The organism is Sinobacterium norvegicum, assembly GCF_923077115.1.
Taxonomy (GTDB): domain Bacteria; phylum Pseudomonadota; class Gammaproteobacteria; order Pseudomonadales; family Sinobacteriaceae; genus Sinobacterium; species Sinobacterium norvegicum.
In genome coordinates, this window is sequence record NZ_CAKLPX010000003.1 from 1 (window position 1) to 57,545 (window position 57,545).

The window sequence follows — 57,545 nt, forward strand, 5'->3', positions numbered from 1 at the left end:
CAGTAGTGAAACGATTCCTCGCCGATGGTAGTGTGGGGTTTCCCCATGTGAGAGTAGGTCATCGTCAGGCTTTTATTCTAAGACCCCGTAAGCTAACGCTTACGGGGTTTTTTTATGGCTGGGGTTTTTATATGTCGCATCACAATAGGTGATAGATACAATGAGCCAACCATTAAACGTTAGTACGAAAGCGAGGCTTTTGTTAGACTGAATGACAAAATAAATCTGTTGTTGTATCGGGTGATTCTTGGATAAAAATCGTGATATCGAGGTTTTGCGAGCAGTGGCAATAGGGGCAACAATCTTGGCTCATGTGATTATGCTCCTGCCTAATCCCTCGTCATTACTAATGCGTATAAACTCTACGTTTAACTTCACTGTAGGGGTTGACCTATTTTTTGTTGTTTCGGGCTTTGTTATTACAAGGAGTTTGCTTACAAGGGTTTATGCCAGGGGAAATAGATCAAGTAAAAAAGTACTGGCAGATTTCTGGCTAAAACGAGCATATAGATTGTTGCCCGCGGCATGGTTTTGGTTGGTACTGATCTCTATCTACGTCTACTTTATGGGGTACCCATTTGGGCCAGAGCGGAACTTTGTTAACACGCTGCAGCCAATAGTTGCTTCTATGATGAATGTTATGAACTTATACTCGTCGTATTGTATTGAAGATACAAGCAGCTCTGGATGTTTTAGCTTTTTCTATTTGAACAGCCACTATTGGAGCTTGTCGCTTGAGGAGCAGTTTTACTTCATTTATCCTTTGCTGTTTTTATTTCTACCCAGAAGAGTATTGTTAGCAAGTGCTATTATTATCATAATCGGTCTTTTCTTTGTTAAAAGGCCCTTTTTGTCGTATGGCTGGCACTTTAGAGTTGACGGCTTATGTTGGGGCGTGCTTATAGGCCTTTTCTCTATTAGCAAAAAATATTCAACGCTTTCAATTTTTATCCATAATAATAAGTTTTTAATTAGGCTCTTATCATACGGACTATTATTATCATTGTTCTGGTGGACTTCGGTAATACTGAGTCCAGCTGCAACAGCTGAAATATATGGCTTAAGTATGGTGGCAGCAATATCTGCCCTTATCGTATTCTTAGCTACATTCGATATAGGCATGTTTGGTAGATGGGCAAAAAATAGTCGTATTCTGAGTTATTTTGGTTCTAGATCGTATTCGATTTACCTTTCGCATATGATTGTTTTTATACTTTTTAAAGCTACATGGGGTGTTGGTTTTCCTCATTTAGATGGACGAATGGAGAACTTAGTAGTTTTAGTGCTTGGGTTGATAGGCGTGCTTATATGTAGTGAGTTTACCTTTCAGCATGTTGAGAAAAGGTTTCGTCGCTAGCGGTAACTGAGTTGATATTAGCCCACTCGAGTGATTATATTCTAGATAATTTACAAGCCTACGAAGTCTCACTTGTTGGGGCTACCTGTTGTTTACAAATCTTTGCATTATGATGACGGCTTAAACAGTAGCGATATTAAAATGAGTTCAAAATGAAGTTCTTACTCTATACAAAAGTTAATGAAAGAAATGTCAAACATAGTCTAGGTATGCCGGAATATAGCTACTATTTTGTCTACAAAGAGTTCAAAGACGTATTTTCTGAATTTGGTGAGATTGTAACAGTACATTCAAAAGAAGAAATTGCAACAAATTATGAATTATCAACAGCTAACGGTGTTGATTGCGTGGTCGTTTTCTTTTGTCCTCCACATGTTGCACCTGATGTCTACCCGTTGAAGGCATTCTGTGTACTCGCGTGGGAGTTTGATACTATCCCGAATGAAAGCTGGGATGGGGATAAGCGAAATGATTGGCGGTATGTGCTGGATCGCCATATAGGTTTGATCTGCCTATCGTCGCACACTCGCGAAGTTGTTAGGAAGGAAATGGGGGCAGATTATCATGTGAGTGATATCGCGGTGCCTGTTTGGGATAGTTATGCTGCTGAACTGCCGGAAAATAGCGTTTTGGCTACAGAGCGAAGCCTGAAATTGGATGTCGAGGGAAATGTTATTGATAGCCATGCCTACGCTATTACAGAAGAAAAATTTGAAATTGATTGTGGGACATTAAATTTTAAACTGGAGCCGTGGAGCGGAAAACCATTACAGTTTGTTTTTGATCATGAACATACCGACAGCGCTTTCTTGGGTGGCTTTTACCATGCGGAGGGCTGGGGGACATGGTCAAGGATGGAAACACCTTGGCTTTTTTTGCAGGCAAAGATAAGTGGTGATATTGAGGTCAGTTTTCGCGCAAGAGGCTTTGGTGCTTCTGTCGGTAAGGAAATTTCACTTAACATAGGTGGTGTTGTAGAGGGCTTTACTCTATCAGCAGAAAGCACAGAATATCACTTAGATTTTAACGATGTGCCCCCCAGCAATATTATCCGTTTTGTCGGTTTGGACTTGACGCCCCCAGGGTATGATTTTGATGCTCGATCGATGGCTATTGGCTTAGAGTCACTCGTTATCCTTGATCGCTCGGGGGACAGGCGGGTTACAGATCAACCCTGCAATCATACGGTTTCTCTCGATGTGAGCGGGCTAATCTATACCACAGTTTTTAACCCCGCCGACGCAAGAAAAAACTGGGAAGATATTGTTAGAGCCTTTTGCTATGTTTTTTCCGAAAATGAAAAAGCAACGCTTATTCTGAAGGTGACACATCAACACTTGTCTTCGATGATGGGGCGGTTGCATTTTTTACTCCAGCAAATTGGTAATGTTCGATGCCGGGTTATAGCAGTACATGGATTTCTGCAGGACAATAGTTTCAGAAAATTGATTGAAAATACCAGTTACTATGTTAACGCCTCGTCCGCGGAAGGGCTTTGTTTACCCCTCTTGGAATTTATGGCTTCGGGTGTACCTGCCATAGCTCCGGAGCATACTGCCATGGCCGATTATATAGATGAAAAGTCCTCGTTCGTCGTGGCCTCGTCAAAAGAGCCATCTATATGGCCGCATGATCCAAGGCTGCTAAAGAGAGCAACAAGTTATAGGGTGAATTGGGAGTCACTGGTAGAGCAGTTCGAAAATAGTTACTCTTGTGCAACAACCGATCGCTCAAGATACGAAAGAAAATGTTTGGCATCACAGGAAAATGTAAAAAAATATACAGCGTCTTCTCTTATTAAGGCGAAGCTAGAGATCTTTTTGAAACAGGTGAAATTATTGTGATAAAAGGATATTTCGTTGACTTAGGCGTGTATAGACTGGAGCTTTATCTATGATTTTTATCGTTTATGCTGAGTCGAGTCGAGGGTCTATTGCGTCATCGCTTGGGCTGACGGATTACAGCTATTTCTTTGTTATGCAACAGTTTAAACCAATGCTAGAGCGTATAGGACCAGTTCTTCTGGTCGACAAGGTTCATCCAGAGGTCGATTCTATCTATCGCTGGGCGTCTCGCATGGGTGAGAGTTGTGTTTTTTTAAGTTTTACTCCTCCACATAAGACAGTTAATAACTTGCTTTGCCCTACAATTCCTGTGTTTGCGTGGGAGTACAGTACGATTCCAAATGAAATGTGGGGTGGTGATGAGAAAAACAACTGGGCTGCTGAGCTTCTTAAATATGGCATCTCGATCACGCATTCTGAGCATACATGTAGGGCCGTTAGGTCTGCGGTTGGGGGTGATTATCCTATCAAAAGTATACCTGCGCCACTTTGGGATGAGTTTCGTCAATATTCCAATAAAGAGTCATCCTCTTTTTTGATTCAACCGCTCACGATTACTTTTGATGGCTGGATGGTAGATAGTGCCAATTTAGAAGAAGATATGAGGGGGGCAGGGCAGCCGAAAAGCATTAACTCACTTAGCTTATCTGGTGTGGTTTACACATCTGTATTTAACCCAAACGATGCTCGTAAGAATTGGCAGGATTTACTGGATGCATTTTGTTGGGCGCATAGAGGTGAGTCGGGCGCGACACTAGTGTTAAAGCTCACCCATGCAGACCCTGATTTTTGCTTTCGGGAGGTAGCAGGTGAGTTGCCGAAACTCATGCCCTTTGCATGTCGTGTTGTTCTTATACAAGGTTATTTATCTGATTCAGATTACGCAGGATTAATTTCTGCGACAACTTATGTTGTCAATTCTGCTTATGGAGAGGGGCAATGCTTACCGTTAATGGAGTTTATGTCTGCGGGTAAGCCTGCCGTCGCTCCGGACCACAGTGGCATGGAGGACTACATTAATCACGAAAATAGTTTTGTTATTAAGTCGAGCAATGAATGGATCCATTGGCCACACGACCCAAGGCTCTTGTTAAGAGCTTTTCGACGTAGGATCGATTGGGAGAGCCTAGTGGCAAGCTATCATGCAAGTTATATAGAAGCAGTAACTGACTCAAAGGCCTATGCAAGGCGCTCGGAAAAAGCTACTGAAGATTTGCGTTCGCATTGTTCTCTCCGGGTCGCTGAGGCTCAAATGAGAATAGTTGTTGCTGATTGTGAACGTATTAATGCACACGCATACAGCCGCGTTAGACAGCGATTATTAAAGCCATTATATAGCATGTGTTGGCAGCTGGTTTCCGCTTTGGGCTTGCGTAGAAAGGTCAGTGTCTCCTTGCTTTTGGCTTTTAAGGCTCTTTTTAAAATTCGTGGCCACAATAGTATTCAAAAATCATAATAGAGTGTATTTAGGTGAAACAATGAAAAAGTTATTGGTTCGTATAGGTCTATGGTTAGTGTCTCGCTTTCAAGAAACTGCTTCTTCAGCGGCGACTACAGAGCCGGTTCAATCGACAGAGCCGGATTTTCCCCCTATTTTTCAAGATACCTTATTAAGCGGTTGGTTTAATAGTGATAATGATGAGCTATTTAAAGGTTTCCCTATATCGGAAGACGATGTTGTTCTAGATGTAGGCTGTGGTGATAGCCCATTTTTGGAATTTTGTGCTGAGCGTGGTGCAGATATCATGTTTGCAGACATAGACGCAGATAATGTTGCCGTCACAGAAAGAAAATTAACTGGCACGAATGCAAAGAGTCTTACGCCAATAGTCAGCGACGCAAACCCTTTACCCCTCGATGATTGTATTGCCAGTAAAGTTATTGCGATGGAAGTTATGGAACATGTTGATGATCCTCAAGCATTTTTAGCCGAATTGGTGAGAGTTGGGAAGTCAGGAGCTCAATATTTATTGACTGTGCCAGATCCTGTTGCAGAGCATCTACAGGCAGAGGGCTTGGCACCGCAGTCTTATTTCGAAAAGCCAAACCATGTGCGTATCATCGAACGAGACGAATTTATCAATATGGTCGAGGCATCGGGTTTAGTGATAGAAAAAGTAGAGAGCTACGGATTTTATTGGTCGATGTGGTGGGTCTTTTTTTGGGGTTGTAAGCAAGAGTTAGGCAGTGAGCCGCCTCATCCGCTGCTTGCAAACTGGACTAAGACATGGGAACACTTGTTATCACTAGAGGATGGTGAAAAGATAAAGTCTATTTTAGACGGCTTTATGCCAAAGAGTCAGGCTATTGTCGCAAGAAAGCCGTAGTAATCATACTCGCCTAAGACGGCTGGCCATGACTATTTTAATGTTGAAGCAGAGACCTCTAGTCAGTATTTTCTTTGAATGCAGAGTAGGGTATACAGTTATCTGCTTTCTAAATGGTAAAAGAGTAAGACATGAAAGTTAATGCACAAATTCAATCGTTGATTTCATACCGGGGCTTTATCAGGGGTAGTGTACGCAGGGAGTTTGATGCGAAATACCGTAACGGCTCATTATTGGGAATACTGTGGAGTATATTAACACCGCTATCAACAATTGTTATATATGTTGTGATTTTTACGAGTCTCATGCAGGCGCGGTTAGAAGGTGTTGACAACAGTTTTGCATACGGCATTTACATTTGTTCCGGTGTATTAACCTGGGGAGTTTTCGCCGAGGTTATCAATCGCTGCCGAACTATGTTTATTGATAATGCAAATATGTTAAAGAAACTGAGCTTTCCACGTTTGTGTTTACCTATTATTATTGTTTCAAGCAGTTTGCTTAACTTTTGTATTGTGATGTTTCTATTTTTCATTTTTCTGATGCTATCAGGTTTGTGGCCTAATTTTAGTTTGTTTGCCTTGCTGCCACTATTAATGCTGCAATTGCTGCTGGCGGTTTCCCTCGGCGTGATTTTAGGGGTTCTAAATGTTTTTTTTAGGGATGTAGGGCAGCTTAGCGGAATTTTAATGCAGTTTTGGTTTTGGTTCACACCTATCGTTTACCCAATTTCTATTCTTCCCGACGTGGTTAAGCAGTTTATCTTGCTTAACCCGATGACGCATATTATAGCGGGATATCAGGATATATTCGTTTTCAATCGTTGGCCAAGCCTGGATACACTGATTATGCCGTTATTGGTCGCTATCGGACTTTTTGTAATCGCGCTGATGCTTTTTAAGCGGCGGGGTGGTGAAATGGTGGATGAACTCTAATGGGCTCAATTACAGTAAAGAATTTAGGAAAAGCTTATAAGCGCTACGCCACGCCATGGTCTCGCTTGCGGGAGTGGTTATTTTTCTGGGCGCCTCCTAGACATCAAGCAAGCTGGGTGCTTAGGGGGGTAAGCTTTGAAATAGGAGCAGGCGAAGCGATTGGTATTGCAGGCGTTAACGGGGCAGGTAAGAGCACGCTTTTAAAACTGATAACAGGAACCACTGTTGCTTCAGAGGGTAGTGTTGAGGTTGAGGGGCGAGTCGCTGCATTATTAGAGCTAGGAATGGGTTTTCACCCGGACTTTACTGGTCGGCAAAATGCCTTTATGGCAGGTCAACTACTTGGCCTGTCAATGCAGGAAATAGCAAAGTTAATGCCGCATATTGAGGAGTTTGCAGAAATAGGTCGATATATTGACGACCCAGTAAGAACCTATTCAAGCGGTATGCAAGTCAGGTTAGCATTTAGTGTGGCAACAGCGTTAAGACCAGATATTTTGATTGTGGACGAGGCTTTATCTGTCGGCGATGCATACTTCCAGCATAAAAGCTTTGCAAGAATTAGGGAGTTTAGGGAAGCAGGAACCACATTGCTGATTGTGAGTCATGATAGGACTGCTATTCAGTCTATTTGTGATCGAGCCATCCTACTGCATAACGGTGGTGTTGAGAAATCAGGATTTCCTGAGGAGGTAATGGACTATTACCACGCGCTTATGTCTGAAAGGGAAGGGGAGCTGATTAAACAGAAAATTTTACAGGATGGGAGCGTACAAACGACCTCAGGTAGCGGTGAGGTCAGCCTTCAATCGATAGAATTACTGGATCAGTCGGGCATTGCTAAGTCGTTAATTGAAGTTTGTGAACCTGTCAATCTAAAGTTAAAAATCATCATAAATGAGACTGTCAGTTCATTAGTAGTTGGATTTATGATCAAGGATAGTCTGGGGCAGACCGTATACGGCATTAATACGGGTCGACTAGATAAACTTGAAAAAGATCTTCAGGCTGGCGAGGAACTTGATGTTTCATTTTTATTCGATGGGAATTTTGGTATGGGTAATTACTCAATATCAATCGCATTGACTCGCTCGGATTCTCATCTTGATAAAACATTTGAATGGCGTGATCGAGCAATGGTTTTTTCTGTAGTTAATACTAATAAAGAACAGTTTGTTGGGCTGGCTTGGATGGATGTTGAGGCGAGTATTCGACGTCTACAGCACAATGTTGAAAGAATAGGTGTCAGAGATGAGTAAGGTACGATTACTAATTGAGTGCACATATGTATTTGAAAACCCGAAAATGAAGTCTGGAATCCAGCGAGTTGTCCGTAACGTTATTAATAACTTGAATGAAATTGAAAGTTACGATTACGAACTGATACCCGTGGCTTTTAAGGGTGCTGAACTTTATCAAGTTGTTAATCTTGATGTCAGCTCTACAGACAGCCTTGTCAAAAAACTCCAAAGCTTTCTTACCAAGGTTAGGCATCGTTATTGGCACTACTTTGGTGTTTTATCAGAGCATATTCCATTTTCGCAATCACTGGTCTCTCGACGATTATTGTATCTTGTGATGAGAGCTGTAGGTTTGTCCTTTTCATTACCTTTAAAACTCGTGAATTACATATCTGAAAATCATCTTGAACCCAAGCGTGCACTGCCTTTATACCCCGCAAAAGGAGATGTTTTAGTATTACTTGATTCATCTTGGCACGGAGATTTCTTTCCACATATTGAGGCGTTAAAAAAACAGGGGGTTTCATTGGTGTCAGTGATATATGATTTGATTCCGCTGACCCACCCTCAATTTTGTGATGAGCACCTTGTTGACGTATTTGAGAACTGGTTTAGCTGGATTGCGAATAAAGCGGATGGCTATATGTGCATCTCTAATACGATTAAAGAGCAGGTGCAGTTAAGTATCGCTGAGAGGTTAAGCCAGAGGCAGGTTGAGCAACGTTGGTTTTCGAGTTTTTATTTGGGATCAGATCTTGATGAGGTCGTGGGAGACGGCGAGGTTCGTAATAGCCTTAAATCTATCTTCGTAAGAAGTGCGTCAGTTTACAGCACGGTAAGTACGATTGAACCTAGGAAAAATCACGCTTACCAATTGGATGCTTTTGAACTTCTATGGCAGCAAGGTGTTGATGTTAGGTTGTGTATTGTTGGGAAAGTAGGCTGGAAGTGTAAGCATCTAATAGACAGAATTAGAAATCACCCTGAATATAATACCCGTCTTTTTATGTTTAACGATTTGACTGATGACGAGTTGTTGTATACATATAATGAATCAAAATCTCTCGTATTCACTTCATATGTAGAGGGCTTTGGATTGCCGTTGGTTGAGGCTTCTCAGAGAAATTTACGGGTTATATGCAGCGACATTCCTGTGTTCAAAGAAGTTGGCGGCAATAACTTTTCGTACTGTGATCTGTATAGTCCTAGCAGCCTTGCCAGAATAATATGTGACTATGAAAGCTCAGGTGTGTTTCCTGCAGAAGGGGTTATGGATGGGAAATGGCTGTCTTGGCGGCAGTCAACACAGCAATTTGTCTCGCATCTAATCTCAAAGTTAAAGGAGACCCAATAATATGGGCCGAGTACCGACACAGCTAATGCCCCTACCTAGGCAAGATTTCGTGTCTTTGAATACTTGTGCCATTTATTGTGGAGGTATAGGCGTGCTCTTATGCTGAATAGACTTGGCTATCCTGGCACCTTTCTTTCTAAAAGGTGTTTCAATCAGTCGATAGTTAAGCTCGCTGCAGACAACGAGTAAGATGATGGCTGTCAGTCCATATTTTAGAAGATAACTATGATCGAAATTTGTACCTGCAGGTTCTAATCGAAACCATATTTCTCTTGTTGCTGCATACACAGGAACGTGGGAGAGGTATAAAGCATAAGAGCGCGAGCCAATCCAGAGCAATAGCTTGTTTATCGGGCCGATGATAGAAAAGTAATTTTGGTCATAAGAGGCTATTAAGACTAGCGTTGCTGAGATAATCGCCACCACACTTATTCTGTGGTGAATCATATTGAGGCTTTCAGAGCCGACTACTGCGAGCGCCAATATTAGAAAAGACAAAAATACAGCCTTGGCACTATTTTTTTCAAGAAATGTAGGGGCGAATAAAGGGTAAGTCTTGCTAGGTTTCCACATGGCGATCAAAACACCCAATAGTAGTGCGTCTGTTCTTAGGAGGTTGCTAAAAAGATCGCCTCTAGTTGATAGGAGCTGAATAAATATAATTATTGATAGCACTATTGGTAGCCATCTTTTCGTCAGAATAGCGAGTAAAGGTAGGAAGAAGTAAAACTGTTCCTCCAGAGATAGGCTCCAGTATGGCGATGTTACCCCTAAATCATGTCTGCCATAAGAAAATGCTACGTGTAAATTTGCAACATTAAGCATGGCGGTGATAGCACCTTCAAAGTTTGCACGGAATGAGTGGAAGGCCCCGGAAGAATTAAATATAATAGAGGCTAGCAGAATAATGGCTAACCAGAGCCATGCAGAGGGTGTCAGCCTCCAAAAACGTCTTACCCAAAATGAGATGCTGGTGTTAAGCTTAGTGTTAATCCCATCAGAATTTGCTAGTTGCGGCAGTAAGCTTGTTGCTATGACAAACCCTGAAATTGCAAAAAACAAGTCAACCCCCGCCCAACCGCCGAGGTAGGTGTAAACTCTTTCAGTAAAAGGAGCTTGCCACGTGACTAGTGAGTGTTGAGTATGCTCAATGAGTACGAGAATGATGGCAATTGCTCGCAGGACTTCTATATCATTAATTCTTCTTTTCATAGTACCAAGTTCTATTCTTTTATCGTTATAGTAACACACTCAAAATTCACTGAGCTACCTATGATTTTTCTTTGTAGATGCAGTATTGGCGATCAAATAAACGAGGTCACTATTGTCCAGCGTTGTTTACTGCTTTGTTGTATAAGTAGGCTTGTTTCGCTCGGTTTTAATCGTGACGGTTATGAGCGTTAATTGCGGAGGTCGTAAGCCATAATATTGGTTAATAGCATACGAGCAGTTTCTCGTTGTAAATAATCTGATACTATGTGTTTAAAGTGCTCTTCCTCGAACAATGTTTATAACGAGAATTTTAATGCAATACGGTCTTTTAGAGGGTTTTCTCGCTTCGGTTGAAAAAAACCCTAACCAAACTGCTATATCGGCTGCGTCCGGTGATTATAGTTATGATGAACTGTATATCCGTAGCAGCTCTGTCGCAAAAGAACTGAGTAAAGCATTAGCAAATGACCAGGTGTTAACGCCAGTGCTCGCGGAAAAGGGGGTTGATGCGTATTCCGGTATATTGGGCGTGCTAATGAGTGGCAGTGCTTATGTCCCTTTGAATTTGGCCTTCCCTATATCTAGGATTGCATCAATCATCAATCAAACGAACAGTTCAACCGTAGTTGTTGACCGCTCTGGATTTGAATTGCTATCTACCGCCCCTGAGCTTTACCCCAGTGTTAATAAAATTATCGTGATAGGCTCTACTTCTAATATTCAAGTTCCTGAGAACTTTGACATTGAGGTAATACTAGGCTGCTCATCTTGCAAACATTTTGATGTGCCAAATATCCCTGAGGATTCCTTAGCCTATGTGTTATATACCTCAGGCAGTACTGGAGTACCCAAGGGAGTAAAGGTAACCCACGGTAGTATTTCTAGATATATCGATTATATGTTTGATCGCTACCAGCTAACGCCCTATGATCGGGTTGCTCAAATGACTGAGCTAACATTTGACCTATCTGTTTTTGATCAATTTATCACGTGGAAGTCCGGCGCAACCTTATGTGTACCTGCGAAGAAGGATATGTTGTTTCCCGCCGCATTTTTGGTGGAGAAGAAGGTTACAGTTACTTTATTAGTGCCTTCCATGGTCGTTTTGATGCGAAAGCTAAGGCAGCTGAGTTTAAATGTGTTTGAAGATATTCGTATCAGTCTGTTCTGCGGTGAGGCATTACCGCAGGACTTAGTGTTGACGTGGAGCGGAACTGTTCCGAATGCTCGTATTGAGAATATATACGGCCCTACAGAGTTGACAGTGACCTGCTTAATACACCCTTGGAATGCCTCAGACCCGGTGTCAGATAACGCTATAGTTCCTATAGGGACCCCCCATAGAGGTGTTACCGCGCTCATAGTTGATGAAAACGGTGATGAACTCGCAGCGGGGGAGAAAGGCGAGCTTGTGATCAGCGGTTATGCGACTGATAAATTTGGTTATTGGCGTGATGAGGAAAAAACAAATAACGCCCTCTGCCGTGTTAATGGCAGGGACGAAAAGTTTTATCGCACTGGTGATGTGGCAATAAAATCCACCGATGGTGTGCTTCGTTGGCTGGCTCGGATGGATCAGCAGATTAAGTATCATGGGCATAGAATAGAGCTAGGTGATATCGAGGCTTCCATTCGCAATAATATTAGCTGTAATCAGGTTGTTGTAATCCCATGGCCAATTAAAGAGGGGTTTGTGGAGGGGTTGGTTGCGTTTGTTGACGTCAGTGATGACTCGAGTGAGGATGAAATAGCAACGGTATTGCAAGCAAACCTACCTAAATATATGCTGCCTAAAGATATACGTTTAGTTAGTGAGTTCCCGCTAAATACAAATGGTAAAGTGGATAGATTAATGTTGAAAAACTCGTTGGGAGAATAGATGTAATGGTTATAGAAGCTTCAGATATAAGAACTTATATTGCACAGTCTGGTGTTGATAACTCCTCTATAGAGGTGGACACAGCGCTGTTTTCGTCTGGCTTGTTGGATTCTTTTTTAATGGTTGAGCTAATCCTGTTTATCGAGCAAAAAGCAGGGATCAGTATTGATGCAAGTGATATAACATTGGAGAACTTAGATTCTATCTCTGCAATAATTTCATTTTGCGAAAAGTCAAAATAATACAGGTTAAATGTTGATGGGAGTCTCAGGGGTAGTATTGTTAGGGAGTCCACGTTCGGGCACAACATTGTTGCGTAGAATTCTGGGTGCACATTCTGATATAGCCAGCCCAGGAGAAACGGGATTGCTGCGAGGGGCCGCTAATTTTCTCTCTTCAGAAACAACCGGCGTAGGCGTTGAACTGGGTGCTAAGGCAGGGTTGGCGCATATGGGAGTTTCTGAAGAGGTGACTTACAAGCGGCTGAGAGACTTTGTTTTTTCGTTTATGGATGAGTATGCGGAGAAAGAGGGTAAGCCGATATGGCTAGAAAAAGATGCATTCAATGGCTTTCATGTCGATGATATCCAGAAAATATGCGGAGATGAAATTAAGTATATCTGCATCGTCCGGCACGGACTTGATGTTGCTCTTAGTGTTGAGGAGTTTTGCCAAAAGAGCGGGTCCCATGTATTAAACTTCCACGACTATATAAAAAAGCATCAGCAGCCTCTGTTGGCTTATACGCATGCATGGGTTGATATTAATCAATCTATCATGCGCTTATGTGCTGAGAGACCTGCTCAAACCTTGCTTGTACGCTACGAAGACCTTGTTGACAAACCATCTGAGACGGTTGATTCAATACTAGAGTATTTATCTGTTGAGTCCTCGCCTGATCTCGTTGAACATGCACTAAATACGAAAGGAGCCATTGGCTTGAGTGACTGGAAGGCGTTCAGTAAAAACTCAATTGATAGAGGGAGTATTGATCGTTGGAAATCGTGTCACCCCTATGCATTATCGCAGATGGCAAAAGTAGCGAATGCTACGTTAACAAAATTTGGTTATAAAGAGGTCGTTTCTGCCTGGGACGATTCACCGCAGCTAGCTCAGCGCCGTTATGAGTTGGCATTAGCGCTGAACTCAGCGAAGAGTAAGTTGTAAATTCAAAGCCCTAAGAGCTTTGCTGCTAGGCTCAAGGCTGGTGCTACCCCCATGCCATTGGTGCCAGCGAAGACCCCGCCAAAACTCACGTAGGCCAGTGTTACGGGAATACCTAGGTAGGCCAGTGGGCCAGGAAGCTGGCTCGGCCATCCACGCTGACGCTTAAATTTATTCCAGGTTAAAACGGTCGCAACACCCGCCCCGTGGAAAAGCCCCCAAAGAATGTAGTTTATATTGACAGCATGCCATAGTCCCATGGTTAGGAACGTAAATAGAATTGCATAATACGGGTTTCTGGTCCTGGCTATGATGGGCATATAAACATAACGCTGGCAGAATGCAGCGAGAGACATATGCCATCGTTTCCAAAATTCTGACATATTTTTCGCCAGTATAGGCCAGTTGAAATTCTCAACAATCTTAACGCCAAAGAGTCGACTGCCGCCGATTGCGATATCAGAGTAGGCGGCGAATTCGAGGTAGAAGTAGACAAAAAGTAATATAAAGAAAACCCAGGCTTCCGCGGTGCTAATTGTGCTTAAGTTTTCTAGCGTGCTAGTGACAGTCGCGCCATTCATTAAGTACTGCCTAACTATGAGGTCTGCAAAGACAAACTTTTTTATCAGTCCGTGAAATATACGCGTCAAACCTTCCACTACAAAAATTGAGTGGTAAGTATCACTTTTCTGTTTGCGGAAATGTTCAAGCTGCTCGATTGGGCCAGCGGTGAAGATGGGAAATAATAGTAGCCATGAATAATACTCCGCATAAGACAGTTCGCTAAAATGACCGCGATTGCGCTCCACGCAATAATGAATCAACCTGAAAACGTAATAACTAATGCCTATAGGTACCGCTAAGTTGGCAAACATGCTCTCGTTAAAGATATTTTCCAAGATAACCGGTAACGCTTTAAAGGCCGCCAACCATATTGTCAACCCGATAACTATCCAGCGAATTGGGATTAAAACTCGGCTGTTGGCCCCCTGATAATCGAGTAATGTTTTTAGCGCTCCGCTGGCGAGTATTAAACTAAGCCCCGAAACAGTGTCCAAGTAACAAATATAGGCTGCAGATAGCGTCGATAAAAACCATGTTCGTTTATTTAGAGGTATGAGCCAATATACGCAGGCACCTAAAAATAGAGCTAACCAAAATTCAAAAGTATTAATCATCTGAGTTTTTTAAAATCCTTGATAGCGGAAAATTTCGGTGTTGGCGGAAAGGTTGGTCAATTCGAATATAGCTATCGCAAGTAACGCACCTAGTACGACCCCTTGAAGTATTGCGCCAATATAAAAAACGTATGATCTTTTTTTGGTTATAACTTTTGTGTTACTGTCGTTCATGGAGTAAGTCGCCTAATGCTTTGGAAAGGGCTTCGGTGTAGCGCTGTTTACCTGAGTCTTTTGCTATATGGACCCAGTCTAAAAAATTCGATGTATCTAGATCGGCAGTTGGTGCTACTTGAATAAATTTGCTATCAGTTCTGTTGGCAATGCTAAGCTGCCTTACCCTTATTTCACTTAATATTTCATCGACCTCTTGCTGGCTCATATTACGGGCCATGGATTCGGCGTCAATAGGAGTGTCGATAGTTATAACCTCTATGCCTGTAGCCTGCATTCGCTTGATTGATCGGACTAATATTTCTTCTGCTTCGTCGACATTGTTATGGAGCTTTTTGATTCGAGTTAGGCCCGTGTAGGCGGCCAGGTTTCTTACTTCGACGGGTCCAAGGTATCTTTTTTTGGGAGGGACGGCGATGTAGTCGGGGTCGCCCCATGTTTTTGCTAATTCACTCCACTCAGCATCTGATATTTTTGTATGGTACCAACCATTTAGTTTTATGGGGGGGGTGTAGTATTGCCTAATGAGGGAGCGTTTACGCTTAGCAATGTATGCTAAGTTGTCAAAAGCTGTGAAATATAATGAAGGAGCATGTTTCACGGATTCGGCATCTAGAATATCGTGCCAAATTGATGTATTCGTGTAGAGAATACGTTTAGTTAGCGCGGACTTAGTTAGCGCAGATGCACCTTTCTGAAGCTGGACCATGTTGACAGGGAGGAGCAATATCTTTTCCCTTTTAGGGCTGATATGTCTGGCTGCGGACTCTATTTCCCATATTGTTTGCCCGGCCGAGAAAAAACCGACTACTTCATAATCAAGTCCTTGATTATGCAGTATATTGCTAATTTCTGATGGACTTGTTATAGCTGATGCAGCAGAAGAAGAGGCACCATAAATAATCAATGGCTTGTCGCCGGGTAAATCGCTTAATAGCGCTAGGCGTCTACTTGATTGGCCGATAATATCGTAATGTGCAGACTGGATGTGTCGACCACCAGCTTTAATATTGCTAATGCTGTAGAGGTTGATTAGCCAGCCCCATGATAAGCAGCACGTTAGAATAGCGAATATTAAAGACGTCTTGCTGGCGGTAGTCAGCCCACATAGGAAGGCCGCATTCTTTAGAGGTTTTATAATTATGTCCATCATCAAATAAAAAAGCTGAATATTACACTAGAACTACGATATTGTAATCGCTTAAATAGTGCGGTTGAGAATCTATCTGGCTGCTTGAATTTAGGAGGAGTGCATGAAAAAGCTACAGAAGACTCTACTTTTTAAGGCTTACTATTTCAGTGATAAGGTTTTTTGATAAGAATAATTATCCCCCCAACCACTTATCCAACCCCTTGCTAATAGACTTCTGCAGTTTATCCAGCGCATCATCTTTCACCTTGTCCTCAGCCTGATTGTTAACATTCTTCAGTAGCTTGTTAAAGACAGCGCCACTAAGTTGTTGTGCTGTTAGGCCTTTTTGAGCCGATCCCATGTTGGTTAGTGAAATGTCAGCGATGACCAGATCACTGTTGCCGAAATCCTCTGAAATAATGCTGACAAGGGTGTTTGTTAGGGTGATACGACGGATGGCGTACTTGGCTTCCGATGATTGCTCTGTCGGTACTAATGCAGTGGTCTGATCAGGCAGGTCTATGCTGTCGCGTGGCTGTTGTTTGTTATTTATAACATTTTGACGTAGGTCGGTGATGTTGGTTTGCAGCCCTTCAAGTTGCTCAACAGTAAACTTGGCCCCGTAAATGGTAATGTTATCAATGATCCGCACATCGCTGGCCAGGGATTTTATATTGAGTTGAACGCTGATATCGGCGATAGTCAGAGCGTATTCACTGTTATAGTCCTGTGGGTTGCGAATGTGAAACTGTTCGATCTGACCTCTGCCATCATGGAGGCTAACATTGACACTTTTTAAACTGACCTCTGTATCTAAGGCTTCGCTGAGTTGGTTTTCGATCTGCGCCTTGATGAGGGCGTTTTTGTCACTCATGCTAATGGTTAGGTAGATGGCTAGAAGCGCAATCGCAATGATGGCTAAAATAGCGGTATATTTTTTAGTGCTCATAATAACGATTACGCTTTCAATGAGTTAACAATCGGTTTATTGGCGGCTGGCCTTAACAACAGCATTGCCTTCGGCGTCTTTCAGAACCAAACCACCGTCTTCGATGCCGTAGCCCGAAACGTTGGGCAGTGTTTGCAGCAGCTTGGTTTCTTGTAAGTTGGCTGCATCATCACACAGTTTGCGCGTGCCGGCGATAGGGCCGAAGGAGAGGCCCATTTTCTCTAGGTCGAAGCCGCCGGTAAAGTTGTTGCAGCTGGAGTTGCCGTGAATTTTGCCATCCTCACCGAATTCTATAAAGGCTTTGCTGTCAGCATTGACGGCCTCGTTGTTGATGCTTTCGATGTCCCATTTGCCGACGAGGCTGTCAGTGCCCATCAGGCTGTCGATTTGTGAGCAGGCGGCGGTGCTGGCGATAACGGCAGCAAGAATCAGCTTTTTCATAATGGTATCCTTATGTTATGAGTAGTAAATGCTTTGGCAGCGTTTTATAGCATGGCACTGTGATGAGTAGAAGTCGATACTCCGACAGTTGATAGTAGGTTCTCTTTCGGCGCGCAGTTGTTGGCATCATGCGACCCATCGTACCGACGTATTGGCAAGAATAGACGCACTCAGGCCGGTAATTTCGTCGAAAAAAATACCCACTTGTATCTCGCGGCGGACTATCGACGGCCTTCGAGCAGTCAGTCGGTTGGTTGTTGTCATTTTGCGGCGCTCAGTGACATGTTTTTCTCCTTGTTTTAAATAGCATAAAGCCACTCGTTGCGGCTTGCAATGGTTGCTAGATAAGGGGGTTAGCGATACTATTGCGGCATTCTGGACTAAGATTAACAACCGGACAGCAAGCCAGCTAATGGGCGCTGTTTGATTCCTTGGTCAACTAATTTTGAACGCTGCTATTTCTTGGATACCAGTGTGTTGGAGAGAGTCATGAGTAAAGACCAGCTAATCATTTTTGATACCACGTTACGTGATGGAGAGCAGAGCCCGGGCGCGTCGATGACGCGTGATGAAAAGGTGCATATCGCCAAGATGCTGGAAAAGATGCGTGTCGATGTAATCGAGGCTGGATTTGCCATTGCCAGCCCGGGCGATTTCGCCGCCGTTAAGGCGGTGGCCGAGGCGGTTAAGGACTCAACGATTTGTAGCCTGGCTCGTGCTAATGATGCAGATATAGATGCCGCCGGTGAGGCTATTGCGCCAGCTAATTCTGGTCGCATTCATACCTTTATAGCCACTTCACCGATTCATATGAAGTATAAACTTCGGATGGAGCCGGATGCCGTGGTTGAGCGTGCTGTCGACGCCATCAAGCGTGCCTCACGTTATACCGATAATATTGAGTTCTCCTGCGAGGATGCCAGCCGCACCGAGTTTGACTTCATGTGTCGAATTATCGAGCGAGTCATTGATGCTGGCGCAACCACGATTAATATTCCCGATACTGTCGGATACGGTGAGCCAAACCAGTATGGCGATACCATGGGGCGTTTGATCGCGAATATACCAAACTCAGATAAGGCGATTTTCTCTGTCCATTGTCATAATGACTTAGGTTTGGCAGTGGCGAACTCACTCTCTGCAGTCATGCAGGGTGCTCGTCAGGTCGAATGTACCATCAATGGCTTAGGTGAGCGCGCTGGTAATGCCTCATTGGAAGAGCTGGTGATGGCGATAAAGACCCGCCACGATCTCTTTAATGTGCAAACCAATATCGATACAACCCAAATCGTTCCGACTTCACGTTTGGTGTCATCGATTACTGGCTTCCCGGTTCAACCTAACAAGGCGATCGTGGGGGCTAACGCCTTTGCACACGAATCCGGTATTCATCAGGACGGTGTGCTCAAACACCGCGAGACCTATGAGATCATGAGTGCGGAATCTGTCGGCTGGAATACCAATCGACTGGTTTTGGGCAAGCACTCGGGCCGCGCCGCCTTTAAGGCTCGCCTTGAAGAGCTCGGTTACGGTTTTGAGGAGCAGGCTGATATCAACGAAGTATTCGCCCGCTTTAAGCAGTTAGCCGACAAAAAGCACGAGATCTTCGATGAAGATTTACACGCGCTGATGAACGAAAATATCGATACAGAGGTCATCAACGCCTACCAGTTAGTTTATTTAGATGCCAGCAGTAAAACCGGCGAAAAGCCTACCGCCAAGTTGGTGATTAATGACTTTGAAGGCGTAGAAAAAAGCAGCGAGGCTGAAGGCAGCGGTACCGTTGATGCTGCTTTCAAGGCCATTGAGGCTGTTGTTAACAGTGGTTGTGAGTTAACCTTGTATACGGTTAACGCCGTTACCGAGGGCACTGACTCTATCGGTGGCGTCACCGTGCGACTGGAGAAGAATGGGCATATCGTCAACGGTCAGGGGGCAAACACCGATATTATTGTCGCCTCGGCTGAGGCCTATTTGGATGCATTAAACCTAATGAAGTCAGGCTTGCTGAAAGCACACCCACAACACCAGGGCGTATAATACAGTATGAACGAATTGGCGCGGGTACACTATTTAGAGGCAATGGGTGTCAGCAGTTATGCTCCACGCTTTATCTTGCCCGCCGCCAAAGCCTCAATCGTCTGCGAAATACCGGTACCGATTCAGCCGCAGAGTGAGCCACTCAGTGCTACAGTCGCGACTGATGTTCAGCTGCCGTCGCCTGTTGGCGACGAGCAGGCCAAAGCCTCGTCCGAGGCACATCGTTTAGTGAGTGTTGCCGAGCCGTTAGCGGCTGTTATCAATGCTGACGCGCAGACAACTAAGCAGGCCTATGCGGCCTTTGCGCTGATGTTTGTTGTTGCCAATAATGGCATGACAGTCGTCGCTGATATTCCCCGAGGTCGTCAAGGTCGGCTGTGGTTCGACAACGGCCGCCAATTTATCGCCGAGGTCTTAATGGCAATTGATGGCGGCAGTGAGGTCACCTTTAGCGATGCTTTTAATTGGCCGCTCAATCGCCAATTACAAGGCGGTGAAGCCGAGGTCAGCCAGGCGCTGACGGGTATTTTTAATCGTATCGGTGTGACGGCAAAGCAGCCGATTATCGCCCTCGGCAAGCAGGCCCGTTATTTTGTGCCTAAACTGATGGCAGAACAATCAGCCACTATCTGTTATGGGCACGCCCTGCCCAGTTTGTTTGCCAATGCCAGCCACAAGGCTCAGCTGTGGAAAAACCTGCAGCCGCTGCGCAATAGACACACGGCTTAATGATCAATATTGATGTCATGGGTGAGCCATGTATTAGGCCGATGGTGGCGGCGGATCTTTCGATTTTGGCTGCCATTGAGAAGCATGCAACGCCCACGCCATGGTCGTTGAAGAATTTCTCTGACAGTCTGCAGGGGCATGACTGTTGCAGGGTGCTGGTATTGGCTGAGCAGGTGATAGGCAATATTGTCTATAGCCAGGTGTTGGATGAGGTCAGCTTGCTTAATATCACCATCAGCCCGGCCTTTCAGGGGCGGGGTTATGGCAGGCTCTTATTGCAAAACATGTTGGCGCAAGTCGCGGCCAATGATGCGAGTCAATGTTTTCTGGAGGTCAGAGCCTCTAATATAGCCGCTATCCATTTGTATCAAGCATGCCAGTTTGCAGAAATCGGCCGAAGAAAAAACTACTATCAACTACAAGGTCAGCGTGAGGATGCGCTGGTTATGAAACGGGAGCTTTAACCAATGTCAGCTGAATTATACGAAACTAAGTGGTGGTCGCTCGACATCCCAGAAGAGTGGGCCGTCGACTTAGAGGAAGACGTAACTGTCATTACTGACGAGGACGGGGTCAGTGAGATTGGTATTTCTACACTGATCAAAAGCGGTGGCGAGACTGACGATGATGATGTTGCAGAGTTCAGTGGTGATTTGATTGAACGTGGCATCGAAGGTGTCGACAGCAAGTGTGGTGAATATCACGCCACCGTCTTCGAATATATCGAAGATGATCTCTTCTGTCGCGACTGGTTTATTTGCTGCGGCCCTATTTTAATGTTGGTTAGCTATGCCTGTGATGAATCGAATAAAGGCATGGATGATGCGGCGATTAATGAGATTCTGTCGTCGCTGACACTCTACCCTGAAGCTGCGACAGAAGACGACGAAGACTGACTGATGGCGCGGTGCGCTGTGCCGCGTAGCCCTGTTCCTAATTTCCCATTGTGGAGCCACTATGAAGCTACTGCATACCATGTTGCGTGTCGGCGATCTCGATAAGTCGATCGCCTTTTACACCGATATCTTTCAAATGACCCTGCTGCGCCGTCAGGATTATCCCGGTGGCGAATTCACCCTGGCATTTTTGGGTTACGGTAATGAGAGCGATAATACCGTTATCGAGCTCACTCATAACTGGGGCACCGACCGCTATGATCTCGGCGACGGCTTCGGTCATTTGGCCATCGGCGTTGACGATGCCTACGCCGCCTGCGAAAAAATCAAGCAACAGGGGGGCGACGTGGTGCGTGAGGCTGGTCCGATGCAGCATGGCAGCACAGTGATTGCCTTCGTCAAAGACCCTGATGGCTACATGATTGAGTTAATCCAATTGACTGGCCGCGATTAATTTGTGTCAATGTTCACCACGGTTACGCCCTCATCAGTGCAAAATTGATCTAACGCAAAAAGAAAGTTTGCCGACTAATTACACTTGCCGGTTGATATCTTGCATGGGGGAAAACACGTGAACGCAGTTGTTTTAGCAGTTGTATTAATGCTGGCTCTTAGTCTGGCTCGGTTTCCAGTGGTTGCTGCGATTATTGTCGCCGCCTTAGCCGGTGGCTTGGCTTCTGGTATGGAACTCTCCACCGCGTTGGCCAGCTTTAACAGCGGTATTGGCAATGGCGCCAGCGTCGCCTTAAGTTACGCCGTATTGGGGGCCTTCGCCGCTGCAATAGCGACCTCGGGTTTGCCCCAGTTCCTGTCGCAAAAAGCCCTTGCCGTGGTGGGTGTCGATGACAGCAAACAGCTCGGCGGCAAAGTCCTGATCTGTTTTGTGCTGTTACTGGCAGCCATTGCCTCGCAGAACCTGATACCCATTCATATTGCTTTTATCCCTCTGCTAGTTCCACCGCTATTGATTACCATGGCAAAAATTGGTCTCGACAGACGGGCTGTTGCCTGTGTTTTGGCTGGCGGTATGATAACCACGTATATGTTTTTGCCGGTGGGCTTTGGTGCCATTTATCTGAACGATATTCTGCTGGGTAATTTGCAGCAGGCAGGTCTTGATACCGAAGGCTTATCCGTGATGTCGGCGATGTGGATGCCGGCCATGGGAATGGTCGCCGGCCTGTTGATTGCTATCTTTTTTAGCTACCGTAAAAAACGTAACTATGACATGACGGCAATCGAGCAATTAGAGGCCGGCCATACTGAGGTGAAGCCAGTTGTCTTGCTATTGGCTCTGATCGCTATCGTGACGACCTTTGTGGTTCAGTTGATGTTTGATTCGATGGTGCTGGGTGCATTGGCAGGCTTTATTCTCTTTACCGGCACCGGGGTGGTGAAGTGGCGTGAGTCTGATGGCCTGTTTATCGATGGCATGAAGATGATGGCCACCATCGGTTTTATCATGATTGCCGCGGCAGGCTTTGCTCAGGTACTGAAGGATACCGGCGATGTACCGGCACTGGTCGAGCAGTCTGCGGCCTTGGTGGGTAATAGTAAGGTTGTGGGCGCCTTGGTGATGCTGCTTGTTGGCTTAGTGATTACCATGGGGATAGGCTCCTCGTTCTCTACCGTGCCGATTATCGCCACGATTTACGTGCCGATCGCCGTCGCTCTTGGTTTCTCGCCACTGGCCATTGTCGCCTTGGTCGGCACGGCGGGAGCGCTGGGTGACGCGGGCTCACCAGCGTCAGACTCGACCCTCGGTCCCACGGCTGGATTGAACGTCGATGGTCAGCACGATCATATACGTGACACGGTAATCCCCACCTTTATTCACTACAATATCCCGTTGTTGGTCTTCGGCTGGTTGGCGGCCATAACCATTGGCTAGTGGGTCGAATGGTAATCGTTTCGACGACAGGCGCTTCGGCGCCTTTTTTGTTGTCGCCCAAGTACTATGTCAGGCTCATTAAATGCTGTAGCATTGTTGTCGCTGAATACATAACAACGGGAATAAAGACAATGTCTGACGGCTTACTCAATACGCTGGATAACGGTGTGCTAACGCTGACTTTTAATCGGCCAGCAAAAAAGAACGCTATCGATACGGGCATGTGGCTCAGTTTGGCGCGGTCTATCGACGAGGCGGACAGTAATCCTGAGGTCGCGGTAATATTGATTAACGGAGCCGGTGGCAATTTCACCGCCGGCGCCGATATCGCCGAGTTTGCCTCAACATCCGACGATGTCGATACCACAGCCTTTGAAACCACCACGCGTTCGTTGTTTGCACTGACTAAACCGCTGATCTGTGCCATCGATGGTGTCGCGGTCGGCGGCGGTGCGACCCTGGCGTTGCATGCGGATATTGTCTTGGTTGGCGAAAACTTACGCATGACTTTTCCCTTTACCCGTTTAGGCTTGTGCCCAGAGTTGGGCAGTAGTTTCTTATTGCCCCATATTATCGGGGCCCGCAAAGCGGCCGATGTGTTGATGACCGGGGATTGGCTTGGCGGAGAGCGTTGTGTCGAGCTGGGGCTTGCCAGTCACTGTGTGGCCAGCGATGCACTGCAGCCATTGGCCGAGAGCAAGGCACAACAGCTGGCCCAGCTGCCGGTCAGTTCTTTGGTGGCGACCAAGGCGCTGCTCAAGGAGCCGATTAAAGAGGCATTTCTAAAGCATTTTGACCATGAATGTCGCCAGTTTCATAGCATGACAGGTTCGCCGGAGAACACCGAGGCACTGATGGCGATGTTCGAGAGGCGTCAACCTAACTTCGTACAATTCAGGAAATAAACGGTTATCCAAAACTAACGATTAGTCTTAGCTTAATAGTTGTAAAACTTTTGTTGTTGCCAGTATATACTTTGGGTCGGATGTGAAACTCAAAAATATAATAAGGCAGTACCGAGATGACGTTTAACGACTATTTAACCATTCTTGCCAAGAATGATGGATCGGATCTTTATTTGAGCACCGGGGCACCACCTTGTGCCAAGTTTCAAGGCGTGCTGAAGCCGTTAGAAAAGAAAATAATGACTCCTGGTGAGATCAAAGACATTGCCTACGACGTCATGGACCCTGATCAGCGCAAGGAGTTTGAACAGGAACTTGAGATGAATTTGGCGATATCGATTCCCGGTGTTGCCCGTTTCCGGATCAATATCTTTCGACAGCGCAATGAGTTCTCGATTGTTGCGCGAAACATTAAGGCTGAAATTCCCTCATTTGCTGAGCTAAAGCTACCATCGGTTCTCAAAGAACTGGTCATGGCCAAGCGTGGCCTGGTGTTATTTGTTGGTGGTACTGGATCGGGAAAATCGACCTCGTTGGCGGCGCTGATCGATCATCGGAACAGCAACACCGGCGGCCATATCATCACCATCGAAGACCCTATTGAATACGTTCATCGCCATAAGAAGAGTATTGTCAATCAGCGTGAGGTGGGTGTTGATACCCATAGCTTTCAGGCTGCTTTGAAGCAGACTCTGCGCCAGGCGCCCGACGTTATTCTGATTGGTGAGATCCGTGACAGAGAAACCATGGAACATGCGCTGGCCTTTGCCGAGACCGGCCACCTGGCCATCTCGACGCTGCATGCCAACAGTGCCAACCAGGCGCTGGATCGTATTATCAACTTCTTCCCGGAAGAGCGTCGCAACCAATTGTTAATGGATTTATCGAGTAATTTACGTGGTTTTGTCTGTCAGCGACTGGTACCGACTACCGATGGCAAGCGCTGCGCGGCGGTCGAGGTGTTGACGGGTACGCCAACCATTGCCGATCAAATTCTCAAGGGAGAGTTTGAAAATATTAAGGCGACGATGGAAAAATCTGCCTCCGCCGGTATGCAAACCTTTGATATGGCATTGCTTAGCCTGTATCAAGAGGGGCGTATCAGTCTCGATGAGGCTTTAAAGAATGCCGATTCAGCGAACAATCTTCGTTTGAAAATCAAGCTGGCAGCGGGTGTGGTAGCGGGTCAAAATGATAAAGAGGGAGGATTTAGCCTCAGTCTGGAAGAGCATGAGATGCTGGATGAGGACGAGGCTTTCGCCTAGTCTTCAATGGCTTATCGACAGCAGCGGTAACGTTGCTGTCGATAAGCGTCAGCAGAGTTAGCTGATTTTTCCGGTCACACGTGCACGTTTGCTGCCGGCGACGACCGGTGATTTACTGCGTTCTTCGCGGGCCTTAATAATGCCGTCGATCATGTTCTTAAGGGCTATTAACAGGCCGGTGAACAGGAAGGCTCCCGGTGGCAGAATCGCGACTAGAAAGCCGGGATAGTCAGTGAAGACAACAATTTTCCATGCCTTGGCGCTGGCGCCAAACAATAAGTCCATGTTGGCAAACAGTGTGCCCGAGCCAATAACCTCACGCATCCCCCCTAATACTGCCAGTACGGCGGCAAAGCCAAGCCCCATGGTCAGACCATCGACGGCTGACGGCAGTATTGCGTTCTTGCTGGCAAAGGCGTCGGCGCGACCCAGTATCGAGCAGTTGGTGATAATCAGCGGAATGAAAATACCCAAGATCTGATAAAGCTCGAAGGCATAGGCCTTCATCAGCAGCTCAATACAGGTGGTAAAAGAGGCGATAATCATCACGAAAGCCGGTAGCCGGATCGCATCGGAGACCAGGTTGCGGATCAGTGAAACGGCAATATTGGAGCAGATTAAGACCATCATAGTCGCCAAGCCTAAGCCTAACGCGTTGACCACAGAGCCGGTAACAGCCAGCAGAGGGCACAGGCCTAATAGCTGAACCAGGGCTGGGTTGTTTTTCCACAGCCCGTTGACTGAGATTTCTTTATAGCTTGCAGTACTCATTATTGTTGCTCACCTTGTGCTTGATCGGTGATGAATAAAGCCTTGTTGGCCTCGAAGTATTCTAATGAACGGGCAACAGCCTTGGTAATGGCGCGGGGGGTAATCGTTGCGCCGGTAAACTGGTCAAACTCGCCGCGGTCTTTTTTCACCGTCCACTGTTCAATGCCAGGGTTGCCCAGTGAGCGGCCGGCAAATCCATCGACCCAGTCACTCTTCTTGCGGTCGGCTTTGTCACCGAGGCCTGGAGTCTCGTTGTGCACTAATACCCGCACGCCTGCGACGGAGCCGTCGGCGTAGATACCGGTAATCAATTGAATATCCCCACTGTAACCATCGGGGGCGATCGCCGGAAGAATTGCAGCGACAAATTCGCCGTCTAAGCGAGCGATAAACGCGGGCTTGGCTTGTTTCAGGCCGAGCAAACTGTTGTCGTCAAGCATGACAGTCTCATCGAGCATCGAGTTATTATGTTGGTCATCGGTAATGATTTCGGTAAGGGCGCGAGCCTGCGCGGCGCGTTCCTCAACCGCAATACGATCCTTGGTGCCTAGATACGTCGCCGCAATGGCGCCGGTGGTAATAATGGCAAAGGCGCCGAGTGCCATGGCGTTTCTGGCAATTACTTTAGCTAACATAGTTACTTAGCCCCCTTGTTATGGCCATAGGTACGCGGCTGGCTCACGGTATCGATAAAGGGTGCGGCAAAGTTCATTAGCAAGACAGAGAAGGCAAAGGCGTCAGGGTAGTTACCCCAGGTGCGGATAATGTAAACCAAAATACCGATCAGAGCGCCATAAATAACACGGCCACGGAGGCTGACGGCGGAGGTCACTGGGTCGGTAATGATAAAGAAAGCCGCAAACATTGTTGCGCCAGTGGTTAAGTGGTAAAGCGGAGAACCGCCAGAGTTGGAGCTGCCGCCATCGTAAAAAATAGCGGCCATCAGTGCCAATGCCGATAACATTGCGACGGGGGCGTGCCAGGTGAATACTTTCTTGTAAAGTAAGTAGAGGCCGCCGGCGAGGAAGGCGATATTGACCCATTCCCAGCCCAAGCCGCCAACATGGCCAAACTGTGGGTTTGCCGCCCAGAGCTCATCGATGCTTAGCCCCTTGCTTTGCTTCATTACATCCAACGGTGTCGCCATGGTGATGCCATCGAAAGCAGGCATTAAGCCAAAATTGAGTTTAAAGGCCTCGATCAGTGTCGGTACGGTGCCATCAACCAGGGCGACTGGTGCGGCCCAGGAGGTCATCTGTACTGGAAAGGAAATTAACAGTACAACATAGGCTGCCATGGCAGGGTTGAACGGGTTATAGCCCATGCCGCCGTAGAGCTGTTTACAGATAACAATAGCGAATGCCGTTCCCACTAATACCAGCCACCAAGGCGCGTAAGGTGGCAGTGCAATACCGATTAAAAAAGCAGTAACCAGGGCGCTGCCATCGTTGAGGTAAAAGCCAACGGGGCGTTTTCGAATACTGAGGATAAGGGCTTCGCAGCTGAGGGCGACAACCGAAGCCCAAAGAATATTCACCAGCGTGCCAAAACCAAAGAAATAAGTGAGAACGGCCACACCGGGTAGGGTGGCTAGAATCACCAATCGCATAAACTGGTTGGTACTGTTAGCGGCGTGTCCGTGCGGAGAGCTCGCTTTTAAAAAGGCCATGTAATACTCGCTATTATTCTGATTCTGCCAACGCCGCTTCAGCCTCGCGGAGTTTGCTTTGCAGTTTGTCGACACCGGCTTGGAAGGCTTCAAGCTTATCGGAGCCCTCAGCCTCGGCGGCACGTAATTTGTCTTCGGCCATGGTTAAGCGCTTGCGCAATTTGGCGACCTGTTGTTCCGGTGTTTCAGCGACACTGGCGCCTGCGCGCTTAGCCTGGGCCTTGGCGATAGCTGCGGCGACAGGGTCATCATCAGCAGCAGCCTTAGGTGCTGTCGGTGCTTCGCTGGCTGGACGTGTCTTAGCCTGCTCAAGTTTGGCGGCGTCGAGCTTTTCTTGGCTCTTTTCGACGCCGGTTTTGAAGGCGTCGATATTGTCGTTACCCTCAGCCTCGGCTGCAGCTAATTTTTGCTGTGCTTTGGCCAGTCGTGTTTCGAGCTTGGCGACCTTGTCGTCAATGCTTTCAGCGGTGGCCCCACCAGCACGTTTTGCCTGTGCCTTGGCGATGGCGGCGGCGACAGGGTCGCTTAAGTCGACACTGTTGTCTTCGACTGGCGCTGCTTTTTGCTCGGCGGCAACGGCGGCTCTGGCCTCGTCGACCTTGGCCTGACTCTTTTCAACACCTGTTTTAAAGGCATCGATATTGTCATTACCGGCTTCGATGGCGGCGGCTAATTTGTTGTTGGCGTTTTCCAAGCGTTTTTCCAGTTTGGCCAGCTTGTCTTCGGCAGATTCTTCGCTGGCGCCGCCGGCGCGCTTATTCTGCGCCTTGGCAATGGCGGCGGCGACAGGGTCGCTTAAGTCGACGCTGTTGTCTTCGACTGGCGCTGCTTTTTGCTCGGCGGCAACGGCGGCTCTGGCCTCGTCGACCTTGGCCTGACTCTTTTCAACACCTGTTTTAAAGGCGTCGATATTGTCATTACCGGCTTCGATGGCGGCGGCTAATTTGTTTTTGGCGTTGTCCAAGCGTTTCTCTAGCTTGGCCAGCTTATCCTCGGCAGATTCTTCGCTGGCACCACCGGCACGTTTGGCCTTGGCGCGTTCGATGGCATCCTGCACGGGGTCACCGGTCGTCGTGGCTTTCTTGGCGGCGGTGCGTGCCAGGGCGGCGGCGATAACGTCTGCCTTGCCGTCACTGCTCGGGGTTGCTTCAGCGCTTTGTGCTGCAGCGGCCTTCTTGGCGGCGGCTTCTTTGGCGGCGGCGGCACGGGCGGCGCGCTTGGCCTCTTTCTCGGCGTTGACCTGCTCAATGCGGGCCTCGCGCGCTTCGAAGCGTTGCTTGGCGTGCTCTGATTTATCGGCCTCGGCCTTGGCAGTGCGAATTGCAGCCTTGGAGGCGCGGTAGTACTGCACCAGAGGGATATTACTGGGGCAGACATAGGTGCAGCAACCACACTCGATACAGTCGGCGAGATTGTGCTCCTCTAGTTTTTCATTTTCTTTGGCGCGGGAGAACCAGTAAAGCTGCTGCGGTAACAGACCAGCAGGGCAGGCATTGGCGCAGGTGCCGCATCGTATACAGGCCTGAGCCGGGGTCGGCGGTGCAATTTCAGCGGCGGTGGGTGCAAGAATGCAGTTGGTGGTTTTCACCACGGGCACATCGGTGTTATTGACCGCAATACCCATCATCGGGCCACCGATAATCAGCTGGGATGCCTGGCGAATATCGAAGGCACACTTTTCGAGCAAATAATTCGCCGGGGTGCCCAGTAGTACTTGATAGTTCTGCGGTGTCTCGATGGCTTCGCCGGTGACCGTGGTTATACGCTCAATCAGTGGTTCGCCGTGTGTGACGGCGCGATAAATAGCCGTGGCGGTGCCGATATTTTGCAGTACGACGCCAATGTCGGCGGGCAGCTTGCCACTGGGGACTTCTTTGCCGGTCAGTATTTGAATCAGCTGTTTTTCACCGCCCGAGGGATATTTGGTGGGCAAACTGACGACCTCGATGGTGGTGTTCTGACAAGCCTGGCGCAGAATCTCAATAGCCTCGGGCTTGTTGTCCTCGATACCGATCAGGGTTTCGCTGGTTGGTGAAACCAGGTGCTGCAATATTTGCACGCCGGCGACGACCTGCTCGGCTCGCTCACGAATCAGCATGTCATCGGCGGTAATATACGGTTCGCATTCTGTGGCATTGATGATCAGTGTGGCAATGGGCTTGTCGGGGTGGCCGGCCAGCTTGATTGACGAGGGGAAACCCGCGCCGCCCATACCGGCAATGCCAGCATTACGAATGAGATTGAGTAGTTGCTGCTTATCGAGCTGGCGATAATCATCGACGCCCTGATGTTCTACCCATTCATCGGCACCATCGGTGTCGATAATAATGCAGGGGGCTTCTAAGCCCGAGAAATGCGTAATGGGTCGTGTTTCGATGGCGATAACCGTGCCGGAGGTAGAGGCGTGTACGGGCACAGAGACGAAGCCGTTGGCCTCGGCAATGACCTGTCCCTTCAAGACTCGCTCGCCAACGGTGACGATTGGTTTGGCCGGGGCGCCAATGTGTTGTGATAACGGCAGCACGATTTGTGCAGGAATACCGGCATTTTTAATGGGATTTTTTAATGATTGGCTTTTATTCTCGGCGGGGTGAATGCCCCCCGGAATATCATAAATACGGCGGCTCATGCGGCAACATCTCCATGAGTAGGCGTTTTTCTATCGCTGGCAATAATGTCATAACCTTCGCCTGGAAGATCCCAGGCCCAGTTTTGGGTATTGATTGGTTGTGGCACCATGTCGATACAGTCGACAGGGCAGGGCTCGACACACAGGTCGCAGCCGGTACATTCGCTGGTAATCACAGTATGCATTTGCTTGGCTGCACCGAGGATGGCGTCGACTGGGCAGGCCTGAATACACTTGGTACAGCCGATACATTCATCCTCGCGGATGTAGGCAAAGGTCTTGACCGCCTCGACACCGTGTTCAGCGTCGAGGGGCAGAGCTTCGACATCGAGTAAATCGGCCAGCTGGGCGATAACCGTCTCGCCACCGGGGGGACACTTGTTAATTAACTCGCCGTCAGCAATAGCCTCGGCATAAGGGCGACAACCGGGAAAGCCGCATTGTCCGCACTGGGTCTGCGGCAGGATCTCATTGATTTGCTCTGAGATGGGGTTGCCCTCGGTGGCAAACCGGACAGAGGCAAAACCGAGAATGGCGCCAAAGATAACGCCGAGCGAAACCAGGGCGACGAGAGCTGCAATAAACGGGTTGGCGGCGATAAGCTCTAACATGCTTACTCCTAAACTATAAATTCGGTATTAAACAAGGCCGGCAAAGCCCATAAACGCCAGCGACATTAGGCCGGCCGTAATCATGCCAATAGAGGCGCCTTGGAAAGGTTCGGGCACGTCGGCAACGGTCAGCCTTTCTCGCATGGCGGCAAATAGAACCAAGACCAATGAGAAGCCAACGGCGGCGCCAAAGCCATACAGCGCCGATTCGAGAAAGCTGTGTTGCTTGTTGATATTCAACAGGGCGACGCCCAGTACCGCACAGTTGGTGGTAATCAAGGGTAAAAACACCCCCAGTACCTTGTGTAAAAGTGGGCTGGTTTTGCGTACCACCATTTCGGTGAACTGAACCACCACGGCAATGACCAGAATAAAGGCGATGGTGCGCAGATATTCTAGGCCGAGTGGTACGAGGATATAGTTGAAGGTCAGGTAACTGCAGACCGAGGCGAGGGTCAGCACAAAGGTCGTCGCCGCCGACATACCAGTGGCGGTCTCCAGTTTATTGGAGACCCCCATAAAGGGACATAATCCCAAAAACTGCACCAGAACAAAGTTGTTCACCAGTACTGCGCCGACTAACAGCATTGCATAGTCTGCAATCATCGATCCATTCCAAAATAGAGTAACTAATAACCGTTAGTTTAACGGAGCTTGTTTTTATTGTCTTGGCCTTTTTGCATGACTTAGCCCTTTGCACAAGGGCTGAAGTGTTGCAGAGGCGATACCGTGGGGGTTAGCCAGCAGTATATTATATTTATTATTTATCGCTCTATGTAACCCGTAGGCCAGGTGTGGCGCCGCTGTGTGGCTCGAGTAAATAAATACCGTTGCCATCGGCCGCCGCCAAGACCATACCCTCTGACAGACCAAATTTCATCTTCCGAGGGGCCAAATTAGCCACCATGACGGTGAGTCGGCCTTCCAAGTCTTCGGGTTGATACTGCGATTTGATGCCAGAGAATACCTGACGCGTATCGTCAAGGCCAATATCCAGGGTTAGTTTGAGCAATTTTTTTGCGCCCTCCACGTGTTCAGCCTTAACTATCTTGGCCACTCGCAGGTCGGTTTTGATGAAATCGTCGAAGCTGATCTCGGCGGCTAAAGGCTCGATGCTGCTGGCGGTTTTAGTCTTGGGCTTGTTCTTGCTTGCCGCTTTCTGCTCTTTGGCCAGCGCCTTTGCTTGGGCATCTACCATGGCGTCGACCTTGTCTTTATCGACACGGGTCATCAGAGGTTTGAACTTGTTAATCTGGTGACTAAGCAGTGGCTGCTGATCCGTCGGCCAATCCAGGGGGGCGTTAAGAAAGGCAGCGGCTTTGGCGGCGGTGTTCGGTAGTACCGGTTTTAAGTAGGTAACAATCAGCTTAAATAGGTTGATGCACTGGCTGGCCACATCGATAACGGCCTGTTCCTTGCCCTCTGTCTTGGCCAGTTTCCACGGCTCACAGCTATCAAAATACTCGTTGGTAGCATCGGCAATAGCCATGATTTCACGCATCGCCTTGCTGTATTCACGGCTGGCGTAGTAAGCGGCGATTTCGCTGCCCTTGGCCACGGCATGCTCGAACAGCGCGGGGTTGTGTAGGGTGTCGGCCATCATGCCGTCATTGCCCTTGGTGATGAATTTGGCGCTGCGGCTGGCGATGTTGACAACTTTACCGACCAGATCCGAGTTGACGCGGGCGATGAAATCTTCGAGGTTTAAGTCGATGTCATCCACCTGTGATGTCAGTTTGGCGGCGAAGTAATAGCGCAGGTATTCGGGGTCTAAGTGGTCAAGATAGGTTCTGGCGGTGATAAACGTGCCGCGAGACTTGGACATCTTGGCGCCGTTGACGGTCAGAAATCCGTGGGCATAAACGGCTGTTGGTGTGCGGAAACCACTGGATTCCAGCATCGCCGGCCAGAACAGACCGTGGAAATTAATAATATCTTTGCCGATGAAGTGGTAGAGCTCGCTGGTGGCTTCTTTGCCCCAGTAATCATCGAAATTCACATTATTGTTATCGCAGTAATGCTTAAAACTGGCCATGTAGCCGATGGGGGCATCCAGCCAAACATAGAAGTATTTTCCGGGCTCTCCGGGAATTTCGAAGCCAAAATAGGGTGCGTCACGGGAAATGTCCCACTCCTGCAGCCCGGCCTCTAACCATTCGCCCAGTTTATTGGCGATTTGTGGCTGAAGTGTGCCACTGGTCGTCCACTCCTTGAGCATGTCCTGGAATTCAGGCAGCTTGAAGAAGAAGTGGGTGGATTGTTTTTCCACTGGGGTGGCCCCGGAGATGGTGGAGAACGGATTGATCAGGTCGCGGGGGCTATAGGTGGCTGAGCACACTTCACAGTTGTCGCCGTATTGGTCTTCGGCCTTACACTTGGGGCAGGTGCCTTTAACATAGCGGTCGGCGAGGAAAATTTCTTTTTCCGGATCGAAGAGCTGGCTGATCTCGCGGCTGGCAATATGGCCGTTGTCACGCAGGCGGGTATAGATCTCGGCGCTGATCTCGCGGTTCTCTTCGCTGTGCGTCGAGTGATAGTTGTTGAATTCAACCAGGAAACCGTCCAAGTCGGCCATGTGCTCGCTGCGAATTTTCTCGATCAGCTGCTCAGGCGTAATGCCCTGCTGCTCTGCCTTGAGCATAATAGCGGTGCCGTGGGCGTCATCGGCGCAGACATACAGGCAGTTGTGTTGTTGCGCTTTCTGAAAACGCACCCAAATATCAGTTTGGATTGTTTCCAGCAAATGGCCCAGATGAAGCGAACCATTGGCGTAGGGTAGGGCGCTGGTGACTAGGATATCTCTGCTGTCGGCCATGAAAACTCTCGTGTCGTTGTGAGCGCCGATTGGTCTGGCAGCGCAAAAAATAAGCAATAAAGTCGCTTCGGCGGACGTTTTTGTCGGCGCTGGCGGGTATTACCATTGAAAACGGTTAAAAATTGCCGGCCATTTTAGCGGTACTGCAGCAAAAAATCACCTATTGGCTGTGGTGTCGTGGAAATTGAGTTGACTTATTGGCCTCTGTTTCACATAGTTGCTCGCATTTTTGCCATAAGTCTATAAATTAAGACTTGAAGTTTCTAATTGTGAACCGATTTCTTGCAGTTTCTCGGGCCACGGATTTTCATTATACGGAGAAATTATGACGGCATTGGATCAGGCATTTGTTGAGGCGGCATTAGAGCAATTGGCCGACCCTTATTTACATCGCGGTTTAGTAAGCAGTGGTGCGGTGAAGCATATCGATATTCGTGGTGACCAGGTCACGGTGACGATCATCTTGGGCTACCCCGCCGCGGGTATTAAGCAAAGTTTTAGTCAGTTGGTCACCGATACTCTGTTGCAGTTGCCAAATATTGAAACAGTGCGGGTGAATTTTGACTGGCAGGTGGATGTGGCGCAGGTGCAATCTGAGGCGCAGCGCATCGATGGGGTAAAGAATATTATTGCCGTCGCCTCCGGCAAGGGCGGCGTCGGCAAGTCAACAACTTCCGTTAACCTGGCATTGGCACTGGCTGCCGAAGGTGCGAAAGTTGGTATTTTAGATGCCGATATCTATGGTCCCAGTCAGCAATTGATGCTGGGTATTGCCGATGGCACCCGCCCGCAACAACACGGTGTGCAATTTATGCAGCCGATCTCAGCCTACGGTATTGCCAGTATGTCGATGGCGTATCTGGTCACCGAGAATACCCCAATGGTCTGGCGCGGGCCGATGGCCAGTGGTGCTCTAGTCCAGTTGTTAAGCCAGACAGCCTGGGGGGATATTGATTACTTGATTATCGATATGCCGCCGGGAACAGGGGATATTCAGCTGACACTGGCGCAAAAAGTACCGGTAACCGGTGCGGTGATCGTGACCACACCTCAGGATATCGCGCTGCTGGATGCCAAGAAGGGCATCGAAATGTTCCATAAGGTCGGCGTCCCCGTGCTCGGTGTGGTGGAGAACATGGCGGTGCATACCTGCAGTCAGTGTGGTCATAGCGAGCATATCTTCGGTGACGGCGGTGGTGAGCGTATCGCCGAGGAATACGGTGTTGAAATGATGGGTGCTCTGCCATTGAATTTAACCATTCGTCAGCAGACTGACGAGGGCAAGCCGAGTGTGGTGGCTGAGCCGGATGGCGACATTGCCGCTATTTATCGTGAGATCGCCCGTAAAATGGCGGCGCAGGTTTCTCTTAAGGCGATGGGCGGGGCGGCGATCTTCCCCAATATTGAGATGACTAACGACTAACTAAACACATGTGTTGTTAGCGTGTTCAGCAGAAAAGCCTCATATTATGAGGCTTTTTTTTCGCCATTTTACTTACCCCCCCCCTAGCTTGAGTGGTTAGATCGTCGGGGATGTCCGGATATAATCACCAGTGGATTTATTTCGCGACAGATAACAAAAAAATATAAGGGATTATCGATGGCTTTTTTTCGATGCGGCGTCATCATGCCGCTCTATAGAGTGGCGGCGTTGCTGTTACTTGCGGCTGTAAGTGGTTGTGATGATAATGGGCGGGATGCCGAGCAAGACGTGGCAAGCGCCCAATTGTCCCAGCTTATCACCGACCAGGGCTTGGTTGGCGACCCCACTGTCGGCAGAGTTTTGCCCAGTATTAATGATGCCAAGGCTCAGCTGGGCAAGAAACTTTTTTTCACCAAGGCGCTGGGTGGCGATTCAGATGCGGCCTGTGTCAGCTGCCATCACCCGATGCTTGGTGGTGGTGATAATTTATCGCTGTCGATAGGTGTTGGGGCAGTAGATGCCGATTTACTGGGGCAGGGGCGCTTGCACAGCAGCACGGCGCCGCATTTTGACGGTGGCCCAACGGTGCCGCGCAATGCGCCAACCACATTCAATATAGCGTTGTGGGATGCGGTATTATTCCTCGATGGTCGGGTAGAGAGTGTCGGTAAAACAGCCCTGCTCAATGGCGCCGATGGTCTCGGCATCAGAACACCGGATGTCGCCTTTGGCGAGATAGACCCTGAGGCCGGCAATAATCTCACCGTCGCTCAGGCGCGCTTTCCCGTGACGTCAGCCGAGGAGATGCGGGGGTTTATCTTTGAGGCCGACAACGATAATCAAGCGGTGCGTCGGGGCCTGTCGCTTAAGTTGCAGGGGTTGGCCGGTTGGCCGGCGGAGTTTGCCGCCGTGTATGGCTCCGACGAGATTACCTATGCGCGCATTGCCGAGGCGATTGCTGCATATGAGAACTCACAGGTTTTTGTCGATACGCCTTGGCGAGCCTTTGTAGAGGGGGACAGCCAGGCGTTGAGTACTGCGGCGGTAGAAGGGGCATTGCTGTTCTTCCAGCCGGTCGATGAGGGAGGGGCCGGCTGCGGGGGTTGTCACAGTGGTGACTTCTTCACCGACGAGCAATTTCATGTGTTGGCGACACCGCAAATAGGTCGTGGCAAGGGCGATAGCAACGGTGTTACCGGCAACGATGACTTTGGTCGCTATCGGGAGACCGGTGAAGAACAGGATAAATACCGTTTTAGAACCCCGACATTACTCAATGTTGCTGTGACTGGCCCCTGGGGTCACGCCGGTGCTTACACCTCATTGGCGGCCACGGTAGAGCATATGTTAGACCCAGAGCAGGCGGTGGCGAATTTTGACTTTGATCAGCTTGACCCATCGATACCGGTTGCCGACACCCTGATCAACACAGACTTTGCCCTGCAACAATTGTTGGCGCAGCGTCAAGCGGGGGTGGCAAAGGTGCAGCGCAAAGTTGCCTATAACGACGAGGATGTCGCCAACCTGGTGGCATTTTTGCAAGCGCTGACTGACCCCTGTGTAAATAATCGGGCGTGTATGTCGCCTTGGATTGTCGAACCGGGCGAGACGGGACAGGATGATTTGGTATTGCTGGCAATCGATGCGGCTGGCGAGGGCTTGTAAGAGCTTTCGCCCAGCGCTCTGGGGAGTGATAATGGTGTAACATGTCAATCCGGATGTAGCTTTTGGTGACTGAAACCGCTATTATTTTCTGCTAATTTTTCAGAGCGCTGTCGTTGATCAGTGCTGAATGCCACGAGATGACGCTATGAGTATTAAATCCGATAAATGGATTCGCCGTATGGCCGAAGAGCAGGACATGCTTAACCCCTTCGAGCCTGGCCAAGTTCGCCATCACGAGGATGGTGAAAGACTGATTTCCTACGGAACTTCAAGTTACGGCTATGATGTCCGTTGCTCTAACGAATTCAAAGTATTTACCAATATACACTCGGCTGTGGTCGATCCTAAGAACTTCGATGAGCAAGCCTTTGTCGATGTTAAGGGGGAATATTGTATTATTCCGCCTAACTCATTTGCTTTGGCGCGCACTGTTGAGTACTTCAAGATTCCGCGCAATGTACTGACGATTTGCCTGGGTAAATCGACTTACGCCCGTTGTGGCATCATCGTTAACGTGACGCCGCTTGAGCCTGAGTGGGAAGGCCATGTCACCTTGGAATTCTCTAATACCACGACGCTGCCGGCGAAAATCTATGCCAACGAAGGTGTGGCGCAGATGTTGTTCTTTGAATCGGATGAGGTGTGTGAAACCAGCTACGCGGATCGTGCTGGCAAATACCAGGGGCAGACCGGTGTGACCTTACCCAAGACCTAAACGACCACAGGCAGACATAAAAAAACCCGCAGCAGCGGGTTTTTTTATGGTTGAGAAAAAGCCTGTCTTACAGTGACAGTACTTTTTCGCCACGGGCCATACCAGAGACACCACTGCGCACGACTTCCAAGATATTGGCATCGCCAACCGCCTGCAAGAAGGCGTTGTGCTTCTCTTGATCACCGGTGATTTGCATGGTGTAAACCGTGGCGCTGACATCAACAATTTGACCACGGAAAATATCGCAGCAGCGTTTAACTTCGGCGCGCTGAGCACCAGTGGCCTTGACCTTGACCAGCATGATCTCGCGGGCGATATAGCTGCCCTCGGTGAGATCAACCAGCTTCACCACATCGACCAAACGGTTGAGGTGCTTGGTAATCTGTTCGATCTTGTGATCATCGCCAATCGTGGTTAACGTCAGACGAGACAGGGTCTCATCTTCGGTGGGTGCCACGGTCAAGGTTTCGATGTTATAGCCACGTTGCGAGAACAGACCGACAACACGAGACAGAGCGCCGGGTTCGTTTTCCATTAACAAAGAGATAATACGTTTCATTATTGAGTACGCTCCGTTTTGCTCAGCAGCATATCGCGCATAGAACCATCTGGTGCGATCAACATCGGGTAGACGTGTTCTTTGGTGTCGGTGTAAATGTCCATAAACACTAGGCGGTCTTTCAGGCTTAGCGCTTCTTTCATTTTCTCTTCCAGCTCGTCGGCGTGTTTTACCACCATGCCAACATGACCGTATGACTCGACCAATTTAACGAAGTCTGGCAGTGAGTCGGCGTAGCTAACAGAGGCGCTTAAGCGCTCATCGTATTGCATTTCCTGCCACTGACGAACCATACCAAGAGACTGGTTGTTGAGATTGAAAATCTTCACTGGCAAGTTGTATTGCGTACAGGTTGATAGCTCCTGAATGTTCATCTGGATGCTACCTTCACCGGTGACACAGCCTACAGTGGCATCAGGATAGGCAAGCTTAGCCCCCATTGCCGCCGGCAGGCCAAAGCCCATGGTGCCGAGTCCACCGGAGTTTAACCAGCGACGTGGCTTGTCAAACTTGTAGTATTGGGCGGCAAACATTTGGTGTTGACCAACATCGGACGACAGGTAAAAATCGTCATCCTTGGTGAGGTTGTACAGACACTGGATAACCTGTTGTGGCTTTAGTAGGCCATTTTCATTAATGGTGAAACGGTTGCCGGTATAGATACCGAACTCGTCGCGCCATTGATTAATCATATCCCACCAGTTACCGAGTGCGTCGGTATCGGTGTTGAACTCACCCTTGGCCGTTAACTCATCAATCTGCGACAGCATTTCTTTCAGCACATTGTCGACGGGGCCAACGATAGGAATATCGGCTTTGATGGTTTTGGAGATCGAGGCCGGGTCGATATCGACGTGAATAATCTTGGCCGTTGGGCAGTACTTGCTCGGCGTGTTGGTGGTCCGATCATCGAAGCGGGCGCCGATACAAACGATTAAGTCGCTGTGGTGCATGGCATTGTTGGCTTCGTAGGTGCCGTGCATCCCCAGCATCCCCAGCCATTGATCATCGCTGCTGGGGAAAGCACCCAGGCCCATCAAGGTCGTGGTACAGGGAAATTTAAGCTTTTTCACTAACTCGGTCAGCAACTCAGAGCTGTTGCCCTGAATAACGCCACCACCGGCGTAGATAACCGGACGCTTGGCTTCTTTGATCAGATTAACCGCTTTGCGGATCTGGCCAGAGTGACCGCGGGCCGCCGGTGTGTAAGAGCGCATTTTAACTTTTTTCGGGTAGTTGTAATCAAACTTCTCGAATGGGCTGGTGATATCTTTTGGTAAATCGATAACCACAGGGCCGGGGCGACCGGAAGAGGCAAGGTAAAACGCCTTCTTAATTGTCTCGGGAATGTCTTCCGCCTTAGAGACCAGGAAACTGTGCTTAACAATCGGGCGAGAAATACCCACCATGTCGGTTTCCTGGAAGGCGTCACCACCAATCAGATGGCTGGCGACCTGACCCGACAGCACCACCATTGGGATCGAGTCCATATAGGCGGTGGCAATACCGGTAATGGCGTTGGTGGCGCCGGGGCCAGAGGTGACCAGTACCAGACCGGTCTTACCGGTGGCACGGGTGTAACCGTCGGCGGCGTGCGTCGCAGCCTGTTCATGGCGAACCAAGATATGGGGAATTTTACAGTGGGTATAGAGAGCATCATAGATGTGGAGAACGGCACCGCCGGGGTAGCCAAATATAAACTCAACACCTTCATCTTCTAACGCACGTGCGATCATCTGACCGCCGGAAAGAACTTCCGTTTTGTTTTCTTCTGTCACAGTTGCACCTTTGGTACAGTAATTCTTGGCCTACGGCGGCAAAGAATAGAATGGCTTATTTCCGTATGGCTTGTGGCTATACGGCCTATTAATGACCCGAGTTAGCTGCATCGCTACAACAAAGAGGCGTTTACTTCGTTATTCAGGCTTCTTTGTTCGGGTTTAACCCAGGTTTGACGGGTAGTCGAACCTAAGCAGTAGTACGAATGTGGTGCGTACTGTTTGCTTTGGGATGGCTGTGTTGAAGTCTTTAGCGCTATTGACGCTTTATTCACTGGCCACGGAGAGGTCATCTCAGTCAGCGTTAACATCAGTCATTGCGCGATTGTCCGTCAAGCTGTGTACTCTGTCAATTATTGCCGCCGGCTCAATTGTAAAAAAATAGTGTCTGGGCTATGGTGGACGATCAAAAAATGCCTATTAGCTTATTTTCTCTATCTAACAGGTGTTTGCGTCTTCGTTACAGGCGTGTTGTCACAATAATAAATTGAACCGGTAGTCTTCCATGATCAGATCGTTACTTACTGCAGTCCTTTTACTGATGTTGACGTCATTGTCCATATCGTCAGCCTATGCCGCCAAACAAAGCTATTACCGCTGGAACGATGCCAGCGGCAACGTTCACTATGGCAAACACCCGCCAGCTGGCGCTGATGCAGTGTTGGTGGATATCCATACCGGCAAGGTGATTCCAAGAACCCCGGCGGCCGAAGATACGGCCGCGACAGGTGAGGCGGCAACGGAGTCTCAGCAGCCAGAGCAGCAAAGCGGCTTGGAGCCCGGTGAGGCGGAGCGAATCTGCGGCGAGGCCAAGAAGCATCTTGAGCTGGTTCAGCGCCCCGGCATTATTCGCATGCGTGATGAGGACGGTAACCCCTACGTGCTCGATGATGCGGCCAAAAAACGCGAGATGGATAACGCCCGCGAGGCGATTAAGACATATTGTCAGTAAGCGTTACCACCGGCTATAAAAAAGCCCCAGCCGACGTGTCGGCTGGGGCTTTTTTTGTGGGTTAATAACAGCGCTTATGCTTTGCTAAAGGTCAGCTGCTGCTGTTCGTTGACCCCGGCAATAATCGTATCGCCGTCGCTGAAATCACCGTTCAATAACTGTGACGACAGTGGGTTTTCGATATAGGTCTGCAACGCACGCTTGAGGGGGCGGGCGCCGTAAACCGGATCGTAACCGGCCTCTAAGACCAGCGTCATGGCCGCCTCATCGAGCTTGAGTACCAAGCCTTGTTCTTCTAAACGCTGGTTTAAACGGGCCAACTGGATATTGGCAATATTGCCCAGCTGCGCCATTTCCAGTGGATGGAAGACCACGCTCTCATCGATACGGTTGATAAACTCCGGCCTAAAGTGCTGGCCAACGATTTCCATAACCGAGGTCTTGATCGCCTGGTTGCGGTGCTCGTTGAGCAGGTTCTGGTCGGTCTCATCGTCGAAACTGATGGTATCGAAAGACTTGTTCGAGGACAGTTCCTGAATGCGTTCCGAGCCGAGGTTGGAGGTCATCACAATAACAGTATTCTTAAAGTCGACGGTACGCCCCTGGCTGTCGGTCAGGCGGCCGTCCTCCAATACCTGTAACAGGATATTGAAGACATCGGGGTGAGCCTTTTCGATCTCATCGAACAGCACCAGGGCATACGGCTTGCGACGCACGGCCTCGGTGAGGTAACCGCCCTCGTCATAACCGACATAGCCCGGTGGCGCACCGATTAAACGGGACACCGAATGCTTCTCCATATACTCCGACATGTCGAGGCGAATAATGGCCTCCTCGGTATCGAATAAGAACCCCGACAGTGCCTTACACAGTTCGGTCTTACCGACGCCGGTGGGGCCGAGGAACAGGAACGAACCGTTCGGGCGGTTGGGGTCGGACAAGCCGGCCCGCGAGCGTCGGACGGCGTTACAGACCGAGGTTACAGCCTCGTCCTGGCCGATGACCTGGGCGTGCAACTCATCCTCCATACGCAGCAGCTTGCCACGTTCGCCCTCGAGCATTTTATTCACTGGTATGCCGGTCCAGCGGCTGACGATATCGGCAATCTCCGCCTCAGTTACCTTGTTACGCAGCAGTTTTCGCTCGACCTTGGGGTTGCTCTCCTCGGCCTTGACCTGTTTTTCTAGGGCGGGAATAACGCCGTATTGCAGCTCAGACATCAGTGTTAAATCACCGCTGCGTTGAGCGGCTTCCAGTTTCGTTCTGGCGGCATCGAGCTCGGTCTTGGTTTTGTTGGAGCCCTGTAGGCTGGCTTTTTCGGCCTTCCATACCTCTTCTAAATCGCTGTAGGCACGCTCAATTTTGTCGATCTGTTGATTGAGACTGTCGAGTCGGGCAACCGCCGCGGCATCGGAGTCTTTCTTGATGGCCTCGCGCTCGATCTTGAATTGAATCAGTCGGCGTTCGAGCTTGTCCATCGACTCAGGTTTGGAGTCGATTTCCATACGGATTTGACTGCCAGCTTCATCGATTAAATCGATGGCCTTATCCGGCAGCTGACGGTCGGTAATATAGCGGGTCGACAACTTGGTCGCGGCAATAATCGCCGAGTCGGTAATGTCGACGCCGTGGTGAATCTCGTAGCGCTCTTTCAGGCCACGTAAAATGGCAATGGTGTCTTCCTCGGTAGGCTCTTCGACCAGCACTTTTTGGAAGCGGCGCTCGAGGGCGGCGTCTTTCTCGATGTTCTGACGGTATTCATCCAGCGTGGTGGCACCGACACAGTGCAGCTCACCGCGGGCCAAGGCTGGCTTGAGCATGTTACCGGCGTCCATTGAGCCCTCGCTCTTACCGGCACCGACTAGGGTGTGAATCTCATCGATAAACAGGATGATATTACCTTCCTGCTTGTCGAGCTCATTGAGCACAGCCTTCAGGCGCTCTTCGAAGTCGCCGCGGAACTTGGCGCCCGCTAACAGTGCGCCCAAGTCGAGGCTGAGGATGCGCTTGTGTTTCAGCCCCTCGGGCACCTCACCGTTGATAATACGCTGAGCCAGGCCCTCTAAGATGGCGGTTTTACCGACACCGGGCTGACCAATCAATACCGGGTTGTTTTTGGTGCGACGTTGCAACACTTGAATGGTGCGACGAATCTCATCATCGCGGCCAATCACCGGGTCAAGCTTGCCGCTCTCGGCCAGTGCGGTTAAATCCTGGGTGTATTTATCCAGTGCCTGACGGTTTTCTTCCGCATCGGCGCTGTCGACTGTACTGCCATCTCTCACATTATTCACCGCTTGTTGGATATGTTGTTTGCTGGCACCGCAGCTCTCGATCAGTTTCTTGAGGTCTCGGTCTTCCAGTGCCGCCAGTAAAACTAACTCACTGGAAAGAAAGCTGTCGTTGTTTTGATGGGCCTGTTTATCGGCCAGGTTAAATAGCTTGCTGCTATTGGCCGATAGGTGGACTTCACCGTTGCTCTCGGACACCTTGGCGTAGTGCTCAATCTTGTCGTGCAGGGCGGCGCTGAACTGCTCAATATTGCTGCCTGCCTGTTGCAGAATAGGCAGTATACTGCCGTTTTGTTGATTGAGCAGTGCCAGTAAAATATGCGCCGGCTCTATATAGTTATTGTCGTTACGGATAGCCATAGACTGGGCATCTGCCAGGGCTTGCTGCAACGAATGGGTAAATTTATCGGGTCGCATTGCTATTCCTCATCGATATAAATTGGCGGGGCCGGGCAAGAAGCGCGGTCTTAATATCGCCATGTTACTAACAATATGAGGTCAATTTGACCTTTTTCAAGTAAGGGGGTCAAAATAAACGCTGGCGAGCTAACTGCCTTACTAATCAGATAACCTGTGCCAAAACATGGCCATAGCCCATGTTGAATCGATATGGTGCCCTAGTCGAGCCAAATAATAGACGCCAGCCTGCCGGTTTGCCCGTCACGGCGGTAGGAGTAAAAGCGTTGTCTGTCGTTGAAGGTGCATAATTCACCGCCAAAGATTTGATCTATCGATAGCCGATGCAGGCGCAGTCGAGCCAGTTGATAGAGGTCGGCCAGGTATTTATTGCTATTGCCACTGTCGATAAAACAGTCATCGGTGGCTGCTTGCTGGTTGCCGGCGGCGGCTAAAAACTGCTGGCGTACTTCGCCGCCTACTTCAAAGCTGGCCTGGCTGATAGCCGGCCCCAACCAGACCAAGATTGGACTGGCGCTATTGCCGGCCAGTTGTTGCACAGTCTGTTCGATAACACCATCGAGCAAGCCCCGCCAGCCGGCATGGCAGGCGGCAACAGCGCTGCCATCCTGACGGCAGAGCAGCAGTGGCAGGCAGTCGGCGGTCATGACGGCGCAGGCAATATTAGGGATGACAGTGGTACAGGCGTCGGCATCGGGTGATTGGCTGACAGTATGGTAATCGCTGTGGATAACATCGATACTGTGGGTTTGATTGAGCCATTGTACGGCGTCAACATCACCGAGTTGATTGAGGGTGGCGGCAATAATTTGGCGGTTGGCATCGACCTGTCTGCTGTCGTCGCCGACGTGCTGGGCCGGGTTTAAACTGTCGAACGGCGCCGTGCTGACGCCGCCTAAACGAGTGGTCATCAGGGTTTTGACCCGCGCAGGCGCAGGCCAGTCTGCGAGCAAGTAGTGCTCGGCAAAGAGTGTCACAATAGGCTTTCTCGTTCTTTCTTGTCGACTCTCAGCGCGGCGACCAGATCGAGGAAGTCCTGTGGTGGCTCAGCCTGCCAGGTCACGCGTTCGCCGGTGCCCGGGTGCCACAATTCAAGTTGATAGGCGTGCAGGGCCTGGCGCTTGAAATTACGCAACACCTCGATTAACGAGGGGGTGGCGCCCTTGGGGAGCTGCAGCCTGCCACGATAGACCTGATCGCCAACCAGCGGCTTGCGAATGTGGGCCATGTGGACGCGGATTTGGTGGGTGCGGCCGGTTTCTAAATTGACTTTAATATGGGTGAAATCGCTGAAGCGCTCCATCAGACGGTAGTGGGTAATCGCTTCTTTGCCGCCTACCAGGGCGACAGCCATCTTCTTGCGGTCGCGGGGATGACGGTCCATCATGGTCTCGATGGTGCCACCACCGGTCATCGAGCCGGTGGTCACCGCCTGATAGGTACGGCTGACACTGCGTTCTTGCAGCTGATTAACCAAGTCCGTATGGGCGCTCAAAGTCTTCGCCACCACCATCAAGCCACTGGTGTCCTTGTCTAAGCGGTGAACAATACCGGCTCTGGGTACGCTGGCCAGATCGGGACAGTGGTTGAGCAGGGCATTGAGTAAGGTACCATTGGCGTGCCCCGCGGCGGGGTGGACAACCAGCCCGATGGGCTTGTTAATGACGATAACCTCGTCGTCCTCGTGCACGATGTCCAGTGGGATATCCTCGGCGATCCACTCTTCCTCGTCGGCAACGACGGTGGCAACACTGAGAGCCATATCGGCATACACCTTGTCTTTGGCGCGGAATGTGTTGCCATCGACGGTTAATTCACCGCTTTTAATCCAGGTTTGCAGCCGCGAGCGAGAGTACTCGGGGAACAATTCATGGGCAACTTGATCGCAACGCTTGCCGGTGAGTTCAAGTGGAACCAGCGCGTGCAGGGTAATTTTTTCGGCCATAGTAGGTACTTTCTGTGGATATCGCTTTAGGCGAGATACGAATGACGGTAGACTGTTGCCCACTATTATACGTGCAGACACCCTAGGAATGCCATTCATGCGTTTGATTAACATTCTACTCATTGCCTTTTTGGTCGCTATCAGCGGTTGTTCCAGCAATGACGAGAAGCCCCGCGAAGATCTTTCTGAACAGCAGATTTATAGCCGCGCTAAGGAACAATTAAAAAACTCTAACTACAGTGCCGCCGTTTCCAGCCTGCAGTTGTTAGAATCACGTTACCCGTTCGGCCCCTATGCTGAACAGGCGCAGTTAGAATTGATCTATGCCCATTATAAGGCCTATGAGACTGAGGCCGCGGTAGAGGCTGCATCGCGTTTTATTCGCCTGCACCCCAGTCACCCCAATGTCGATTATGCCTATTACATGAAGGGCTTATCTAATTTTGATGCCGGCAAAAGTATCTTCGACCGTTTTACCAGCACCGACAAAACCAAGCGAGACCCTGGTGCTGCGCGTCAGTCATTCAGTGATTTCTCGGTGTTGTTAGCACGCTATCCCAGCAGCGAATATGCGCCAGATGCCCGTGCCCGAATGATTTATTTGCGCAACTTGCTGGCCCGCTACGAGGTGAACGTCGCCAACTACTACTTCCAGCGACAGGCCTTTCTTGCCGCCGCCAATCGCGGCCGTTACGTGGTTGAAAACTTCCAGCAGACACCGGCGGTAGCCGATGCCTTGGCGGTTATGACTCAGGCCTATATGTTGCTCGAGATGGATCAGTTGGCCGAAGACAGCTTTAAAGTATTGACAGAAAATTATCCCGACTCGCCGTATATTGATAAAAATGGCGAGTTTGTAGCGCTTTATACCAAGAAGGGCGCCAAGCCAACGTGGATATCCTATATGACCTTCGGTATGTTTGGTCGCGATGAGCCGAAAGAGTTTGATAGCCGCCCGAAGAACGGTTAAGAAAAATCGGTTATGATAGAAAGGCGCCCTGTGCGCCTTTTTTTGTGGTTGCGTGATATTGCGAGAATGGAGGCGGTATGAATCGGATAATCAGCGTTCTATTGGTTGCTTGGTTAGTCAGTGCCTGCCACCCGCAGGTCAGTGAGGAGCAGCGTCAACAGTGGTATCAGCGCTGTGGCCAGCAGTTGTATCCCGCTAACACCGACAAGACTCAGTTGGCGCGACTCGATCAACGTTTCAGTGTGTTGATTTGGAACCTGCAAAAAGCGCAACAACCAGCACTGCTGCCTGAACTCAAGGCGTTGTCGGCGGACAAAGATTTATTGCTGTTGCAGGAGGCCACGCTGTCGCCACCGTTAATCGAAAAAATCGAGCGAGAGCATCAGTTATATTTCGCACCCGGTTATCAAACCGCAGGGCAGGATACCGGCGTCTTAACCGCCTCGAGGGTTGAACCTATTGGCCGCTGCAATTTATCCAGTATGGAGCCACTGTTACGCACACCTAAGGCGACGGCGTTAAGTCTGTATGCCATCGCCGGCAGTGAACAGAAATTGTTGGTGATTAATATTCACGGGGTAAACTTCAGCATTGGCATCGAAGCGTTAAAGGCACAGATCCAACAGAGTATCGATTGGGTGTCTGAGCATCGCGGGCCGATTATATTTGCCGGCGACTTTAACACTTGGAGTGATGAGCGCCAGGCCTTGGTCGATGGCTATGCCGAGCAGTTAGGTCTGCGTCCACTGTCGTTTGAGCAGGATTTTCGTACCACCGTATTTGATCTGGCGTTGGATCATATCTACGTTCGGGGCTTGACCGTTGTTGCCACCAGCACGGTTGCCACCACCACCTCCGATCATAACCCGCTGATGGCGACGCTGTTATTTGATCCGCAGCAGCAGAGGCAGTTGGCGGATAAAAAGGGGGTGAGATGAGACTCATCGTATTATTGCTTGGCCTGTTAATGGGGGGGCGGGTATTGGCCGAGACAGCCGAGCCCTACCAGCAAGAGGTGGAACAATTGGTTGCCGTGCTGGCACAGTCGGGCTGTGAGTTTGAGCGTAACGGCAGTCGGCACAGCGCAGCGGATGCGGCGGATCATATGCGGCTGAAGCTTCGCCGAGGCGGCAAATATGTCAGCTCGGCTGAGACGTTTATCGAGCGCTTGGCGACCAAGAGTTCATGGACTGGCAAGGCGTATATTATCGATTGCCCTGACGATGAGCCGATGGCCTCGGCCGATTGGTTACGGCAACGTTTGACAGAGATGAGAGCAACCAAAAACGCCGCTCAATAGCGGCGTTTTTGTTGCTGACGTGATGGGCTATGAGCCCGTTTTCATTGTTATTGTTGTATACAATTTATGACGCGTTGATGAAAAAGTGGTGTTTTTGCCCGGGGCAGCTTTCTAAATAGCCGAACCTAGACTTTACTTGGTATAACGATTTAAAGCAGGGGTAAAAGCAATGGACAAGCCAGAGATGGTGACTGAACAGGTTTGGCAGCAACATCAGGAGTGGATGGAGGTGATGCACCAGGGTTCTTTTACCAAAGACTTCACCGTCGATAAAGAAAGCCTGAAAAAAGAATATGATCATCTAAAGCAACAGTTACAAAAACGGCCGCATTAGCGGCCGTTATTCTTTGTCTTTTGGTACTACTCAGTACAATTAAACTGGTAGTAAAGGTAGTAGTGTTTACTGTCGGGAATAGGTTGTGAGCGCTCGCTCACTTTCTGCCAGCCTGTTGGGCACTGTTCGCTCATTTCACGGTATAGCTCTTCGATGGCCACAGACGGGTCACTGACGCTGTAGCGTTGCTTGATCTCATGGCTGGGGACTGCTGGCGCAGGGGCGGCGGTTGTCGCTGAGGCGACGGTGGCACCGGGTTCTGCGGCATTATTGCCGTAGGTCTTCTTATTGTTGGGAAACCAGCCATTCTCATCATTCCATATCTTAACGGAATCATTGGCCTGGTCTTTCTCCTGATAGAGTTTGTTGAGGTCGCCGTATTCGGCCACGTCGACATCGAATTCTTTCGTCTCTTCGGCGCTGATGAGGTTTGCGCTGAGTAAACTGCAGGCTAATACGCTTAAACACAGCCCTGTGCGATATTTTTTCATAAAAAACCTTATTAACAATATTATTCAATACAGCGTTTGTATTAATAAGACGCTACCCCGCGACAAATATCAAGCGCGGGGTAGGTACTGGGTGGTATAACTTAGAACTTAAAGATATAACCGGCACGGAAAGCGGTGTTAGCACCGTCATCTTTGCCTAAGACTTTCTCATCGGAGATCGCCTGAGCAACAAAGACATAAGCCGTGTTGGCTGGATCGATATTGTAATCAGCGCCTAGGCCATAGTTAGTGATCTTAACGTCACTGGCACCGCTGACAAGTTCGTGCGTACCCTGTGACATCTGTGCCTTAAGCACTAGTTTATCCAGAGTGAAGCCAACGCTACCTAGGTATGAGCTCTGTTTCTTAACAGCGCCGAGCGTTCCACAGAGGTTGCTGCCAGCATTACAGCCAACGCCACCATCTTTCTGGTTTTCTTCAGCCTGCTGCATCATGGCGCCAAGGGCGATCATGCCAATGTTCCACTTAGCTGCGAGGCGGATGGTATCGGCGTTGTTGATATTGTTGTTATAAGCAAGGGCTACGTGTAGCGTCTTGTCCATATCGTAGGCAACAGAACCAGAGAAGCTATCGATGGCGCCGCTGTCGTCATCATCACCCTTGGCACCGGAATCTTCACCGGGCTGGACCTGAATCATCGCAGAGAAACCGCCCATTTCTGGCGTGGCATAAACGAGGTTGTTGTTTAAACGATCATCACCGATGAAGGTTGAATCGTAGTCACCGTAGTCGTTATCATCGAACAGATCGACAGAGCCAGCAGGGCTGTATTGAATCTTCTTCAGCGCTGAATCGTAACGACCGGCTAAGAAGGTACCCCAGTTGCCTTGGGCACCGAGGAAAATATTACGCTGGTTGAAAGTGTCACCATCATTGTTATCCGCAGTCACGCCGAATTCCATGGTGTAAATCATCTTTAGGCTGTCGGATAGGTCATGACCACCCTTAACACCTAAACGGCTGGCGTGTGATTCAAGCTCATAGTTATCACGTACCGTATAGCCAACCGCGTTATCCTCGGTATTGAAACCGTAGGACATATTGAATTTACCGTAGACCGAAACTTCGTCGGCTAAAACAGCCTGAAGCGGCAGCACGGCGCCAAGAGCAGAAATGGTTCCTGCAGCTAGAATTTTTTTCATCATGTGATTTCTCTCTTTTAATCTCAAGTCCATATGTGCAACATTATTTTTATGCCCTGGGGAGAAAAAGCGTCATTCCATTCGCCACCGACTACTAGCAAGGTTGAGACAGAGTGTTAAGATTTGCTGATTTTGCTAGCAAAATCACCCTCCTATAAATCTTAAAAACTACCTCGCAGATTAATGTAGACTATTTTTTAAGTAATATCACCAGATAAGTCGATAATTAGTCGATGTTTTTTGATTATTTTGCGGCATGTACTAGTGTCGAGGCATTTTTATATGTGTTTTCTACGTAAATCAGATGTTTTTACTAACGAAATACCTCTGGCTAAGTAATTGTTATTGTTGTTGATGGCAGAAATCAATATTTATCGATAAAACAGTTGGGTATAACAAACCATAAAAAAATGATTTTATTATTGGGTGGCTATTTTTTATTAAAAATAGAGCTGATAAGGGCTTTTTTTACATATTGATGTTTAAAACATATCCATAAAAGGCTTGATAGAGGCGATGATAACGATAAAAATCATAATTGAAAAAGTGATCATGCGGTTGGGGATTCGCTTTAATCGAGCCCACACAGTGTCATGCTGATTGCTGTCTTTAGCCTGCTGAAACTGTGCTCGAATACGCTGTTGCCTTTCATGCTGATATTGGTCGATCAGTGATCTTGCACGTTGAAATTGATCGGCGTCATTAACCCATAACCCTGGTAAGGACAGACCAAAGCTGCCGCCCGAAGTTTGGTAGTAATCTATTTGATGGCTGTCGAGTAACTCGATTAAGTCATCGATTTCATCGGCGGGGGCATTGCGTAGGTTGATCAAAAGTTCGGCCATGAGGTTCTCTTCATAAAAGGTGTTGGCAACAATCGACGGGGCATAGGTATTAATACTTATATTTTTGCCAGTTTGACTCGCGTACTTTGAGCCGCTCGACGCCAGGCCCCATTGTTATCTTCATCCGGCGTTGTATTTTACTGTACCGGCGAGTATTTCGCCGCTGCCGATTGGCTGTTAAGCGATAATATCTGCTGTATTTGAGGTTTGCTATGATTTCACCCGCTTTATTGCGAGCGCTGGGTGCATATATACTCTGGGGAGTTTTCCCACTCTATTTTATCCTGGTTGCTGATGTTGCGCCGTTTGAGGTGCTTGCGCACCGTGTGGTATGGGCCATGGTATTGTTGTTGGCGGTGATGGCAGCCATGGGTAAGTTGGCTGAGCTGTGGGCAGTGCTCTGTCAGCGTCAAGAAATGCTGTGGCTGTCGATAGCGGCGGTGATGCTGTCGATCAACTGGGGAACTTATATTTATGCCATTAGCAGCAGCCAAACCTTGGAGGCCAGCCTGGGGTATTTCATCAACCCCTTGGTGAATATAGTCTTGGCCATGTTGTTCCTGTCGGAGCGGGTCAATAGAATGCAGGCCCTTGCTATAGGTCTTGCCGCTGTAGGTATTGTGATTCAGTTAGTTTTCATTGGCACGTTGCCACTTATTTCGCTGTCCCTGGCGTTTAGCTGGGGGATTTATGGGCTGATTAAGAAGAAAATATCATCACCGGCCCTGACCTCGTTAACCGCTGAGACAGTGGTTATGTTGCCGCTGGCACTGGTATATTTGTGGTATTTATACCAACGCGGTGATCTAAGTTTTTTGCTGCAGCCACAGTATGACTATATTTTGCCATTGTCGGGCTTGGTAACAGCACTGCCTCTGTTTTTGTTTGGCGCGGCGGCGAAACAGCTGACTTTTATCAGCTTGAGTTTTTTACAATACATCACGCCGACGATGGTCTTTTTGATTGCGGTGCTGTATTTCGGTGAGGCGTTGACTGTGGAGAAGATGGCGACGTTTAGTTTGATTTGGTTGAGCTTGGCCATCTTCACCTACGATGGTATCCGCGGTTATCGCCGCAGCCGCCGGGTGATCACCGCTGATTAGCGTTACTGCGCATAAACCTCGGCCATCAGTAAACCTTGTTCTTGCCAGAGCTTAACGGTTAAGCCGCGGGCGGGAATAACCATAGGTGAGCTGTCGACTCTTAGCTTTAGCGCTTGGAATACCGCCTCATCATAGGCAACTTGGTACAGTGTTGTTTTATGGTCAGCTTGCCCTTGTTGGTAGCGAATTTGTGCAGCAGTAATGCCCTGTATCGAGCAGTAACGGGCCCCTAAAAGCTGTTTTTGTGACGATATTTTGCCGCTGCTAATCGGTGAGAATGCCAGCTGTGAGAAATACTGTCGTATGTCTTGGATGGAATCAGTCTGCACCTCCAGCGGTTTCATCGAGATATGATTGTTGGCAACTTCTAAGGCGATCATGCTGGCCAGCTGTTCACTGCTGACGGGGTTGTTGGGCAGCGTATTAAACAGGTAAATAAGCGGGAATAGCAGCAGTGTCGCAACAACGGCGGCATAGCGTTGCCATGTCCATGGAGAATAGTTGCTGCCCTGTAGCCGAGACAATTGCTCACTGCTGAGCTGTTGTTTTTCGACCAAGGTCTTGACCTGGTGTTTGATATTAGTGGCCACGTTGGCTGCCTCCTATCGCCGACAGCGATACGACTTTGCTGCTATTGAGCTTTTGCTTGATTCTGAAAATCTGCGACAACACCGTGCCAATGGGACGTTCAAGCTGTTGGCTGATTTGCTTGTTGGTCAAGCCATCTATCGCCCACAAATGCAGTAACTCTCGCTCACTGGGGTTTAGTTGTTGCCATATTTTCTCTAGCGTCTGCCGGTTGATGACGGTTTGCTCTAGTTGCTGTTCGGCGCAGAGCTGCTCATTGACTGAACACAGTGGCTCGCTTGGATAATTCAGGTTGTGCCGGTACTGGTCGATGAACTGATTGCGTATCATTTTTTTTAAGTAACTAGATTTTTTCAGTGTCAGTGGCTTTTTTAGTAGAAAACGTTCGACCGCAGATTGTAGCAAGTCGTAGGCCTGGTCTGGGTCGGCGGTCAAACTATAGGCATATTGATACAGCGAGTTAAGTTCATCCTGATTAAATCCCATGAGTCTCTTCCTGATACTCTGCCAGCGTAAAGCTGGTTATCCATTGCCGTTCGATAGCCAGGCTCAGCCATTGGATGTCGAGTGGACAACCCATCGATGCTTCGAAGCTATCTAACAAAAAACCGAGGCTGCATCCCTGTCGCAACTGTTCTATAAAAGCATACAGCGGCTGCGAAAGCCAATCGAGTTGATGAAAGACAGTGAGGCGAGAAATAATCAGCCACTGCGGGTGCTTGTCGGGGGTTAAATCGAGGCCAATGGTTTTATGCTGGTTGAGAAAGTCGGCAAGCTTGGCGGTAACCTGATAGAGGCCGATATGTTGACCGATGTGCCATCGTAGAGCCAGCTGCTGCTCTTCGCTCAATGCTGTGAGTTGCTGCTGGTCGATGGCGGCGGGGTTGTGATGGTAATAGTTGGCCTGTAGTTGAGCCTCTATCGCGGCTAAGACCAGCATCTCGGTATCACCGCTTCGGTGTACTTGTAGCCAGGAGGTAAAAGCCAGAGGGTAGCGGTTGAGGTCCCAGTGCTGGCTGGGGTTTCGGCAATAGGCGGAGCATGCATCGCTGAAGATCTGATCGCCACACCATATCCGTGTTAGCGGATAGGCATTAAAAATACTGTCGATTAACGCCTGTTGGTTGCACTCTCGATAAAGCGCTGTGCTGCCGCTGCGCAGCGCTGGAGGCTTGTTCGCGCTGTCGACCAGGGTGGCGGTGAATTGCTCGGAGGGGCTTAGGCTGTGCATTTCACCTCCGCAGTCGCCCGGCCGGTGGCCATGGCCTGCTGGCTTAAGCAACGATCTCTCTCGGCGAGTAATTCAGTCAGTGGGGGAAGTTTATTATCCCACTCGATCAGCGTCGGCACCTGCTGATATTGTAGCGATTGATAAACCTCTCTGTAGAGCTGCCAGACGGGTTCAGAAACAGGCTGACTATGGCTGTCGAGTAAGAATTGTTGCCGTTGCTCGTAGCCCGCCAAGTGTAGTTCTTTGATGCGCGCTAGGGGCAGTTGGTTGAAGACCTCGAGGGCATCGGTGTGATGATTGTGTTGGTTAACATATGCATTATTAACATCGAACAGTAAAAAACAGTCTGCCCGCTGACAGAGCTCGGTCATAAACTCACCCTCTGTCATCTCGTTATCTTGGTAATCGATATAGCGGGAGACATTTTCAAGCAATATCTGTCGCCCGAGAATATCCTGAATCTGTTTTACCCTGTCTACATAATGGCTTAGCTCTTTGCGGTTGAAGGGCGAGGGTAGCAGGTTGTGAAAATAGCGACCCTGGCCGCGACAGAAACTGATGTGGTCAGAAATTTGCTGTGGCTGTAACTCCTCTGCCAGCTGTTTTAGCTTAGCCAGATACGTTTTGTTAAGCGGCGTTTTACCGCCAACATCCATGCTGACACAGTGAAAACTCAGTGGGTAATGCTCTGCTAAGGGCTTGAGAATGGCGCGGTTAAAGCCGCCGTCACAGAGGTGGTTGTCTACCAACAGCTCCAGCCAATCAATGGTGGGCAGAGAGGATAGAATGTCGGCGGCGTGGCTGGGCCTAAGCCCAACCCCGACGCCAGTCAGCGCTGACGACATTATTATTTCGCCGGTTTGAGGGCAGCGACACGGCCGCCGGTGATTTTGTCGCAGGTGCCAGAGGGCACGTAGACCCATTCATTGGCAAGATTGTCGGCCTTGGCTTGACCGGCACAGCCGTGGCTGCCATCCAATGCACCGCAGTCGTTGGCACCGGCCTTGGCGATACCGGCACATTTTTCCCACTGCTGGGGTTGATCGGGAACGGCGAGGGCGCCGAGGCTGGTGGTGGTTAATACTGCGCCGATGGCGCTGGAGATAAATAGTTTTTTGTTCATTGTTCAATCCGTCGTCGAAGTGGTCACCACCTCATGCGATGACCTTATAGCTATAGACGAATGGACAATGACTTTTATTGCACAAAAAATATTATTATTTTAGGCGAACATCTTCAGCAGCTCTTCAACGCTGACTCCCTCAGCATTGGCAAGGTCTTTGGGCAGTTTAAAATGGCCGCTGGCACTGACGTTGACGCTGCCGTCGGCAGCCAGAACCTTGCCCTGTGAGAAACCGATGGTATTGGTGAGTTTTAACGTCTCAGCCTCGGTGAACAGCCAGTCGCCCTCTTTGCTGGCGGCCATATAATCGAGGTTGATGTTGATTGTCGGCATGCCGGTGTATAGGCCGGCGCTATGACAGACAGCGGCGCAGAGAGCGATGTCCATCAAACTCATATAGACGGCGCCATGACAAATGCCCATGGGGTTGCAGTGATGCTTCTTGAGTCGCAGCGCCAGTGACATACCGCTGTCGGTAATCTTCATATAAAGCGGAGCCAAGGCGTCGTTGAAGCTACCGTCAAGGGTAAAGGGGTGATAGCCTTCTGGGCATTCATGGTTGTTATCGTGGACCAGTGTTGCTGCTTCGTTCATTTTTATTATCCGTCTATTACGCTAAATCGTTAGGATAATAATGGTATTTTTTGTAGTCACTCGACAAGTGATGATCGTGGTTCAGGGGGCAGTTGTGGTGCTTAACTGCCCCTTTAAGGTTATTTGACCAGTTGATAACAAGGGTGATATTCAGTTCCGGGTAGTTTCATCCGCTGCTGCTCGACAAATGACTGCAGCAGCTTATCCATGGGCTCCATAATGGCAGTATCGCCTTGCAGCTTAAACGGGCCGTGTTGTTCTATGGCCCGAATGCCTTGATCTTTAACATTGCCAGCGACAATACCAGAGAATGCTCGTCGTAGATCGGCGGCCAATTTGTGGGCGGGTTGATCCTTGTTCAGTTTCAACTCAGCCATGTTTTGGTGATCGGGCTCGAACGGTTGCTGAAAGTCGTGGTCAATGCGCAGCAGCCAGTTAAAGTTATAGGCATCAGCCTCACGTTTTCTAAAGGCGCGGACATCGTTGATGCCCTGACGCATAGTAGCGGCAACCTGTTGTTGATCGTCGATGATGATTTGATAGCGATGCTGGGCTTTTTCACCCAGGGTGATACCAATAAAGTCATCAATTTGCTGGAAGTATTCTCGGGCGCTTTCTGGGCCGGTAAATACCAGCGGAAAGGGAATGGGCTCGTTGGCTGGGTCGAGCAGAATACCGAGTAAGTAAAGTATCTCCTCGGCAGTCCCCGCGCCTCCGGGGAAGACGATAAAACCGTGACCTACACGGACAAAGGCCTCCAGTCTTTTTTCGATATCGGGTAGAATGACCAGCTCGTTAACAATGGGGTTGGGTGATTCGGCAGCGATAATACCCGGCTCGGTTAGACCGATATAACGTCCGTCGGTGTGACGCTGCTTTGCGTGGCTAATAGTGGCGCCTTTCATGGGGCCCTTCATCGCACCCGGACCGCAACCGGTACAGATGTCCAGGCCTCTGAGCCCGAGTTCATAGCCGACCTTCTTGGTGTAATTATACTCCTCACGGCGAATCGAGTGACCGCCCCAGCAGACCACAACGTTGGGTTCAATATTGGGCCGTATTAGCTTGGCGTTACGCAGGATTTTGAATACCGCATCGGTGGCTTGTTCCGAGTTAGCGCAGGGGAAGGACTGCTTCTCGTGGCCGTATAAAATATCCCGCATAACGGAGAACAATAGCTCGGCGATACCGTTTATCATCACGCCGTCAACAAAAGCTTCTGCCGGTGCGCCCATGACTTCCAGTTTGATGCCTCGCTCTTGAACAAGCAGTTGGATGTCAAAATCCTTGTATTGTTCTAGCAGCGCCTTGCCGTCATCGGAATAGTTACCTGAGGCAAGCACAGCCAGGGCGCAGCTGCGAAACAGTTGGTAAAGATTACCCTGATTGTTTTTTAATAATTTATTAATTTCACCGCGGGAGAGTGCGTCGAGGTGACCGACAGGGGATATTCTAGAATCTACGACTTTGTTATTCATCGTCAATCCTCCTATAGAAATTAGTTATTAGAAACATTGTTTTAATAAGTGTAGTTGAGAATGATGACGTCTTGAGGAAAAAGATGATATCTCGCCGGCGGCAGCGGCGAAGGGGGGAGGTGTCGCGCCGTTCTTATTGATCGACGCTCTGTTGCTGCAGGGCAACATGGGTGTTTTCCTGGTAGACGCTGAAGTCTTCACCGCTGCGAATGAGGTGATCATAGATCAGTGAAAAGGCCACGACGTTTTTCACATAGTTTCGGGTTTCGCGATAAGGCACGGTTTCGGTCCAAACATCATTGGGCAGGTTGGGGCGTTGTTTTAGCCACTTGCTGACGCGATATGGGCCGGCATTATAGGCGGCGGTGGCGTAGACGATATTATCATCGAAGCGATCTTTAAGTTGAGCCAGATAGTGGGTACCAAGGGCGATATTGGTATCGGGGTTGGTTAAATCCTTAGCGTTTTTATAGGGGATTTTATTTTTTCTGGCGACTTGTTTCGCTGTTGCTGGCATGAGTTGCATGAGGCCAACAGCGCCGGCCGATGATTGTGCGGCGGTGTTGAACAAGCTTTCCTGACGAGCGATGGAGAAGGCCCAGCTGGGATTTATTTTCTGTTGCTTGGCGTTTTTTAAAATAGGCTGACGGTAGGCCAGTGGCGCTCGTAAGCCCAGGTTGTCATGTTGTTTGTGGTGACTGGCTTGCAGAATGGCAAGATTGCCCCAGCCCTGGTCGATGGCGTAGGCGCCGAGTGCCGACTGCGATGCCACGGTGGCATTGTTTTGTAGTTTGTTCCACTCGAGGCGGGCGTACTGCATGTAATTCAGCGCGATCAGTTCTTCGATTCGCTGCAGCTGCAGATTGTTTCCGACGGTGACCTTGTTTTGTTTCAGCAGGCTGTAAGGCTGGTGCTCGAAGCTGATTGGCTGACCGGTGCGCTGTGCGGCTAAGAAACCGTAGTAATGGCGCTGACTGCTGAGCTGTTGGAAGTGAGCGGCGACCAGCTCTGGTTCGATGCCAAGCTCTTCCTGGCTGCGAGCTTGCCAGTATAGCCAGCGGTTTTGCTGTTGCACTGGCGCGGGCAGTTTGGCAATAAATTGATTCAGTCCCTGCCAGTCGAGGTTGGCCAAATAGAGCTGCAAGAAGTGCTCGCTTAACCGGGGTGACTGC

At 49.1% G+C, this 57,545-nt stretch carries 55 protein-coding genes (1 of these 55 running past the window's edge); 27 read left to right on the plus strand and 28 right to left on the minus strand.

Annotation, left to right across the window (positions count from 1 at the left end; genetic code table 11):
• Positions 1-247 precede the first annotated feature (247 nt).
• From L9P87_RS11880 to L9P87_RS11910, 7 genes are all read left to right on the plus strand, one after another.
• Positions 248-1,357: an acyltransferase family protein gene (locus L9P87_RS11880; RefSeq protein WP_237444968.1), complete on the plus strand. Its 1,110-nt coding sequence runs from the start codon at positions 248-250 to the stop codon at positions 1,355-1,357.
• 152 nt (positions 1,358-1,509) lie between these two features.
• A complete protein-coding gene (locus L9P87_RS11885; RefSeq protein ID WP_237444969.1) occupies positions 1,510-3,201 on the plus strand; it encodes a glycosyltransferase family 4 protein in 1,692 nt (563 codons plus the stop codon).
• A gap of 49 nt (positions 3,202-3,250) precedes the next feature.
• On the plus strand, positions 3,251-4,657 hold the full coding sequence (locus L9P87_RS11890; RefSeq protein ID WP_237444970.1) for a glycosyltransferase: 1,407 nt from the start codon (positions 3,251-3,253) through the stop codon (positions 4,655-4,657).
• Between the two features lie 22 nt (positions 4,658-4,679).
• Positions 4,680-5,528 carry a class I SAM-dependent methyltransferase gene (locus tag L9P87_RS11895; RefSeq protein ID WP_237444971.1) on the plus strand — a complete coding sequence of 283 codons (849 nt, stop codon included), beginning with the start codon at positions 4,680-4,682 and terminating at the stop codon, positions 5,526-5,528.
• 131 nt (positions 5,529-5,659) lie between these two features.
• Complete coding sequence (locus L9P87_RS11900; protein WP_237444972.1) at positions 5,660-6,463, plus strand: ABC transporter permease; 804 nt, start codon at positions 5,660-5,662, stop codon at positions 6,461-6,463.
• A complete protein-coding gene (locus tag L9P87_RS11905) occupies positions 6,463-7,722 on the plus strand; it encodes an ABC transporter ATP-binding protein (RefSeq protein ID WP_237444973.1) in 1,260 nt (419 codons plus the stop codon). The genes L9P87_RS11900 and L9P87_RS11905 overlap by 1 nt, the downstream gene beginning before the upstream one ends.
• A complete protein-coding gene (locus L9P87_RS11910) occupies positions 7,715-9,058 on the plus strand; it encodes a glycosyltransferase family 4 protein (protein ID WP_237444974.1) in 1,344 nt (447 codons plus the stop codon). The genes L9P87_RS11905 and L9P87_RS11910 overlap by 8 nt, the downstream gene beginning before the upstream one ends.
• A 72-nt stretch (positions 9,059-9,130) precedes the next feature.
• Here the strand turns inward: L9P87_RS11910 and L9P87_RS11915 are convergent, their stop codons facing one another.
• Positions 9,131-10,270 carry an acyltransferase family protein gene (locus tag L9P87_RS11915; protein ID WP_237444975.1) on the minus strand — a complete coding sequence of 380 codons (1,140 nt, stop codon included), beginning with the start codon at positions 10,268-10,270 and terminating at the stop codon, positions 9,131-9,133.
• A gap of 313 nt (positions 10,271-10,583) precedes the next feature.
• On the opposite strand from L9P87_RS11915, the gene L9P87_RS11920 reads away from it, so the two are divergent.
• From L9P87_RS11920 to L9P87_RS11930, 3 genes are read left to right on the plus strand one after another with little or no spacing between them, the layout of a single operon-like run.
• Positions 10,584-12,149, plus strand: coding sequence for an AMP-binding protein (locus tag L9P87_RS11920; RefSeq protein WP_237444976.1), 1,566 nt, complete (start codon positions 10,584-10,586; stop codon positions 12,147-12,149).
• 5 nt (positions 12,150-12,154) lie between these two features.
• Positions 12,155-12,391, plus strand: coding sequence for an acyl carrier protein (locus L9P87_RS11925; RefSeq protein WP_237444977.1), 237 nt, complete (start codon positions 12,155-12,157; stop codon positions 12,389-12,391).
• Positions 12,392-12,407: 16 nt separating this feature from the next.
• Positions 12,408-13,316: a sulfotransferase family protein gene (locus L9P87_RS11930; protein WP_290368507.1), complete on the plus strand. Its 909-nt coding sequence runs from the start codon at positions 12,408-12,410 to the stop codon at positions 13,314-13,316.
• A 2-nt stretch (positions 13,317-13,318) separates the two neighbouring features.
• Here L9P87_RS11930 and L9P87_RS11935 read toward each other — a convergent pair whose 3' ends face one another.
• The 4 genes from L9P87_RS11935 to L9P87_RS11950 form a co-directional block, all read right to left on the minus strand.
• On the minus strand, positions 13,319-14,491 hold the full coding sequence (locus L9P87_RS11935; protein WP_237444979.1) for an MBOAT family O-acyltransferase: 1,173 nt from the start codon (positions 14,489-14,491) through the stop codon (positions 13,319-13,321).
• Positions 14,492-14,651: 160 nt separating this feature from the next.
• Entirely contained in the window at positions 14,652-15,818 is a 1,167-nt protein-coding gene (locus tag L9P87_RS11940; protein WP_237444980.1) for a hypothetical protein, read from the minus strand.
• Positions 15,819-15,990: 172 nt separating this feature from the next.
• The gene (locus L9P87_RS11945) at positions 15,991-16,746 is read right to left on the minus strand and encodes an AsmA family protein (RefSeq protein WP_237444981.1); all 756 of its coding nucleotides are present in this window, start codon (positions 16,744-16,746) and stop codon (positions 15,991-15,993) included.
• A gap of 36 nt (positions 16,747-16,782) precedes the next feature.
• The gene (locus L9P87_RS11950) at positions 16,783-17,187 is read right to left on the minus strand and encodes an META domain-containing protein (protein ID WP_237444982.1); all 405 of its coding nucleotides are present in this window, start codon (positions 17,185-17,187) and stop codon (positions 16,783-16,785) included.
• A 489-nt stretch (positions 17,188-17,676) separates the two neighbouring features.
• Between L9P87_RS11950 and L9P87_RS11955 the strand changes: the two genes are divergently transcribed.
• The 8 genes from L9P87_RS11955 (at position 17,677) to L9P87_RS11990 (ending at position 24,913) form a co-directional block, all read left to right on the plus strand.
• A complete protein-coding gene (locus L9P87_RS11955) occupies positions 17,677-19,227 on the plus strand; it encodes a 2-isopropylmalate synthase (protein WP_237444983.1) in 1,551 nt (516 codons plus the stop codon).
• 6 nt (positions 19,228-19,233) lie between these two features.
• On the plus strand, positions 19,234-19,956 hold the full coding sequence (locus L9P87_RS11960; RefSeq protein WP_237444984.1) for a hypothetical protein: 723 nt from the start codon (positions 19,234-19,236) through the stop codon (positions 19,954-19,956).
• On the plus strand, positions 19,956-20,420 hold the full coding sequence (gene rimI, locus L9P87_RS11965; RefSeq protein WP_237444985.1) for a ribosomal protein S18-alanine N-acetyltransferase: 465 nt from the start codon (positions 19,956-19,958) through the stop codon (positions 20,418-20,420). Before L9P87_RS11960 ends, rimI begins: the two co-directional genes overlap by 1 nt.
• A 3-nt stretch (positions 20,421-20,423) precedes the next feature.
• A complete protein-coding gene (locus L9P87_RS11970) occupies positions 20,424-20,852 on the plus strand; it encodes a hypothetical protein (RefSeq protein WP_237444986.1) in 429 nt (142 codons plus the stop codon).
• Positions 20,853-20,913: 61 nt separating this feature from the next.
• On the plus strand, positions 20,914-21,306 hold the full coding sequence (gene gloA / locus L9P87_RS11975) for a lactoylglutathione lyase (RefSeq protein ID WP_237444987.1): 393 nt from the start codon (positions 20,914-20,916) through the stop codon (positions 21,304-21,306).
• Positions 21,307-21,423: 117 nt separating this feature from the next.
• Positions 21,424-22,743, plus strand: a complete 1,320-nt coding sequence (locus L9P87_RS11980) for a Na+/H+ antiporter family protein (RefSeq protein WP_237444988.1) — start codon at positions 21,424-21,426, stop codon at positions 22,741-22,743.
• Positions 22,744-22,874: 131 nt separating this feature from the next.
• Positions 22,875-23,648, plus strand: a complete 774-nt coding sequence (locus L9P87_RS11985) for an enoyl-CoA hydratase-related protein (RefSeq protein WP_237444989.1) — start codon at positions 22,875-22,877, stop codon at positions 23,646-23,648.
• Positions 23,649-23,764: 116 nt separating this feature from the next.
• Positions 23,765-24,913, plus strand: coding sequence for a PilT/PilU family type 4a pilus ATPase (locus L9P87_RS11990; RefSeq protein WP_237444990.1), 1,149 nt, complete (start codon positions 23,765-23,767; stop codon positions 24,911-24,913).
• Positions 24,914-24,970: 57 nt separating this feature from the next.
• On the opposite strand, the gene L9P87_RS11995 is transcribed toward L9P87_RS11990, so the two are convergent.
• The 7 genes from L9P87_RS11995 to metG all read right to left on the minus strand — a co-directional run bounded on the left by L9P87_RS11995 (position 24,971) and on the right by metG (position 33,408).
• Positions 24,971-25,684: an electron transport complex subunit E gene (locus L9P87_RS11995; protein ID WP_237444991.1), complete on the minus strand. Its 714-nt coding sequence runs from the start codon at positions 25,682-25,684 to the stop codon at positions 24,971-24,973.
• Positions 25,684-26,319 (minus strand): electron transport complex subunit RsxG, encoded by a 636-nt coding sequence (gene rsxG / locus L9P87_RS12000; protein WP_237444992.1) that lies wholly within the window; start codon positions 26,317-26,319, stop codon positions 25,684-25,686. The genes L9P87_RS11995 and rsxG overlap by 1 nt, the downstream gene beginning before the upstream one ends.
• 2 nt (positions 26,320-26,321) lie before the next feature.
• The gene (gene rsxD, locus L9P87_RS12005) at positions 26,322-27,353 is read right to left on the minus strand and encodes an electron transport complex subunit RsxD (protein WP_237444993.1); all 1,032 of its coding nucleotides are present in this window, start codon (positions 27,351-27,353) and stop codon (positions 26,322-26,324) included.
• 13 nt (positions 27,354-27,366) lie between these two features.
• Complete coding sequence (gene rsxC, locus L9P87_RS12010) at positions 27,367-29,982, minus strand: electron transport complex subunit RsxC (RefSeq protein WP_237444994.1); 2,616 nt, start codon at positions 29,980-29,982, stop codon at positions 27,367-27,369.
• Positions 29,979-30,593: an electron transport complex subunit RsxB gene (gene rsxB, locus L9P87_RS12015; RefSeq protein ID WP_237444995.1), complete on the minus strand. Its 615-nt coding sequence runs from the start codon at positions 30,591-30,593 to the stop codon at positions 29,979-29,981. Before rsxB ends, rsxC begins: the two co-directional genes overlap by 4 nt.
• Before the next feature lie 27 nt (positions 30,594-30,620).
• Complete coding sequence (gene rsxA / locus L9P87_RS12020; protein ID WP_237444996.1) at positions 30,621-31,199, minus strand: electron transport complex subunit RsxA; 579 nt, start codon at positions 31,197-31,199, stop codon at positions 30,621-30,623.
• 166 nt (positions 31,200-31,365) lie between these two features.
• Entirely contained in the window at positions 31,366-33,408 is a 2,043-nt protein-coding gene (metG, locus tag L9P87_RS12025; RefSeq protein ID WP_237444997.1) for a methionine--tRNA ligase, read from the minus strand.
• Between the two features lie 325 nt (positions 33,409-33,733).
• On the opposite strand from metG, the gene apbC reads away from it, so the two are divergent.
• The 3 genes from apbC to dcd all read left to right on the plus strand — a co-directional run bounded on the left by apbC (position 33,734) and on the right by dcd (position 37,211).
• Positions 33,734-34,831: an iron-sulfur cluster carrier protein ApbC gene (apbC, locus tag L9P87_RS12030; protein ID WP_237444998.1), complete on the plus strand. Its 1,098-nt coding sequence runs from the start codon at positions 33,734-33,736 to the stop codon at positions 34,829-34,831.
• 177 nt (positions 34,832-35,008) lie between these two features.
• Positions 35,009-36,496: a cytochrome-c peroxidase gene (locus tag L9P87_RS12035; RefSeq protein WP_237444999.1), complete on the plus strand. Its 1,488-nt coding sequence runs from the start codon at positions 35,009-35,011 to the stop codon at positions 36,494-36,496.
• 145 nt (positions 36,497-36,641) lie between these two features.
• Positions 36,642-37,211, plus strand: a complete 570-nt coding sequence (gene dcd, locus L9P87_RS12040; RefSeq protein WP_237445000.1) for a dCTP deaminase — start codon at positions 36,642-36,644, stop codon at positions 37,209-37,211.
• 67 nt (positions 37,212-37,278) lie between these two features.
• Here dcd and ilvN read toward each other — a convergent pair whose 3' ends face one another.
• Both ilvN and L9P87_RS12050 read right to left on the minus strand, forming a co-directional pair.
• Positions 37,279-37,770 (minus strand): acetolactate synthase small subunit, encoded by a 492-nt coding sequence (gene ilvN, locus L9P87_RS12045; RefSeq protein WP_237445001.1) that lies wholly within the window; start codon positions 37,768-37,770, stop codon positions 37,279-37,281.
• Complete coding sequence (locus L9P87_RS12050) at positions 37,770-39,506, minus strand: acetolactate synthase 3 large subunit (protein ID WP_237445470.1); 1,737 nt, start codon at positions 39,504-39,506, stop codon at positions 37,770-37,772. The genes ilvN and L9P87_RS12050 overlap by 1 nt, the downstream gene beginning before the upstream one ends.
• 547 nt (positions 39,507-40,053) lie before the next feature.
• Here L9P87_RS12050 and L9P87_RS12055 point away from each other — a divergent pair.
• The gene (locus L9P87_RS12055) at positions 40,054-40,500 is read left to right on the plus strand and encodes a DUF4124 domain-containing protein (protein ID WP_237445002.1); all 447 of its coding nucleotides are present in this window, start codon (positions 40,054-40,056) and stop codon (positions 40,498-40,500) included.
• 74 nt (positions 40,501-40,574) lie between these two features.
• Here L9P87_RS12055 and clpB read toward each other — a convergent pair whose 3' ends face one another.
• The 3 genes from clpB to rluD form a co-directional block, all read right to left on the minus strand.
• The gene (gene clpB, locus L9P87_RS12060; RefSeq protein ID WP_237445003.1) at positions 40,575-43,208 is read right to left on the minus strand and encodes an ATP-dependent chaperone ClpB; all 2,634 of its coding nucleotides are present in this window, start codon (positions 43,206-43,208) and stop codon (positions 40,575-40,577) included.
• 200 nt (positions 43,209-43,408) lie between these two features.
• Positions 43,409-44,185: a peptidoglycan editing factor PgeF gene (gene pgeF, locus L9P87_RS12065; RefSeq protein WP_237445004.1), complete on the minus strand. Its 777-nt coding sequence runs from the start codon at positions 44,183-44,185 to the stop codon at positions 43,409-43,411.
• Complete coding sequence (gene rluD / locus L9P87_RS12070) at positions 44,182-45,153, minus strand: 23S rRNA pseudouridine(1911/1915/1917) synthase RluD (protein WP_237445005.1); 972 nt, start codon at positions 45,151-45,153, stop codon at positions 44,182-44,184. The genes pgeF and rluD overlap by 4 nt, the downstream gene beginning before the upstream one ends.
• Before the next feature lie 97 nt (positions 45,154-45,250).
• On the opposite strand from rluD, the gene L9P87_RS12075 reads away from it, so the two are divergent.
• From L9P87_RS12075 to L9P87_RS12090, 4 genes are all read left to right on the plus strand, one after another.
• The gene (locus L9P87_RS12075) at positions 45,251-46,123 is read left to right on the plus strand and encodes an outer membrane protein assembly factor BamD (RefSeq protein WP_237445006.1); all 873 of its coding nucleotides are present in this window, start codon (positions 45,251-45,253) and stop codon (positions 46,121-46,123) included.
• A 77-nt stretch (positions 46,124-46,200) separates the two neighbouring features.
• Positions 46,201-47,061, plus strand: coding sequence for an endonuclease/exonuclease/phosphatase family protein (locus L9P87_RS12080; RefSeq protein ID WP_237445007.1), 861 nt, complete (start codon positions 46,201-46,203; stop codon positions 47,059-47,061).
• A complete protein-coding gene (locus L9P87_RS12085; protein ID WP_237445008.1) occupies positions 47,058-47,423 on the plus strand; it encodes a DUF5329 family protein in 366 nt (121 codons plus the stop codon). Before L9P87_RS12080 ends, L9P87_RS12085 begins: the two co-directional genes overlap by 4 nt.
• Before the next feature lie 169 nt (positions 47,424-47,592).
• Positions 47,593-47,757, plus strand: coding sequence for a hypothetical protein (locus L9P87_RS12090; protein WP_237445009.1), 165 nt, complete (start codon positions 47,593-47,595; stop codon positions 47,755-47,757).
• Positions 47,758-47,783: 26 nt separating this feature from the next.
• Here the strand turns inward: L9P87_RS12090 and L9P87_RS12095 are convergent, their stop codons facing one another.
• The 3 genes from L9P87_RS12095 to L9P87_RS12105 form a co-directional block, all read right to left on the minus strand.
• Complete coding sequence (locus L9P87_RS12095) at positions 47,784-48,248, minus strand: hypothetical protein (protein ID WP_237445010.1); 465 nt, start codon at positions 48,246-48,248, stop codon at positions 47,784-47,786.
• Between the two features lie 101 nt (positions 48,249-48,349).
• A complete protein-coding gene (locus L9P87_RS12100) occupies positions 48,350-49,414 on the minus strand; it encodes a porin (protein WP_237445011.1) in 1,065 nt (354 codons plus the stop codon).
• 479 nt (positions 49,415-49,893) lie between these two features.
• Entirely contained in the window at positions 49,894-50,256 is a 363-nt protein-coding gene (locus tag L9P87_RS12105) for a DUF6164 family protein (RefSeq protein WP_237445012.1), read from the minus strand.
• 212 nt (positions 50,257-50,468) lie between these two features.
• Between L9P87_RS12105 and rarD the strand changes: the two genes are divergently transcribed.
• Positions 50,469-51,359, plus strand: coding sequence for an EamA family transporter RarD (gene rarD / locus L9P87_RS12110; protein ID WP_237445013.1), 891 nt, complete (start codon positions 50,469-50,471; stop codon positions 51,357-51,359).
• Between the two features lie 2 nt (positions 51,360-51,361).
• Here the strand turns inward: rarD and L9P87_RS12115 are convergent, their stop codons facing one another.
• The 8 genes from L9P87_RS12115 to L9P87_RS12150 all read right to left on the minus strand — a co-directional run.
• Positions 51,362-51,949, minus strand: coding sequence for a hypothetical protein (locus tag L9P87_RS12115; RefSeq protein WP_237445014.1), 588 nt, complete (start codon positions 51,947-51,949; stop codon positions 51,362-51,364).
• Entirely contained in the window at positions 51,939-52,433 is a 495-nt protein-coding gene (locus L9P87_RS12120; protein ID WP_237445015.1) for an RNA polymerase sigma factor, read from the minus strand. The genes L9P87_RS12115 and L9P87_RS12120 overlap by 11 nt, the downstream gene beginning before the upstream one ends.
• Positions 52,423-53,178 (minus strand): HvfC/BufC family peptide modification chaperone, encoded by a 756-nt coding sequence (locus L9P87_RS12125; RefSeq protein WP_237445016.1) that lies wholly within the window; start codon positions 53,176-53,178, stop codon positions 52,423-52,425. The genes L9P87_RS12120 and L9P87_RS12125 overlap by 11 nt, the downstream gene beginning before the upstream one ends.
• Positions 53,166-54,023 (minus strand): MNIO family bufferin maturase, encoded by an 858-nt coding sequence (gene bufB / locus L9P87_RS12130; protein ID WP_237445017.1) that lies wholly within the window; start codon positions 54,021-54,023, stop codon positions 53,166-53,168. Before bufB ends, L9P87_RS12125 begins: the two co-directional genes overlap by 13 nt.
• 2 nt (positions 54,024-54,025) lie before the next feature.
• Positions 54,026-54,301, minus strand: coding sequence for a BufA1 family periplasmic bufferin-type metallophore (locus L9P87_RS12135; protein ID WP_237445018.1), 276 nt, complete (start codon positions 54,299-54,301; stop codon positions 54,026-54,028).
• Positions 54,302-54,400: 99 nt separating this feature from the next.
• Positions 54,401-54,895, minus strand: coding sequence for a PaaI family thioesterase (locus L9P87_RS12140; RefSeq protein WP_237445019.1), 495 nt, complete (start codon positions 54,893-54,895; stop codon positions 54,401-54,403).
• 119 nt (positions 54,896-55,014) lie between these two features.
• Positions 55,015-56,373, minus strand: a complete 1,359-nt coding sequence (gene ppnN, locus L9P87_RS12145) for a nucleotide 5'-monophosphate nucleosidase PpnN (protein ID WP_237445020.1) — start codon at positions 56,371-56,373, stop codon at positions 55,015-55,017.
• A 133-nt stretch (positions 56,374-56,506) separates the two neighbouring features.
• Positions 56,507-57,545 carry the 3' portion of a transglycosylase SLT domain-containing protein gene (locus tag L9P87_RS12150; RefSeq protein WP_237445021.1) on the minus strand. Its footprint extends 959 nt past the window's final position, so only the last 1,039 of its 1,998 coding nucleotides appear in the window; its start codon lies beyond the right edge, outside the window; the stop codon is at positions 56,507-56,509.

What these genes read in the sequence shown, in the direction of transcription:
- L9P87_RS11925 (WP_237444977.1), top strand. Translation starts at nt 12,155, where the DNA reads ATGGTTATAGAAGCTTCAGATATAAGAACTTATATTGCACAGTCTGGT.
- rimI (WP_237444985.1), top strand. Translation starts at nt 19,956, where the DNA reads ATGATCAATATTGATGTCATGGGTGAGCCATGTATTAGGCCGATGGTG.
- ppnN (WP_237445020.1), bottom strand. Translation starts at nt 56,373, where the DNA reads ATGAATAACAAAGTCGTAGATTCTAGAATATCCCCTGTCGGTCACCTC.
- L9P87_RS12125 (WP_237445016.1), bottom strand. Translation starts at nt 53,178, where the DNA reads ATGCACAGCCTAAGCCCCTCCGAGCAATTCACCGCCACCCTGGTCGAC.
- L9P87_RS12055 (WP_237445002.1), top strand. Translation starts at nt 40,054, where the DNA reads ATGATCAGATCGTTACTTACTGCAGTCCTTTTACTGATGTTGACGTCA.
- L9P87_RS11990 (WP_237444990.1), top strand. Translation starts at nt 23,765, where the DNA reads ATGACGTTTAACGACTATTTAACCATTCTTGCCAAGAATGATGGATCG.
- rsxC (WP_237444994.1), bottom strand. Translation starts at nt 29,982, where the DNA reads ATGAGCCGCCGTATTTATGATATTCCGGGGGGCATTCACCCCGCCGAG.
- rsxD (WP_237444993.1), bottom strand. Translation starts at nt 27,353, where the DNA reads ATGGCCTTTTTAAAAGCGAGCTCTCCGCACGGACACGCCGCTAACAGT.
- L9P87_RS11895 (WP_237444971.1), top strand. Translation starts at nt 4,680, where the DNA reads ATGAAAAAGTTATTGGTTCGTATAGGTCTATGGTTAGTGTCTCGCTTT.
- L9P87_RS12095 (WP_237445010.1), bottom strand. Translation starts at nt 48,248, where the DNA reads ATGAAAAAATATCGCACAGGGCTGTGTTTAAGCGTATTAGCCTGCAGT.
- L9P87_RS12120 (WP_237445015.1), bottom strand. Translation starts at nt 52,433, where the DNA reads ATGGGATTTAATCAGGATGAACTTAACTCGCTGTATCAATATGCCTAT.
- L9P87_RS11970 (WP_237444986.1), top strand. Translation starts at nt 20,424, where the DNA reads ATGTCAGCTGAATTATACGAAACTAAGTGGTGGTCGCTCGACATCCCA.
- bufB (WP_237445017.1), bottom strand. Translation starts at nt 54,023, where the DNA reads ATGTCGTCAGCGCTGACTGGCGTCGGGGTTGGGCTTAGGCCCAGCCAC.
- gloA (WP_237444987.1), top strand. Translation starts at nt 20,914, where the DNA reads ATGAAGCTACTGCATACCATGTTGCGTGTCGGCGATCTCGATAAGTCG.
- rsxA (WP_237444996.1), bottom strand. Translation starts at nt 31,199, where the DNA reads ATGATTGCAGACTATGCAATGCTGTTAGTCGGCGCAGTACTGGTGAAC.
- L9P87_RS11915 (WP_237444975.1), bottom strand. Translation starts at nt 10,270, where the DNA reads ATGAAAAGAAGAATTAATGATATAGAAGTCCTGCGAGCAATTGCCATC.
- L9P87_RS12105 (WP_237445012.1), bottom strand. Translation starts at nt 50,256, where the DNA reads ATGGCCGAACTTTTGATCAACCTACGCAATGCCCCCGCCGATGAAATC.
- dcd (WP_237445000.1), top strand. Translation starts at nt 36,642, where the DNA reads ATGAGTATTAAATCCGATAAATGGATTCGCCGTATGGCCGAAGAGCAG.
- L9P87_RS12085 (WP_237445008.1), top strand. Translation starts at nt 47,058, where the DNA reads ATGAGACTCATCGTATTATTGCTTGGCCTGTTAATGGGGGGGCGGGTA.
- L9P87_RS12135 (WP_237445018.1), bottom strand. Translation starts at nt 54,301, where the DNA reads ATGAACAAAAAACTATTTATCTCCAGCGCCATCGGCGCAGTATTAACC.
- L9P87_RS11985 (WP_237444989.1), top strand. Translation starts at nt 22,875, where the DNA reads ATGTCTGACGGCTTACTCAATACGCTGGATAACGGTGTGCTAACGCTG.
- L9P87_RS11890 (WP_237444970.1), top strand. Translation starts at nt 3,251, where the DNA reads ATGATTTTTATCGTTTATGCTGAGTCGAGTCGAGGGTCTATTGCGTCA.
- L9P87_RS11945 (WP_237444981.1), bottom strand. Translation starts at nt 16,746, where the DNA reads ATGAGCACTAAAAAATATACCGCTATTTTAGCCATCATTGCGATTGCG.
- L9P87_RS12090 (WP_237445009.1), top strand. Translation starts at nt 47,593, where the DNA reads ATGGACAAGCCAGAGATGGTGACTGAACAGGTTTGGCAGCAACATCAG.
- L9P87_RS12100 (WP_237445011.1), bottom strand. Translation starts at nt 49,414, where the DNA reads ATGATGAAAAAAATTCTAGCTGCAGGAACCATTTCTGCTCTTGGCGCC.
- L9P87_RS11935 (WP_237444979.1), bottom strand. Translation starts at nt 14,491, where the DNA reads ATGATTAATACTTTTGAATTTTGGTTAGCTCTATTTTTAGGTGCCTGC.
- rarD (WP_237445013.1), top strand. Translation starts at nt 50,469, where the DNA reads ATGATTTCACCCGCTTTATTGCGAGCGCTGGGTGCATATATACTCTGG.
- L9P87_RS11940 (WP_237444980.1), bottom strand. Translation starts at nt 15,818, where the DNA reads ATGATGGACATAATTATAAAACCTCTAAAGAATGCGGCCTTCCTATGT.
- L9P87_RS11910 (WP_237444974.1), top strand. Translation starts at nt 7,715, where the DNA reads ATGAGTAAGGTACGATTACTAATTGAGTGCACATATGTATTTGAAAAC.
- L9P87_RS11960 (WP_237444984.1), top strand. Translation starts at nt 19,234, where the DNA reads ATGAACGAATTGGCGCGGGTACACTATTTAGAGGCAATGGGTGTCAGC.
- L9P87_RS11920 (WP_237444976.1), top strand. Translation starts at nt 10,584, where the DNA reads ATGCAATACGGTCTTTTAGAGGGTTTTCTCGCTTCGGTTGAAAAAAAC.
- L9P87_RS11955 (WP_237444983.1), top strand. Translation starts at nt 17,677, where the DNA reads ATGAGTAAAGACCAGCTAATCATTTTTGATACCACGTTACGTGATGGA.
- L9P87_RS11930 (WP_290368507.1), top strand. Translation starts at nt 12,408, where the DNA reads ATGGGAGTCTCAGGGGTAGTATTGTTAGGGAGTCCACGTTCGGGCACA.
- rsxB (WP_237444995.1), bottom strand. Translation starts at nt 30,593, where the DNA reads ATGTTAGAGCTTATCGCCGCCAACCCGTTTATTGCAGCTCTCGTCGCC.
- L9P87_RS11995 (WP_237444991.1), bottom strand. Translation starts at nt 25,684, where the DNA reads ATGAGTACTGCAAGCTATAAAGAAATCTCAGTCAACGGGCTGTGGAAA.
- L9P87_RS11900 (WP_237444972.1), top strand. Translation starts at nt 5,660, where the DNA reads ATGAAAGTTAATGCACAAATTCAATCGTTGATTTCATACCGGGGCTTT.
- metG (WP_237444997.1), bottom strand. Translation starts at nt 33,408, where the DNA reads ATGGCCGACAGCAGAGATATCCTAGTCACCAGCGCCCTACCCTACGCC.
- L9P87_RS12140 (WP_237445019.1), bottom strand. Translation starts at nt 54,895, where the DNA reads ATGAACGAAGCAGCAACACTGGTCCACGATAACAACCATGAATGCCCA.
- L9P87_RS12035 (WP_237444999.1), top strand. Translation starts at nt 35,009, where the DNA reads ATGGCTTTTTTTCGATGCGGCGTCATCATGCCGCTCTATAGAGTGGCG.
- apbC (WP_237444998.1), top strand. Translation starts at nt 33,734, where the DNA reads ATGACGGCATTGGATCAGGCATTTGTTGAGGCGGCATTAGAGCAATTG.
- rluD (WP_237445005.1), bottom strand. Translation starts at nt 45,153, where the DNA reads ATGGCCGAAAAAATTACCCTGCACGCGCTGGTTCCACTTGAACTCACC.
- L9P87_RS12050 (WP_237445470.1), bottom strand. Translation starts at nt 39,506, where the DNA reads ATGATCGCACGTGCGTTAGAAGATGAAGGTGTTGAGTTTATATTTGGC.
- L9P87_RS12080 (WP_237445007.1), top strand. Translation starts at nt 46,201, where the DNA reads ATGAATCGGATAATCAGCGTTCTATTGGTTGCTTGGTTAGTCAGTGCC.
- rsxG (WP_237444992.1), bottom strand. Translation starts at nt 26,319, where the DNA reads ATGTTAGCTAAAGTAATTGCCAGAAACGCCATGGCACTCGGCGCCTTT.
- L9P87_RS11905 (WP_237444973.1), top strand. Translation starts at nt 6,463, where the DNA reads ATGGGCTCAATTACAGTAAAGAATTTAGGAAAAGCTTATAAGCGCTAC.
- L9P87_RS12075 (WP_237445006.1), top strand. Translation starts at nt 45,251, where the DNA reads ATGCGTTTGATTAACATTCTACTCATTGCCTTTTTGGTCGCTATCAGC.
- ilvN (WP_237445001.1), bottom strand. Translation starts at nt 37,770, where the DNA reads ATGAAACGTATTATCTCTTTGTTAATGGAAAACGAACCCGGCGCTCTG.
- clpB (WP_237445003.1), bottom strand. Translation starts at nt 43,208, where the DNA reads ATGCGACCCGATAAATTTACCCATTCGTTGCAGCAAGCCCTGGCAGAT.
- L9P87_RS11950 (WP_237444982.1), bottom strand. Translation starts at nt 17,187, where the DNA reads ATGAAAAAGCTGATTCTTGCTGCCGTTATCGCCAGCACCGCCGCCTGC.
- L9P87_RS11885 (WP_237444969.1), top strand. Translation starts at nt 1,510, where the DNA reads ATGAAGTTCTTACTCTATACAAAAGTTAATGAAAGAAATGTCAAACAT.